At 67.4% G+C, this 54,655-nt stretch carries 53 protein-coding genes (1 of these 53 cut by a window edge); 24 read left to right on the top strand and 29 right to left on the bottom strand.

From position 1 onward, the window contains the following. The first annotated feature begins 46 nt into the window (after window positions 1-46). Complete coding sequence (locus ACLIJ1_RS17830; RefSeq protein ID WP_411366881.1) at window positions 47-850, top strand: SDR family NAD(P)-dependent oxidoreductase; 804 nt, start codon at window positions 47-49, stop codon at window positions 848-850. A 25-nt stretch (window positions 851-875) separates the two neighbouring features. On the opposite strand, the gene infA is transcribed toward ACLIJ1_RS17830, so the two are convergent. From infA to minC, 8 genes are all read right to left on the bottom strand, one after another. Then, complete coding sequence (gene infA / locus ACLIJ1_RS17825; protein ID WP_056265133.1) at window positions 876-1,130, bottom strand: translation initiation factor IF-1; 255 nt, start codon at window positions 1,128-1,130, stop codon at window positions 876-878. Window positions 1,131-1,162: 32 nt separating this feature from the next. Then, window positions 1,163-1,429, bottom strand: a complete 267-nt coding sequence (locus ACLIJ1_RS17820; protein WP_411366880.1) for a hypothetical protein — start codon at window positions 1,427-1,429, stop codon at window positions 1,163-1,165. A 391-nt stretch (window positions 1,430-1,820) separates the two neighbouring features. Beyond that, window positions 1,821-2,555 (bottom strand): hypothetical protein, encoded by a 735-nt coding sequence (locus ACLIJ1_RS17815; RefSeq protein ID WP_411366879.1) that lies wholly within the window; start codon window positions 2,553-2,555, stop codon window positions 1,821-1,823. Window positions 2,556-2,628: 73 nt separating this feature from the next. After that, window positions 2,629-4,119, bottom strand: a complete 1,491-nt coding sequence (locus tag ACLIJ1_RS17810; RefSeq protein ID WP_411366878.1) for a M48 family metalloprotease — start codon at window positions 4,117-4,119, stop codon at window positions 2,629-2,631. A 103-nt stretch (window positions 4,120-4,222) separates the two neighbouring features. Then, window positions 4,223-4,663 (bottom strand): acyl-CoA thioesterase, encoded by a 441-nt coding sequence (locus ACLIJ1_RS17805; RefSeq protein ID WP_411366877.1) that lies wholly within the window; start codon window positions 4,661-4,663, stop codon window positions 4,223-4,225. 31 nt (window positions 4,664-4,694) lie between these two features. Then, window positions 4,695-4,955: a cell division topological specificity factor MinE gene (gene minE / locus ACLIJ1_RS17800; protein WP_411366876.1), complete on the bottom strand. Its 261-nt coding sequence runs from the start codon at window positions 4,953-4,955 to the stop codon at window positions 4,695-4,697. A gap of 2 nt (window positions 4,956-4,957) precedes the next feature. Next, window positions 4,958-5,773, bottom strand: coding sequence for a septum site-determining protein MinD (gene minD, locus ACLIJ1_RS17795; protein WP_411366875.1), 816 nt, complete (start codon window positions 5,771-5,773; stop codon window positions 4,958-4,960). A 19-nt stretch (window positions 5,774-5,792) separates the two neighbouring features. Then, entirely contained in the window at window positions 5,793-6,572 is a 780-nt protein-coding gene (minC, locus tag ACLIJ1_RS17790; RefSeq protein WP_411366874.1) for a septum site-determining protein MinC, read from the bottom strand. A gap of 122 nt (window positions 6,573-6,694) precedes the next feature. On the opposite strand from minC, the gene ACLIJ1_RS17785 reads away from it, so the two are divergent. Next, window positions 6,695-7,642, top strand: a complete 948-nt coding sequence (locus ACLIJ1_RS17785) for a prenyltransferase (protein ID WP_411366873.1) — start codon at window positions 6,695-6,697, stop codon at window positions 7,640-7,642. 307 nt (window positions 7,643-7,949) lie between these two features. Here ACLIJ1_RS17785 and ACLIJ1_RS17780 read toward each other — a convergent pair whose 3' ends face one another. The 6 genes from ACLIJ1_RS17780 to ACLIJ1_RS17755 all read right to left on the bottom strand — a co-directional run bounded on the left by ACLIJ1_RS17780 (window position 7,950) and on the right by ACLIJ1_RS17755 (window position 14,432). Beyond that, window positions 7,950-10,628, bottom strand: a complete 2,679-nt coding sequence (locus tag ACLIJ1_RS17780) for a GNAT family N-acetyltransferase (protein WP_411366872.1) — start codon at window positions 10,626-10,628, stop codon at window positions 7,950-7,952. 7 nt (window positions 10,629-10,635) lie between these two features. Beyond that, window positions 10,636-11,562, bottom strand: a complete 927-nt coding sequence (locus ACLIJ1_RS17775) for a histone deacetylase family protein (protein WP_411366871.1) — start codon at window positions 11,560-11,562, stop codon at window positions 10,636-10,638. Between the two features lie 140 nt (window positions 11,563-11,702). Beyond that, entirely contained in the window at window positions 11,703-12,911 is a 1,209-nt protein-coding gene (ubiM, locus tag ACLIJ1_RS17770; protein ID WP_411366870.1) for a 5-demethoxyubiquinol-8 5-hydroxylase UbiM, read from the bottom strand. A 155-nt stretch (window positions 12,912-13,066) separates the two neighbouring features. Further along, entirely contained in the window at window positions 13,067-13,633 is a 567-nt protein-coding gene (locus ACLIJ1_RS17765; RefSeq protein WP_411366869.1) for a Spy/CpxP family protein refolding chaperone, read from the bottom strand. 164 nt (window positions 13,634-13,797) lie between these two features. Further along, window positions 13,798-14,235 (bottom strand): Cu(I)-responsive transcriptional regulator, encoded by a 438-nt coding sequence (gene cueR, locus ACLIJ1_RS17760; RefSeq protein WP_411366868.1) that lies wholly within the window; start codon window positions 14,233-14,235, stop codon window positions 13,798-13,800. After that, complete coding sequence (locus ACLIJ1_RS17755) at window positions 14,232-14,432, bottom strand: heavy-metal-associated domain-containing protein (RefSeq protein ID WP_411366867.1); 201 nt, start codon at window positions 14,430-14,432, stop codon at window positions 14,232-14,234. Before ACLIJ1_RS17755 ends, cueR begins: the two co-directional genes overlap by 4 nt. Before the next feature lie 123 nt (window positions 14,433-14,555). Here ACLIJ1_RS17755 and ACLIJ1_RS17750 point away from each other — a divergent pair, with 123 nt between their 5' ends. After that, window positions 14,556-16,850, top strand: a complete 2,295-nt coding sequence (locus tag ACLIJ1_RS17750; protein ID WP_411366866.1) for a heavy metal translocating P-type ATPase — start codon at window positions 14,556-14,558, stop codon at window positions 16,848-16,850. Between the two features lie 15 nt (window positions 16,851-16,865). Here the strand turns inward: ACLIJ1_RS17750 and ACLIJ1_RS17745 are convergent, their stop codons facing one another. Together ACLIJ1_RS17745 and ACLIJ1_RS17740 are read right to left on the bottom strand one after the other, a co-directional pair. Further along, on the bottom strand, window positions 16,866-18,293 hold the full coding sequence (locus ACLIJ1_RS17745) for a peptidoglycan-binding domain-containing protein (RefSeq protein ID WP_411366865.1): 1,428 nt from the start codon (window positions 18,291-18,293) through the stop codon (window positions 16,866-16,868). A gap of 45 nt (window positions 18,294-18,338) precedes the next feature. Beyond that, a complete protein-coding gene (locus ACLIJ1_RS17740; RefSeq protein ID WP_411366864.1) occupies window positions 18,339-18,767 on the bottom strand; it encodes a lysozyme inhibitor LprI family protein in 429 nt (142 codons plus the stop codon). A gap of 219 nt (window positions 18,768-18,986) precedes the next feature. On the opposite strand from ACLIJ1_RS17740, the gene ACLIJ1_RS17735 reads away from it, so the two are divergent. Continuing rightward, complete coding sequence (locus ACLIJ1_RS17735) at window positions 18,987-19,580, top strand: hemerythrin domain-containing protein (RefSeq protein WP_411366863.1); 594 nt, start codon at window positions 18,987-18,989, stop codon at window positions 19,578-19,580. 172 nt (window positions 19,581-19,752) lie between these two features. Then, window positions 19,753-21,330, top strand: coding sequence for a hypothetical protein (locus ACLIJ1_RS17730; protein ID WP_411366862.1), 1,578 nt, complete (start codon window positions 19,753-19,755; stop codon window positions 21,328-21,330). A 103-nt stretch (window positions 21,331-21,433) separates the two neighbouring features. Here the strand turns inward: ACLIJ1_RS17730 and gstA are convergent, their stop codons facing one another. From gstA to ACLIJ1_RS17715, 3 genes are read right to left on the bottom strand one after another with little or no spacing between them, the layout of a single operon-like run. Beyond that, on the bottom strand, window positions 21,434-22,045 hold the full coding sequence (gene gstA / locus ACLIJ1_RS17725) for a glutathione transferase GstA (protein ID WP_411366861.1): 612 nt from the start codon (window positions 22,043-22,045) through the stop codon (window positions 21,434-21,436). Between the two features lie 54 nt (window positions 22,046-22,099). After that, a complete protein-coding gene (locus tag ACLIJ1_RS17720) occupies window positions 22,100-23,896 on the bottom strand; it encodes an ATP-binding protein (RefSeq protein WP_411366860.1) in 1,797 nt (598 codons plus the stop codon). A 6-nt stretch (window positions 23,897-23,902) separates the two neighbouring features. After that, window positions 23,903-24,544 (bottom strand): response regulator transcription factor, encoded by a 642-nt coding sequence (locus ACLIJ1_RS17715; protein ID WP_411366859.1) that lies wholly within the window; start codon window positions 24,542-24,544, stop codon window positions 23,903-23,905. Between the two features lie 173 nt (window positions 24,545-24,717). Here ACLIJ1_RS17715 and speB point away from each other — a divergent pair, with 173 nt between their 5' ends. After that, complete coding sequence (speB, locus tag ACLIJ1_RS17710) at window positions 24,718-25,650, top strand: agmatinase (RefSeq protein ID WP_411366858.1); 933 nt, start codon at window positions 24,718-24,720, stop codon at window positions 25,648-25,650. Window positions 25,651-25,652: 2 nt separating this feature from the next. Continuing rightward, window positions 25,653-26,963, top strand: coding sequence for an NAD(P)/FAD-dependent oxidoreductase (locus ACLIJ1_RS17705; protein WP_411366857.1), 1,311 nt, complete (start codon window positions 25,653-25,655; stop codon window positions 26,961-26,963). A gap of 7 nt (window positions 26,964-26,970) precedes the next feature. Here the strand turns inward: ACLIJ1_RS17705 and ACLIJ1_RS17700 are convergent, their stop codons facing one another. The 4 genes from ACLIJ1_RS17700 to ACLIJ1_RS17685 all read right to left on the bottom strand — a co-directional run bounded on the left by ACLIJ1_RS17700 (window position 26,971) and on the right by ACLIJ1_RS17685 (window position 29,622). Continuing rightward, window positions 26,971-28,068, bottom strand: coding sequence for a beta/gamma crystallin-related protein (locus ACLIJ1_RS17700; RefSeq protein ID WP_411366856.1), 1,098 nt, complete (start codon window positions 28,066-28,068; stop codon window positions 26,971-26,973). A 94-nt stretch (window positions 28,069-28,162) separates the two neighbouring features. Beyond that, window positions 28,163-28,831 (bottom strand): cytochrome b/b6 domain-containing protein, encoded by a 669-nt coding sequence (locus ACLIJ1_RS17695; RefSeq protein WP_411366855.1) that lies wholly within the window; start codon window positions 28,829-28,831, stop codon window positions 28,163-28,165. A gap of 36 nt (window positions 28,832-28,867) precedes the next feature. After that, window positions 28,868-29,149 (bottom strand): PepSY domain-containing protein, encoded by a 282-nt coding sequence (locus ACLIJ1_RS17690; RefSeq protein ID WP_411366854.1) that lies wholly within the window; start codon window positions 29,147-29,149, stop codon window positions 28,868-28,870. Window positions 29,150-29,382: 233 nt separating this feature from the next. Further along, complete coding sequence (locus tag ACLIJ1_RS17685; protein ID WP_411366853.1) at window positions 29,383-29,622, bottom strand: hypothetical protein; 240 nt, start codon at window positions 29,620-29,622, stop codon at window positions 29,383-29,385. Window positions 29,623-29,908: 286 nt separating this feature from the next. Between ACLIJ1_RS17685 and ACLIJ1_RS17680 the strand changes: the two genes are divergently transcribed. The 3 genes from ACLIJ1_RS17680 (at window position 29,909) to ACLIJ1_RS17670 (ending at window position 33,483) form a co-directional block, all read left to right on the top strand. Continuing rightward, window positions 29,909-31,279 carry a sensor histidine kinase gene (locus ACLIJ1_RS17680; RefSeq protein ID WP_411366852.1) on the top strand — a complete coding sequence of 457 codons (1,371 nt, stop codon included), beginning with the start codon at window positions 29,909-29,911 and terminating at the stop codon, window positions 31,277-31,279. Window positions 31,280-31,289: 10 nt separating this feature from the next. After that, entirely contained in the window at window positions 31,290-32,690 is a 1,401-nt protein-coding gene (locus tag ACLIJ1_RS17675) for a sigma-54-dependent transcriptional regulator (RefSeq protein WP_411366851.1), read from the top strand. 334 nt (window positions 32,691-33,024) lie between these two features. Beyond that, window positions 33,025-33,483: a hypothetical protein gene (locus ACLIJ1_RS17670; protein WP_411366850.1), complete on the top strand. Its 459-nt coding sequence runs from the start codon at window positions 33,025-33,027 to the stop codon at window positions 33,481-33,483. Here ACLIJ1_RS17670 and ACLIJ1_RS17665 read toward each other — a convergent pair. Beyond that, a complete protein-coding gene (locus ACLIJ1_RS17665; RefSeq protein ID WP_411366849.1) occupies window positions 33,405-34,898 on the bottom strand; it encodes a PLP-dependent aminotransferase family protein in 1,494 nt (497 codons plus the stop codon). The genes ACLIJ1_RS17670 and ACLIJ1_RS17665 overlap by 79 nt on opposite strands. A 113-nt stretch (window positions 34,899-35,011) precedes the next feature. Here ACLIJ1_RS17665 and ACLIJ1_RS17660 point away from each other — a divergent pair, with 113 nt between their 5' ends. The 7 genes from ACLIJ1_RS17660 to ACLIJ1_RS17630 all read left to right on the top strand — a co-directional run bounded on the left by ACLIJ1_RS17660 (window position 35,012) and on the right by ACLIJ1_RS17630 (window position 43,124). Then, complete coding sequence (locus ACLIJ1_RS17660; RefSeq protein ID WP_411366848.1) at window positions 35,012-35,812, top strand: gamma-glutamyl-gamma-aminobutyrate hydrolase family protein; 801 nt, start codon at window positions 35,012-35,014, stop codon at window positions 35,810-35,812. 60 nt (window positions 35,813-35,872) lie between these two features. Then, entirely contained in the window at window positions 35,873-37,234 is a 1,362-nt protein-coding gene (locus tag ACLIJ1_RS17655) for a glutamine synthetase family protein (RefSeq protein ID WP_411366847.1), read from the top strand. 111 nt (window positions 37,235-37,345) lie between these two features. After that, entirely contained in the window at window positions 37,346-38,785 is a 1,440-nt protein-coding gene (locus ACLIJ1_RS17650; RefSeq protein ID WP_411366846.1) for an aspartate aminotransferase family protein, read from the top strand. 154 nt (window positions 38,786-38,939) lie between these two features. Further along, window positions 38,940-40,121, top strand: a complete 1,182-nt coding sequence (locus ACLIJ1_RS17645; protein WP_411366845.1) for an extracellular solute-binding protein — start codon at window positions 38,940-38,942, stop codon at window positions 40,119-40,121. Between the two features lie 109 nt (window positions 40,122-40,230). After that, window positions 40,231-41,334 carry an ABC transporter ATP-binding protein gene (locus ACLIJ1_RS17640; protein WP_411366844.1) on the top strand — a complete coding sequence of 368 codons (1,104 nt, stop codon included), beginning with the start codon at window positions 40,231-40,233 and terminating at the stop codon, window positions 41,332-41,334. A gap of 21 nt (window positions 41,335-41,355) precedes the next feature. After that, complete coding sequence (locus ACLIJ1_RS17635) at window positions 41,356-42,264, top strand: ABC transporter permease (RefSeq protein ID WP_411366843.1); 909 nt, start codon at window positions 41,356-41,358, stop codon at window positions 42,262-42,264. Continuing rightward, entirely contained in the window at window positions 42,264-43,124 is an 861-nt protein-coding gene (locus ACLIJ1_RS17630; protein ID WP_411366842.1) for an ABC transporter permease, read from the top strand. The genes ACLIJ1_RS17635 and ACLIJ1_RS17630 overlap by 1 nt, the downstream gene beginning before the upstream one ends. Window positions 43,125-43,139: 15 nt before the next feature. Here ACLIJ1_RS17630 and ACLIJ1_RS17625 read toward each other — a convergent pair whose 3' ends face one another. Next, the gene (locus tag ACLIJ1_RS17625) at window positions 43,140-44,576 is read right to left on the bottom strand and encodes a reverse transcriptase family protein (protein WP_411366841.1); all 1,437 of its coding nucleotides are present in this window, start codon (window positions 44,574-44,576) and stop codon (window positions 43,140-43,142) included. Window positions 44,577-44,859: 283 nt separating this feature from the next. Here ACLIJ1_RS17625 and ACLIJ1_RS17620 point away from each other — a divergent pair, with 283 nt between their 5' ends. The 4 genes from ACLIJ1_RS17620 (at window position 44,860) to ACLIJ1_RS17605 (ending at window position 50,529) form a co-directional block, all read left to right on the top strand. After that, complete coding sequence (locus ACLIJ1_RS17620; protein WP_411366840.1) at window positions 44,860-46,206, top strand: hypothetical protein; 1,347 nt, start codon at window positions 44,860-44,862, stop codon at window positions 46,204-46,206. Between the two features lie 94 nt (window positions 46,207-46,300). Then, window positions 46,301-47,779, top strand: coding sequence for an aldehyde dehydrogenase (locus tag ACLIJ1_RS17615; protein WP_411366839.1), 1,479 nt, complete (start codon window positions 46,301-46,303; stop codon window positions 47,777-47,779). A 138-nt stretch (window positions 47,780-47,917) separates the two neighbouring features. After that, the gene (gene gabT, locus ACLIJ1_RS17610) at window positions 47,918-49,204 is read left to right on the top strand and encodes a 4-aminobutyrate--2-oxoglutarate transaminase (protein ID WP_411367033.1); all 1,287 of its coding nucleotides are present in this window, start codon (window positions 47,918-47,920) and stop codon (window positions 49,202-49,204) included. Then, a complete protein-coding gene (locus ACLIJ1_RS17605) occupies window positions 49,201-50,529 on the top strand; it encodes a type III glutamate--ammonia ligase (RefSeq protein ID WP_411366838.1) in 1,329 nt (442 codons plus the stop codon). The genes gabT and ACLIJ1_RS17605 overlap by 4 nt, the downstream gene beginning before the upstream one ends. A 21-nt stretch (window positions 50,530-50,550) precedes the next feature. Here the strand turns inward: ACLIJ1_RS17605 and ACLIJ1_RS17600 are convergent, their stop codons facing one another. The 3 genes from ACLIJ1_RS17600 to ACLIJ1_RS17590 form a co-directional block, all read right to left on the bottom strand. Continuing rightward, on the bottom strand, window positions 50,551-51,324 hold the full coding sequence (locus ACLIJ1_RS17600; RefSeq protein WP_411366837.1) for a class II aldolase/adducin family protein: 774 nt from the start codon (window positions 51,322-51,324) through the stop codon (window positions 50,551-50,553). A 204-nt stretch (window positions 51,325-51,528) separates the two neighbouring features. Beyond that, window positions 51,529-51,720: a DUF2892 domain-containing protein gene (locus tag ACLIJ1_RS17595; protein ID WP_411366836.1), complete on the bottom strand. Its 192-nt coding sequence runs from the start codon at window positions 51,718-51,720 to the stop codon at window positions 51,529-51,531. Between the two features lie 97 nt (window positions 51,721-51,817). Beyond that, window positions 51,818-52,471: a Crp/Fnr family transcriptional regulator gene (locus ACLIJ1_RS17590; protein ID WP_411366835.1), complete on the bottom strand. Its 654-nt coding sequence runs from the start codon at window positions 52,469-52,471 to the stop codon at window positions 51,818-51,820. A gap of 133 nt (window positions 52,472-52,604) precedes the next feature. On the opposite strand from ACLIJ1_RS17590, the gene ACLIJ1_RS17585 reads away from it, so the two are divergent. From ACLIJ1_RS17585 to ACLIJ1_RS17575, 3 genes are all read left to right on the top strand, one after another. Continuing rightward, window positions 52,605-53,159 carry a cytochrome b gene (locus tag ACLIJ1_RS17585; RefSeq protein WP_411366834.1) on the top strand — a complete coding sequence of 185 codons (555 nt, stop codon included), beginning with the start codon at window positions 52,605-52,607 and terminating at the stop codon, window positions 53,157-53,159. 21 nt (window positions 53,160-53,180) lie between these two features. Then, entirely contained in the window at window positions 53,181-53,744 is a 564-nt protein-coding gene (locus ACLIJ1_RS17580) for a YceI family protein (protein WP_411366833.1), read from the top strand. 152 nt (window positions 53,745-53,896) lie between these two features. Then, window positions 53,897-54,469, top strand: coding sequence for a YceI family protein (locus ACLIJ1_RS17575; protein ID WP_411366832.1), 573 nt, complete (start codon window positions 53,897-53,899; stop codon window positions 54,467-54,469). A gap of 46 nt (window positions 54,470-54,515) precedes the next feature. On the opposite strand, the gene ACLIJ1_RS17570 is transcribed toward ACLIJ1_RS17575, so the two are convergent. Beyond that, on the bottom strand, window positions 54,516-54,655 hold the 3' portion of the coding sequence (locus tag ACLIJ1_RS17570) for a YkgJ family cysteine cluster protein (RefSeq protein WP_411366831.1). It continues 115 nt past the right edge of the window; 140 of the gene's 255 nt are visible here — the last part of the coding sequence; the start codon falls outside the window, past its right edge — the gene reads right to left on this strand; the stop codon is at window positions 54,516-54,518.

Genomic DNA, 54,655 nt, shown 5'->3' with positions numbered 1-54,655 from the left:
CCTCGCCATCCGGCGGGGCCTTTCCTTTTTCTCCAGGAGCCGTTTCATGTCAGAACTTTCCCTCGCGGGCCGCACGGCCCTGGTCACCGGTGGTGCGCGCGGCCTGGGCGCCGGCATGGCGGTGGCGCTGGCGGCCGCCGGTGCCTCGGTGATGATCGGCGACATCCTCGAAGACACCGGGCGAGAAACCGCAGGCGCGTTGGCTGCCACGGGTGCGAAGGTCGCCTTCGTGCACCTGGACGTGACCGACGAAGCCAGCTGGCTGGCGGCCGTGTCTGCGACACACGAAACCTTCGGCGGTTTCGACATCCTGATCAACAACGCCGGCGTCGAAGAGACCGCGCTGGTCTCGGACATTGACGTGGAAGCCCTGCGTCGCATGCTCGACGTGAACATCGTCGGTACGGCGTTGGGCCTGAAGCACGCGTTCCGTGCGATGCGCCCGGGTGGACAGGCAGGCAAGGGTGGGGCGGTGGTCAACGTGGCCTCGGTCGCGGCCACCATCGCATTTCCAGCGATCGCCGGCTATTCGGCCACCAAGTCGGCGGTCGACCGGCTGACCCGCGTGGCCGCGATGGAGGCAGGCCAGCTGGGATACGGGGTGCGGGTGAACTGCGTCTACCCGGGCCTGGTGCCGACCGACATGGGCATGAAACTCGCGGCCGACGTGGTCACCGCCGGGCTGTTCCCGACGCCGGAGGCCGCCGTCGGCGCCATCGTCGCGCAGACCCCGCTGGGGCGACTGGGCACGGTGGCCGACATGGCCGACGCGGTGGTTTTTCTCTGCTCCGACGCCTCGCGCTTCATCACGGGCGCGGGGCTGCCGGTGGACGGCGGCATGGGCATGTGAGCCCGCCACCGCCCTGCCATGCCACTCAGCGCGGCTTGCGGGGCACCATCGGGCCGCGGCCTTCGATGTGGCGGAAATTGATGCGACCCTTGGTCAGGTCATAGGGCGAGAGTTCGAGCGAGACCCGGTCACCCGCGAGGATGCGGATGTGGTTCTTCTTCATCTTGCCGGCGGAGTAGGCAATCAGCTGGTGACCGTTGTCCAGCGTGACGCGAAAACGGGTGTCGGGCAACACCTCGTTGACGATGCCCATCATGTCGATCAGTTCTTCCTTGGCCATGGTGTGGTTCTCCTGGAGTCAATGAATGTGGTTCAGTTCGGGTATTGCGACTGGCGCGCAGTGTCGCGCACCCAGTCGATGCCCTGTGCCATGGCATAGCTTGCCGCGGCTTCGTGGGTGGGGAAATCTTCGGTGAAGCGCATGACACGGTCGGTGCAGGCACTGCCGCTGCCGCTGGCGATCGACACGAAAGCGGCAAAGCGGCCGCAGGCCATGGCCCGCGGGCTGGCGCTGATGCGGTAACGCCCCAGGGTCAGGGGAGAGTTGGAAGACAGGGTCCGCGGTGCGGCGGCGGACATGGGAAACGTTTGAATCATCTAGAACTTCAATGGGCAGGGTCCGCGGCAGAAGCCGCCGACCCGACAAGGCCCGACATACACGGTGGCAGCCCCAGTTGCCGGGGTGCCCGACTGCACCGATCAATGCCACCCGGGCGCATCTGGCGTCCAGGGGGGTTGTCGGAACCAGCCCACGGCAGGGGTCCGGTGACAGCAGGGAAAGTGGTTGCCCCGCCGGACATCCGCTGGTACTGCGGGAAAGGCTGGGCTCGCGATGGAGGGGCTGGACCGACCCACCCTCTGCCGGGGTTGTGTGTGCCAGCGTGAGCGCCGGCAACGGGTTTGTCGCCCAAGGCGAAGCCATTAATGTACCACGATGTGGAAAATTGCGCCAGCCGGCGCCAGAATGGGCTCAACGGCCACAGCGCAACCTGAACTGCTGGTCGCGGTATCCCTTGCGCTCGCCGCGCACCCGGTCCTGTTCGTCCGGCGACAACGTATGCCGCGCATAGGCATCCAGCGCCGCGACCTGCTCGTCCAGCCGCTTGCAATCCTGCGCTTTCTGCTGGACCGCATTGAGCGGCGCCGGCGGGCCCACCTCCGCCACCCGCGCCGCGGGACGGCCCGGGCGAGTCGGGGCTTCGCGGTTCTGGGCAAGGCTGATCTGGTCGGCCAGCGACAGGTTGGCCGGCACGGTGTGCGTGCTCACCACGAACCCGCCGCGATGCTGGCAATGCACGAGGGACCAGAACTGTCCCGCGCCCTTGCAGCGGTAGAGCGTGACGCTGCCCGGGTCGTCGTCGACCTTGAGCGCTTCGGTGGTGTTCACCATGCTCTCCCGCGTGCCCTTGGGGCAGGCGGTGTCGGTGTAGGTCACTTCGCCGACCGCGTTCGCGCAGCGCCGTACCCCTTCCTGCGCGGGCGGCTCGGGCACCTTCGCCGGCACCGGCAGCGGGATCGGGGGCCGGGCGGCTTCGCGTTCGGCCCGGCTGGCCTGCTGCGACCGCACCCACAGCCACTGGCCTACCGCAAACAGGCCGATCACGACCGCCGCGACGATCAGACCGATCGTCAGGCCGCTCATGCCCTCCTTGGGTTTCGGCCGGAACAGCGGTCCATCCACCGGCCCGCGCGGAGTGGGCTGCATGAAAATGTATGGGTCGGGCCCTTCTTCGGCGAGGCCCGGTTCCTGGCGGTCGTTCATGGCCGGCGGCGCCCTTTCACTGTTCGACAACGGTCTTGACCATCTGGCCGACCGGTGGGTCCGCTCTCCCGTAGCTGCCGTTGAGCAACTGCAGGCGCTTCTCGGACACCGCCGACTGGCGGGCCAGCTCAGCGTAACCACCACGCGGGAACGGCACGGTGCGCAACTGCCACGGCCGCGCCGCCTGCTGGTCGGCCGCGGTTATCGCACGGAACGATTTTTCGGTCGCCATCAGCCCGGGCATGGCGCGGTTGCGCGCGGGGGCGTCGGCCGACAGGTAGGCCATCAGGTAGGCGTTCTGTTTCGGCCCGGTGACCAGGGTCACCTCAAGCGCCTGGGTCTGGCCGTTGTCGAGCCGGCGGGCGCCGACGAAGTGCGAGGCGGCAAAACCGTTGACGTTGCCGCGCGTGAGCTTGCCCTCGCTGGGCTTGAGGCCGTCGCGGATGATCGCGTCGTGGTCAGTGCCGGCGCTGCGCGGCACCGCCAGCACGCGCAGCGCGGCGTCGCCCTGCGGCGCCACGAAGCTCACGGCCTCGGCATCGTTCTCGATGCGCCAGCCGGCCGGTGCGGTCATCGCGATCCCCAGACCCGGGTGGTAGAAGTTCTGACCACGCGTCAGGCCCTGCTCGGGGCTTTCGCCAAAACGCATGCCCTGGACCACTTGCAGGAACCGCTGCGCGCCGTCTGAGGCGTAGTTGCCCTGGTACTTGGCGGCGTTCTGGCTGATCGCCTGCAGGCGCTGGTCGTTGCTCGGGTGCGAAGAGAGCCAGTTCGCGCCTTCGGGTGCGGGCAGGCCCTGGGCCTTCGCCTCGTCGACGGCGAACGCTTCTTGCAGCTTGAGCACGCGGATCACGTCGACCATGTGGCGCGGGTCGTACTGGCTGCGCGCGAGGTACTCGGCGCCCAGGGTGTCGGCCTGCAGCTCCTGCTCGCGGCTGTATTTCGCGACATAGCCCGCGGCCATCCCTTGCGCCGCCTGGCCGAACATCTCGGTGCCGCCGGCCAGACCGACTTTGCTCTCCAGCACCGCGCCCAGCACGGTCGCGGCCAGCACGCCCAGGCCGGCGGTCTGCTGCCGCGTGGCGCGCTGGGCGCCGTGGCGTGCGGTGACGTGACCGATCTCGTGACCGATCACGCCAGCCATGTCGGCCTCGCTCTCCATGTAGGCCAGGATGCCACGCGTGATGTAGACGTAGCCGCCGGGCAGGGCGAATGCATTGACCTCGGGACTGTCGAGCACGGTGAAGGTCCAGGGGATGTTCGCCCGGTGCGACTGCTTCGCCAGCTTCTGGCCGACCTCGTTGACGTAGGCCTGCAGCTTCGGGTCGGGGTAGATGCCGTATTCCTTGAGCACCTCTTCATGGGCCTTCTTGCCCTCGGCCAGTTCGGTGCGCTCGTCCATCACCGTGCGCTCGCTGCGGCCGGTGACCGGATTGACGACGGTGCTGCCGCAACCGGCCAGCAGGGCGGCGGTCAGCGCCAGGGACGAGGCAAGGGTTCTGAGCATGCGGACTCCTGCGCGGAGGTCATTCCCGCGCTCTGCCGACGATGATAGTCAGGCCATTCATTGCCCGACAACTGCGCAATGCGTTCGTCGCGGTCAGCGTGTCTCAGTGCACAGGGATGAGGGCATTCAGCTGCAGCAGGAACGGCGGAGGTACCGGCGTGGGCTTGCGCGCGGCGCGGTCGATGAAGACGATGCCGATCTTGCCGCGTGCCACCTCGCGCCCGGTGTCCAGGTCGTCCATGCAGTAGACCAGGTCGAAGCCGTAGCGGTTGAAGTCCTGCGGCAGCATGCGCACGCGCATGGTCTCGCCGTGGAAACCTTCGGACTTGTATTGCGCCACCAGGTCGCCCACCACGATGGGGCAGCCGGAAACGTCGGACTCGCGGTGGCCCAGCGACCGGAAGAAGCGCACCCGCGCCTCGGACACCAGGGTCAGCAGCTGGGCGTTGTCCAGATGGCCGCCCTGATTCACGTGGCTGATGTAGATCTGGATCTGCGTCGCGAAGACGAAGCGCTCGGGCAGCTCGAAGCGGATGCGGGCCATGCGGAAAACGGGGCCTTGACGGCCCCGGTGTTCACTTGCGGTCGGGCAGCTCGATCTTGACTTCCAGCACCTCGAGGTCGTCCTGACGTTCCAGCTGGACCTTGATGTCGTCCGGATTGATCTTGATGTACTTGCCGATCACGGCCACCAGCTCGCGCTGCAGGGCCGGCAGGTAGTCGGGCTCGGCGGCGTTGCGGCCGCTGCGCTCGTGCGCGAGGATGATCTGCAGCCGCTCCTTGGCAACACTGGCGGTCTTCTTTTTCTCACCCAGAAAGAAGGACAGGAACGACATGCTCATTTGCTCCCGAACAGGCGCTTGAAGAAGCCCGGCTTCTCGGCGTCGATGAAACGCAGCGGCTTGTCGGCGCCCAGGAAGCGGTCGATCACGTCGCTGTAGGCCTCGGCCACTTCGGTGCCCTTGAGGTGGATCGCGGGCGTGCCCTGGTTGGAGGCGGTCAGCACGTTTTCGCTCTCGGGGATCACGCCGATCAGCTTGATGCGCAGGATGTCCTGGATGTCCTCGAGCGAGAGCATCTGGCCGTCGGCCACGCGCGTGGGGTTGTAGCGCGTGATCAGCAGGTGTTCCTTGATGGCGTCCTTGCCTTCGATCGCGCGTTTGGTCTTGCTGCCCAGCATGCCCAGGATGCGGTCGGAGTCGCGCACCGAGGAGACTTCCGGGTTGGTCACGATCAGCGCCTCGTCGGCGAAGTGCATCGCCATCAGCGCGCCGGTCTCGATGCCGGCCGGCGAGTCGCAGACGATGTATTCGAAGCCCATCGCCGACAGGTCATTGAGCACCTTCTCGACGCCGTCCTGCGTCAGCGCGTCCTTGTCGCGCGTCTGGCTGGCGGCCAGCACGAACAGGTTGTCGCAGACCTTGTCCTTGATCAGCGCCTGGTTGAGGTTGGCCTCGCCGTGGATCACGTTGATCAGGTCGTAGACCACGCGGCGTTCGCAACCCATGATCAGGTCCAGGTTGCGCAGGCCGACGTCGAAGTCGATGACGGCGGTCTTGTGGCCGCGCAGCGCGAGGCCGGAGGCAAAGCTGGCGCTGGTCGTGGTTTTGCCCACGCCGCCCTTGCCGGAGGTGACGACAACGATCTTGGTCATGAGACAGGTTCCTTCAGGTTCAGGGATTCAGGGGATCGATGACGAGTTTGTCGCCATCCGGGCCGGACACCAGGCGCACCTGTGCCGGCTTGCCCAGCACATCCGCCGGCAGCGGGGTATCGCTGGTGCGGTAGATGCCGGCGATCGAGATCAGCTCGGGGTCCATGGACATCGCGAAGATGCGGGCGTCGGCGTTGCCGCGGGCGCCGGCGATGGCCTTGCCGCGCAGCGGGGCGTAGATGTGGATGTGGCCGTCGGCGATCACTTCGGCGCCGGGGTTGACCATGGCCATCACCACCAGGTCGCGGCCGCGGGCGTAGACCTGCTGGCCGGAACGCAGCGGCTTGTCGACCACCAGGGCGCCTGCGGCGGCCGGTGGCGCCACGGGTGCTGGCGCGGGTGCCTGGGTTTGTGCAGGCGCTGGCGCCGGTGTGGCGGCGGCAGCACTGCGCTGCACGGTGGCATCGTCGGCGCGCATCAGGCCGGCCAGCTCGGCCGCCGCCATCTGGGCGTCGTCGCCCCCGCGCACGGCCACCGGCTGCAGCCGGAACTGGCGCAGCAGGGTCAGCAGCGCGGGAAAGTCCACCAGCCCGCCAGCCTCGGGGCCGGACTGCAGGGGCGTGAGGTCGACCAGCAGCGGGTCGTGGTCGAAAAAGTCGGGAATGTCGCCGTAACGCTGGGTCAGCTCCTGGCCCAGGCGGGCGAGGTCGGCGGATTTGAGCAGCAGAGCCACCAGCGGCAGGTGGGCGCTCTTGATTTCAAACGTGGTCGGGGCGCTGGCGCTGAGGACGGTGGACATGAATCCGGCGGGGAACTTGCGGGGCCGGAAAGGCTCCGGCCGGGTCGGCGGGCAGTGTACCAGCCGACCACCGCCGCAGGGGGGTGCAGGCGGTGTCCACATGTGTCGGGCACACTGCGCCCATGGACACCAAAAATACTCCCCACCGTTCGGACCGGTGGCAGCCGGGACTGTGGTGGCGCATGACGCGGCCGGCGTTCCTGTTGTTGACCGTCGTGGGCTGCGCGCTGGGCACGGCGACCGCGGCGGCCTGCGGTTGCGGATTCGACCCGGTGCTGGCCCTGGGTGCCACGCTGCTGGCCGTGCTGGCCCACGCGGCCGGCAATGTGCTCAACGACCTGCACGACGCCCGCAACGGCGCCGACGCGGGCAACGCCGGCGGCATCTACCCCTTCACCGGCGGTTCGCGCCTGATCCAGAACGGCGCCGTGAGCGAACGCGAGACCGCCGACCTGGCCAAGGCGCTGCTGCTGGTGCTGGTGCCCGGCGGGCTCCTGCTGGCGGTGAAGACGGGTGGTGGCGTGATCGGGCTGGGGCTGGCCGGCCTGCTGCTGGTCTGGGCCTATTCGGCACCACCGCTCAAGCTGATGTCGCGGGGGCTGGGTGAACTGGCGGTGGCGCTGGCCTGGTTTCTGGTCGTGGTGGGCGCCGACTACGTGCAGCGGCGCCAGTTTTTCGTGATTCCGGCCAGTGTGGCACTGAACTTCGCGGCCATGGTGGCGGCGCTGCTGCTGATCAACGGCGTGCCCGACGCCCCGGCGGACGCCCGGGTCGGCAAGCGCACCCTGGCGGTCCAGCTGGGCCCGACTGGTGCCTGGGCGCTCTACACCGCGTTGACCCTAGGCGCCCACGGCTGGCTCGTGGTGTCGGTGTGGCTGCTGGTGCCGCCGATGGAGGCACTGTGGGGTCTGGTTTCGCTGCCGCTGTCGCTGTTTGCCGCGGGCGGGCTGTTCCGTCACCGGTACCAGACCGGACAACTGCGCCCGGCCCTCGCGGCCACGGTCGCCGCCACCCTGCTGCACGGCCTGGGCTTGGCCGCCGGTTTTGCATGGATGGGCTGGCAACGCTGAGTGGAGCAGGTATTTTTCAACAACTCTGTGTATAACTTTTTAACAAGCCACTACTTATCCACAGACGCAAGACGAAACCCAAAGTTGTTCAGCGCACAGGCGTTTTGGACCCGGGTACTTCAAACAGGGTTCAGGACCATCCAAGTGCTTGATTTTTCTGAAGAAAAGCGGCTTGTCCACAAAAAACCGCGCCTTCTACTACTGCTACCAATTTGAAATAGAGAGATAGAAGACATAGAGAGGGATAAAAAAAGAGCGCTGCCGGCCAGGCCGGGGCGCTCTTCTGCAGGAAAAATACTGGGGTTTATTACAGTGTGTGGGTCACGAGTTTGAAGTCCGGGTCTTCCGCGAACGACTTGATGTGGAAACCCAGGCCCTTCATCAGCTTGAGCATGCCGGGGTTGTTGGCCAGCACCAGGCCCTCGATCTCGGCCAGGCCCTTGTCGCGGGCCTCTTCCATGATGCTGAGCATCAGGCGCGAGCCCAGGCCCTTGCCGTTGAAGTCGTCGGCCACCACGAGCGAAAACTCACAACTGGATTTGTCCGGGTTGGTGATGTAGCGCGAAACGCCAACGATGCGTTCCGTTTCGACCATTTCGCCGTCTTCGCCAGCCTTGCGCTCGCGGTGGATGGCCACCAGGGCCATTTCGCGGTCGTAGTCGATCAGGGTCAGGCGCGAGAGCATGGATGGCGGCAGTTCGGTCATGCTGGACACGAAGCGGTAGTAGCGGCTCTCGGCCGACAGGCCCTGCACCAGGTCCTGCAGCATCTGGGCATCGTCCGGGTGGATCGGGCGGACGGTGTATTCGCCGCCGCCACGCAGTGGCCAGACCTGCTCGTAGCGCGCCGGGTAGGGCAGGATGGCCAGGTGGGCATAGTTGCGGGCCGTGGCGGGCGCGCTCTCGATCACGATGCGGGCGTCGACCGCCACCGCGCCGTTTTCATCCACGATGATGGGGTTGATGTCCATCTCGCGCAGCTGGGGCAGCTCGCAGACCATTTCCGAGACGCGCAGCAGCACGTGTTCGAGCATGTCCATGTCGACGGCCGAGGCACCGCGCCATTCGCCCAGCGTGTCGGCCACGCGCGAGCGCTCGATCAGGCGGCGCGCCAGGAACTGATTGAGGGGCGGAAGCTCCATCGCGCGGTCGCCGATCAGTTCGATCATGGTGCCGCCGGCGCCGAAGGCAATCACTGGTCCGAACGGGTCGTCGGTCACCAGGCCGATGTAGAGCTCGCGGCCGCGCTTGCTCTGCGCCATCTTCTGGATCGTCACGCCGTTGATCTTGGCGCCGGGCTGCAGCTTGGCCACGGCCTGGATCATGGTGTTGTAGATGTCGCGCACCGCGGTCGCGTTCATCACGTTGAGTGCCACACCATTGACGTCGCTCTTGTGGCTGATGTCGGGCGAGTCGATCTTGAGCGCCACCGGATAGCCCAGCTGGGTCGCGATCATCATGGCTTCGTTGGCCGAGCGCGCCAGGATGGTCTGCGTGACCGGGATGTGGAAGGCCGACAGCAGGGCCTTGGACTCCATCTCGGTGAGGATCTTGCGGCGCTCGGTCAGCACGTTCTCGATGATCAGCCGGGCCCCCTCGATGTCTGGGTTGGCCAGAGTCGAGAGCGGGGGCGGCGTCTGCTGCAGCAGCTGCTGGTTCTGGTAGAAGCTGGCGATGTTGCCGAAGGCGCCGACGGCGGCTTCCGGGGTGCGGAAACTCGGGATTGCGGCCTTGCCCAGCACCTCGCGGGCTTCGCCGACGGAGGCATCGCCCATCCAGCAGCACAGCAGGGGCTTGTTCATGCGCACCTTGGCCTCGGCCATGACACGGGCGATATCGGTGGCGTCGATGCCGGCCTTGGGCGAATGCACCACCAGCACGCCGTCGATCGAGCGGTCGTGGCCGGCCGCGTCGATGGCGGCGCGGTAGTGTTCGGCGGTCGCTTCTTCCGAGACGTCGATCAGGTCGTTGAGCGAAGCCAGCGGCGGCAGCTTGGGCTTGAGCTCGGCCATGGTTTCCGGCGCCAGCTTGCCCAGTTGCAGCGCAATCTCGCTGATCCAGTCGGCAGCGAGCACACCCGGGCCACCGCCGTTGGTGACCACCGCCAGGCGCTTGCCGACTGGGCGGTAGCGCGATGCCAGGCACTTGGCGGCCGAGAACAGCTCGACGAAGGAGCGCACCCGCACAGCACCCGCGCGGCGCAGGGCGGCGTCGAACACATCGTCGCTGCCGACGATGGCGCCACTGTGGGTCTGCGCGGCCTCGTTGCCGGCGGGCTTGCGGCCAGCCTTGAGCACCACCACCGGCTTGGCGTTGGCGGCCGCGCGCAGGGCGCTCATGAAGCGGCGTGCGTTGGAGATGCCTTCAAGATAGACGACGATGCTGTGTGTTTGAGCATCCGATGCCAGGAAATCGAGCACCTGAGCAATGTCGACCGAAGTCTTGGGGCCGAGCGAGACGACGGTCGAGAAGCCGACGCCGTTCTGGCTCGCCCAGTCGAGGATGGATGAGGTCAGGGCGCCCGACTGTGACACCAGGGCCAGCGGACCGACCGTGGTCATGGGGCCGGCGACGCTGGCGTTCAGGCCGATGCGCGGGCGCTGGAAGCCCAGGCTGTTGGGGCCGAGCAGGTGCATGCCGTGGCGGCGCGCGACCTGGTGCATTTCGGAGGCCACGTCAGCATTGGCGCCGCTGCCGACCACCAGCGCGGCCTTGCACTTGATGCGTCCGGCCACTTCCAGGGCGGCCAGGGCTTCGGCCGGCGGCAGGGCAATGATGGCCAGGTCGGCCCGGGTCTGGGCCAGGTCGGCCAGCGTGCCGCTGGTGTGGATGTCGAGGAAGGTGAGGGTGCCGGAGAAACGCTGCCCGGTGAGCGCGGCGCAGAGGGTGCGCGCGTGGGCAATCTGGCTGGCCGGGTCTTCGTGGTTGCCGGCGAAGACGGCGATGGATTCGGGCTGAAAGAGCGGTGTGAGGTAGTGTTTGTCCATATATCTTTCAATCGGCCCCGATGAGGACCCTGACATGGGCCCCCACGCTGCGGGCCAGTGGGCTGAGCACGTAGCCGCCCTCCAGGCAGGAAATCACGCGACCCTGGCAGTGCCGGTTGGCCACGCCCAGCAGCTGCTGGGTGACCCAGGCGTAGTCGGCCTCGACCAGGCCGAGGTTGCCCATGTCGTCTTCGCGGTGGGCGTCGAAGCCGGCCGAGATGTAGATCAGCTGGGGTTTGAAGGCGTCGAGCGCGGGGATCCATTGCTCCGACACGGCAGCGCGGAAGGCATCGCTGCCCGAGCGGCTGGGCAGGCCGACGTTGACCATGTTCGGGCCAGTGGCGTTTTCGCCGTTGAAGGGGTACAGGCCCTTCTCGAAGATCGAGCACATCAGCACCCGCTCGTCGCCGCGGAAGATGTCTTCGGAGCCATTGCCGTGGTGCACGTCGAAGTCGATCAGGGCGACGCGTTCGAGGTTGTGCACGTCCAGCGCGTGGCGGATGCCGACAGCAATGTTGTTAAAGAAGCAGAAGCCCATGGCGGCCGAGCGTTCTGCGTGGTGGCCTGGCGGGCGGATCGAGCAGAAGGCCGTCGGCACCTCACCGGCCAGCACCAGGTCGGTCGCCTGCACCGCGGCACCGGCGGCGCGCAGTGCGGCCTGCAGGGTGTGCGGGCACATGTTGGTGTCCGGGTCGACGGCGTGCAGGCCTTCCTTGGGCGAGGCGTCGAAGATCTCGCGCACGTAGAGCGAAGCATGGGCACGGCCGAGCTGGTCTTCGGTGGCCAGCGGCGCGTCGTAGGGAACCATGCAGTCGAGCAGACCCTTGACCAGCAGGTAGTCGTTGATCGCGCCCAGGCGCTCCGGGCATTCGGGGTGGTGCGGGCCCATGTCGTGGCGGGCGCAATCGGCGTGTGTGATGAAGGCGGACAGCATCTTTTCAGGTCTCCTCGGGCGGCGAATGCCTGCCGGGTGACTGCGCACCCGTGCAGATTGACTTCCGTCAATCTAGTCCCGAAGCCTGACATCTGCCTTGATGCAACGCAACATGGCCTTCTTCGCCAGAGGCGAAACGGTCAGCCCAGTCCGGTCAGACTGGCTGCCACTGCGCGTTTGAATGGCGTGAAACGCTCGCCCAGTTCCACCATGCCGCGGCGCAGCCAGCGCGCGGGCACGTGTTCGCGGGTGTAGAGCGTGGCGACCGCGTGGGTGGCCATGTAGAGGCCGCGGGCGGCCCGCTGGTGCGTCTGGTGGTACCGCTCCAGCAGCTGGGGCGAGGCGATGTCCTGGCCGCCCTGGTGGGCCTGGACCAGGGCTTTGGACAGGGTGTCGATGCTGCGCAGGCCAAGGTTGAAACCGTGCGCGGTGACCGGGTGCATGCCGACGGCCGCATCGCCGACGGCGGCAAAACGCTGCGCGACCAGACGGCGCGCCCAGACCCCGACGAGCGGGTAGGCGTGGCGCGTGCTGGTCAGGTGCATGTCGCCAAGCTGGCCACCGAAGCGGCCGGTCATGGCCCGGTTGAAGGCCATTTCATCCATGTCCAGCAGGGGCTGGATCTCCTGGTGCGGCAGGGTCAGCACGACCGACGAGCGCGGCAGGCCGCTGGCCGGGTCCAGGTTCATCGGCAGCAGGGCCAGGGTCTGGCCGTGATCGAACCACTCCCAGGCGGTCTCTTCGTGCGGCTGCGGATGGGTCATGTTGCAGACCAGCATGGTGCGGCCGTAGTCGTGCATGTCGGCGGCAATGCCCATGGCGCGGCGGGTGCTGGAGTGGCGGCTGTCGGCGGCCACCACCAGGCGGGCCTGCAGGGTCTCGCCGCTGGCCAGGGTCAGGCGCGCTGATTGCGCGTCGGTGCGGATGCCGGTGACCTGTTCGCCACAGCGCAGCGTCGGGGCCAGGCCGGCACCCTCACCCATCGCGGCCTGGTAGGCGGCGCGGCGGATGTGGTGATTGGCGACGAGAAAGCCCAGCTCCGCCTTCGGGCTGAGGCTGTGGCTGATGCGCATGCGCGACTGCGTGGAGCCGACGCCGCCGTCGAGCACCAGGGCGTCCTTGAGCGGCGCGATGTTGGCATCGCCCAGCAGGGGCCAGAGGCCGAGCTGGCGCATCAGTGCGGCGCTGTGCTGCGTGAGGGCAATTTCGCGGCCGTCGAAGGCCGGGTTCTGCACCGCGGACAGGCTTTGCTGCTCCAGCAGAGTGACATTGAGGCCGCTGCCGCGCAAGGCCCGGGCGAGGCTCAGGCCGGCCGGCCCGGCGCCCACGATGATGAGGTCGAGTTCCATGGCGGCGCAGCTTAAGCGCCGGTCGGCTGGGCGGGCTTGACTCAGGTCAAGCGCCAGACGCCGGGGACGGCCACAAAAAAAGCCCCGGCGAACCGGGGCTGTGAGGGCGGAGGAGAACCTTCAATGAAAACAGGGAGAAACAGGGGAAAGGGCGATCAGCCCTTCTTGGCGCCAGGACCGTCGCAGCCCTTGCCACCCATGTGGCCGTCGGGGCCGTCCATCGGACCCATCATGCCGCGGTGTTCGCCACGTTCGCCATGGCGGCCGCCGTGCATGCCACGGTCCCCGATCGGACCAAAGGACTGGGCGTCGAACACCTTCTGCTGCTCGGGGGTGAGAGCTGCGTAGAAGGTCTTGACCGCATCCATGCGCTTGGCCATGACAGCGTCGCGCTCGGCGCGGAAGGCCTGCATCTTTTCCATGCGCTGCGGCGTGGTCAGCTTCGCCCAGTCTTCGCGGGCCACCGGTGCCGGCATGGCCGCCGGGTTGGGGGTGGTGGCGGTGTCGAAGGCTTTCCAAGCGGCTTCCTGCGCGGCGGTGATCTTCAGGTCGACCTTGAGCTTGGCCTGGTGGTCGGCGTGGCGCTTCTGCATTTGTTCGGCGCGCGGGCCATGGGCATGTCCTTGCGGACCGGCGCCCTGGGCAATGGCGGTGGCCGAGACACCGGCGATGCCGGCGAGGATGGCGGCCACGATGAGGCTGCGTTTGACGATGGGTTTCATGCTGGGGCTCCTTGAGGTTGGGGGGTGGACACCGGGGCGGTATGCCGGGGTGCCTTGGGTCCAGTGTCATACCCCCGTGTGTACCGTCTTCTGCCTTTCTGATGCTGTCTGGTAAAGATTTGTTCCGGTACCAGTCGACCAGGGAGCGCGGTGTTTGATTCCGGTCAAGGATGGGCCAAATCGTCCAGGATGGGGCAGTCTGGCCGGTCGTTGCCCGGGCAGTGGCACAGCAGGGTGTGCAGGCTGCGCTGCATGGCCTGCAGGGCTTCGATGCGCTGGCCCAGGTCGTCGTGGTGTTTCTGGGCGATGCGCTTGACGCTGGCGCTGCTGCGGCGCCGGTTGTGCCACAGGCCGACCAGCTCGGTGATCGCGTCCAGGCCGAAGCCCATGTCGCGGGCGCGGCGGATGAAGCGCAGCGTGTGCACGTCGGCCAGACTGTACTGGCGGTAGTTGCTGTCGGTGCGCGAAACTTCACCCAGCAGGCCGAGTGACTCGTAGTGGCGCAGCATCTTGGGCGAGATGCCCGAGAGCCGGGCAGCGGTGCCGATGTTGACGGGCCAGCTGGCGACTGTGTCCAGCGTGGCCTCGGTGTCGGCACTCATGCGGCGACCTGATAGCCCTCTTCGCGGATTGCAGCCGCCACCGCTTCGCGCGTCTGGCTGCTATTCACCTCGACCAGGTTCTGCGCGCGGTCGATCTTGACCTCGGCCTGCGGGTCCAGGGTCTTGATGGCGGTCTGCACGGCGCGTTCGCAGTGACCGCAGGTCATGCCTTGCACGTTGAAGGTTTGCTGGCTCATGGAACTTCTCCTGAATGACGATGCCGGTATCTTGCACCTTGACATGGTGTGAAGGTCAAGCGGCGGGTGGATTACACCTTGTGGCTTGACCTTCCCATGGGGGTAAAGCTTATTCTCACCCCCATGAACACCGCGACGCTTGAAGTGAACGACGACAGCCAACAGATCGACCTGGGCATCGGGGGCATGACCTGCGCCTCCTGCGTGATGCGGGTGGAGAAGGTGCTGAAGAAGCAGCCCGGGGTGCGCGAGGCGACGGTGAACCTGGCGACCGAATCGGCGCGCGTCACGCTGACCGGTGTGCAGGATGCGGACACCCTGGCCCTGCTCAAGCGCGCGGTGCGCGACGCGGGCTACGAGCCGCGCGCGATGGATGCGATGGACCACGTGAGCGAGGAGCGCTGGCTGGGCGTGCCGGTCGATGCGCTGCCGGTGGTGTTCGGTGCGCTGCTGTCGGCACCGCTGGCTCTGCCGATGATCGGCGACCTGCTGGGCAAGCACTGGATGTTGCCGGCCTGGGCGCAGTTCCTGCTCGCGACGCCGGTGCAGTTCTGGCTCGGCGCGCGCTTCTACAAGGCCGGTTGGCACGCCCTCAAGGCGCTGACCGGCAACATGGAGCTGCTGGTGTCGATCGGCACCACGGCCGGCTGGGCGCTGTCGACCTGGCTCTGGCTCAAGGCCGAACCGGGCGAGATGGTGCACCTGTACTACGAAGGCTCGGCGGTGGTGATCACGCTGGTGCTGCTGGGCAAGTGGCTGGAGGCGCGGGCGAAGCGGCAGACCACCGACGCGATCCGCGCACTGCACGCGCTGCGGCCCGAGCGCGCGCACCTGGTGCCCGATGGTGTGAAGCGCACCGAGATGAGCGACGTGCCGGCCGACGAGCTGCTGGCGGGCGACATCGTGAGGGTGCTGCCTGGCGAACGCTTTCCGGCCGATGGTGAAGTGGTGCTGGGCGAGACACAGGCCGACGAATCCATGCTGACGGGCGAGGCGATGCCTGTGCCCAAGCGGCCCGGCGACCGCATCACTGGCGGCTCGCTCAACGGCGAGGGATCGGTCGAGATCAAGGTGAAGGCGGTCGGGGCACAGAGCGTGCTGGCGCACATCATCGCGCTGGTGCAGGACGCACTGGCCGGCAAGGCACCGGTGCAGCGGCTCGTTGACCAGGTGGCGGCGGTGTTCGTGCCGGTGGTGCTGGTGATCGCGTTGTTCACGCTGGGCATCTGGTTGTGGAAGGGCGCGGCGATGGAGGTGGCCATGCTGCACGCAGTGGCAGTGCTGGTGATTGCCTGCCCTTGCGCACTCGGCCTGGCGACGCCGGCGGCCATCATGACCGGCACCGGCGTGGCTGCGCGGCACGGCATCCTGATCAAGGATGCCGAGGCGCTGGAGATCGCGCACAAGGTCGACACGGTGGCTTTCGACAAGACCGGCACGCTGACCATCGGCCATCCCAGGCTGCGGCTGGTGGAGGCGGTGGCGGGCGCGGACGAACAGGCGGTGCTCGGCGCGGCGGCGGCGCTGCAGGCGCAGAGTGCCCATCCGCTGGCGATCGCGGTGCTGGATGCGGCACGGTCCAAAGGCATCGCGGTCCTGGCCGATGCGGCGCAGGATGTGCAGTCCGTGACCGGGAAAGGCACGCTGGGAACGGTGCGGGGCGTGACCCTGGCGCTGGGCAGCCTGCGCTGGATGGACGAGCTGGGGCTGCCGCTGTCCGCACTGGGAACCTTGGCCCTTTCGGTGCAGCGTCAGCAGGCCGAGGGCTCGACGGTGTCGCTGCTGGCCAGTCGCGCGGGAGAAGGCCAGCCCTGGACCCCGCTGGCGCTGTTCGCGTTCGGGGACGAAGCCAAGCCGGGTGCGCGCGAGGCGCTGGCCCGGCTGAAGCAGCGTGGCCTGCGGCTGTTCATGGTCTCTGGCGACAACCGTGGCGCGGCCGAAGCGATGGCGCGGCAGCTGGGCATGGACGTCGAAGGTGGCGCTGTGATCGCCGAGGTGCTGCCGGGGGACAAGGCGGCGGTGGTGCAGCGGCTGCGTGAGGCCTCTGGTGCGGAGTCCGCACACACGGTCGCCATGGTCGGTGACGGTGTCAACGACGCGCCGGCGCTGGCGGCGGCCGACGTCGGGATCGCGATGGGCGGCCGCGAAGGTGGCTCCGATGTGGCCATGCACGCCGCCGGCATCACGCTGATGCGCGGCGATCCGCTGCTGGTGGAGGCGGCGCTGGACATCTCGCGCCGCACCGTGGCCAAGATCCGGCAGAACCTGTTCTGGGCCTTCGCCTACAACGCCGCGGGCATTCCGCTGGCCGCGATGGGCTATCTCAGCCCGGTGCTGGCGGGCGCGGCGATGGCGATGAGTTCGGTCAGCGTGATGAGCAACGCACTGCTGCTCAAGCGCTGGAAGCCAGGGCGCTGAGGACCCGGAAGCCTGTCATCGCTGCGCAGCTTCGGCGGTGCGTTCCTGCGTTTGTGCGGGCGTGGTGGACGGAGCCTCGACCAGCGGCCGTGCAGGCACGTAACCCTGGAGTGCCTGCTGCGTGTCGAGTTCACGCATCTGCCTGAAGTCGTTCTGGAACAGGATCTTCTGGCCGTCGCCGCGCAACTGGATGTTGGTGACTTCGCCCAGGGCGGCGCGGTTTTCCAGCAGGTAGTTCTGCGACGACTCGGCGATGCGGGCGATCTGCGCGTCGCTGAACCGGCCACCGGCCTGCAGGGTTTCGATCATGCGGTGCAGGGAGGCACTGGTCTTGGGATCGAGGGAAGGCGCGAGGCCCAGGGCCTTGAGCGTGGCACGGTCGCCGAAACCATTGGGATCGAGCTTGTGCTCGCGCTGGAACTCGGTGAGCAGGCGTTCGGTTCCGGCGCCGAAGCCGCCGTCGTCCTTCAAAGACTTGCCCTCGCGCTGCAGTGCCTGCTGCAGCAGCTTCACATCGTCACCCTTGTCGCCGCGATCGAGCACCGACGGGTCGTTGACGTCGCGCCGGTAGGCGGCCAGCGCTGTCTGGACTTCAGGGATGTTGCGTTCGTTGGAGGGCTGGTAGCTGCTGCTCGCGACCTGCCGGTGTGCCTCTTCCATCGCGACGGCGTTGCCGGGCTTCTCGAAGTTCTCCTGGTACTGGCGGGCGAGTTCGCCGGCTTTGGGTCCGGCAAAGTACTTCACCGCTGCTTTCTGCCGATCAACCTCCTCCATGAAGGTGTCGTAGTCGGCGCCGTTTCGCAAGGACGCCACCAGCTTGTCGTAGGTCCTGGGTCGTTGATTTTCCGCCTTGGCCAGTACGCAAAGGATTTCGAACTTGCGGTCTTCGGGGATGTTGGATCCGTGGCGGTCCAGGACGTCTTTGGCATCGTCGGCAATGGCCTTCACCTGGGGAAAGTCAATGTTCCGGTGGATCCACTGTTGTCCTGCCTCCGAGCCAGCCCAGGCATTGATCGTGTCCCGATGTTCATCGGAGATGAAGCGAATCGACGGGTTGTTTCCTTGACCATTGCCATGACTGAGCAGGTCGCTGCGCAGCGCAGAGAGTCCCGCCGCGTCGCTAGGAAACGGCAGTTGATTGGCCCGTGCGTAGGCGGAAGCCTGGCCGATGATGGCGTCGACATAGGAGGCCTCTCCAGCTTTCAGCGAACGGCTTTCGATGGCCCCCAAGGGCCAGTTGCCTCGCTGACCGAGGTCAACCTGGATCGTTCCAATGGAATACCCGCTGTTGTCCGCGACACTTGAGACAGTGCCCCATTGACTCGGCGTGACCCCGGCAACACTGAGCCGATAGGAACTGCCACCACCTTCGGTTCCCCGGCCAACCACGAAGTAGACCGCCCCGCTGCGTTGGGTTGGGTCGTTGATGTCGATATTGGTCATGTTCTTTTCCTCCCTTCATTTGCTGAGCCAATACGGCTCGCTGCGTCAGTTCAAATCCAGATGCTGCTGCAGCTGTTGGCGACGCTGAACGATCCACATGATCTCGTTGGTCGAGACGGAAAGATCTGAGCTGCCGAGCTGGGGGTAGTAGACAGAGGCCGCGAATGCCGTTTCTGCGGTGACGAACGCTTTCCAGGCGGCCTGCGATTTCGCCAGCTCTGCGCGCTGCGGATCCTTGAGCTTGGTTGAGAGGCTCTTGTAGAGCAGTTCAAGTTGACGGTATTGCCACGACTTTTCGTTCTGGATGCAAGGCGCCTGCTCCAGCCGCCCATTCGCCTTCTTCATGCATTCCAGGTACGTCTTGCTTTCCAGCTGACCCAGTGCAGGCGGAGCTTCCATGGTTTCGTTGGCCACCGTGGCGCAGCTGGCGGCGCCGAGCGACAGGGCGAGGAGGGCAATGCGGATCGTCTTCATGGTGTGGGTATGTGACAGCAGGGATGTGTCCAGGCGGTTGCCCGGAGGGGTCAAAAATGCTAACACTTTGGTTTGCAACCGGATGTAAAGGCAACCCCTTCCAGGGGGAGGCCCGGGAGCAGCCTTGACGTGGGTCAAGGCCCCCGGAAGCGCGCTCGGCCATAGTCCGGATCCATTCGCCGACCACCCGGTCGGTTTCGCATTCCCGGAGACAAAACCATGACCCACGAAGCCCTGCGCGTCATTCGCGAGGAACACGCCACCCTGGCAGCCATGCTGCAGTCGCTGTTGCAGCTGGTGCGGCGCGGGCCCGAGGTCAGCGGGCAGGACGACTCGGCGCGCTTCTTCGACGTGCTGCGCGCGATGCTGTTCTACATCGACGAGTTTCCCGAGAAGCACCACCATCCCAAGGAATCGGATCTGCTGTTTCCGCGTGTGGTCAAGGCCGCGCCGCACACGATGGCGACGATCGATCAGCTGGAGCGTGATCACATGCGCGGCGAACCCCGGGTGCGCGAGCTGATGCACCTGCTGCTGGCCTGGGAGCTGCTCGGCGAAGGGCGCCGCCAGGCCTTTGTCGACGAGGTCACGCGTTACATCGAGTTCTACCAGGAGCACATGCGCCTGGAAGAAACCATCATCCTGCCCGAGGCCGAGCGTCATCTGACCGAGAGTGACTGGCATGCGATGAACGCAGCATTCGCGACCAACCAGGACCCGCTGAACGGCCGCATTCCCCGCGATCCGCAGTTCGACCGCCTGTTCACGCGCATCGTGATGAAGGCGCCGGCGCCGATCGGTCTCGGCCAGTAACAGTCTGCGATGGCCTGAAAGATGCTGCAGGATGGCCACCACCCGTGAAAGCGGGTGAGTGACCGGTGATTGGGGGATGGGTTGGGTGAAATGCCCCGCTTGTGCACCGGAGTCGGGTGAATTCACGCGGTGGCCCATGGTTTGCCGCACATCTTTTCAGGGGGACACGCTCATGTTTCAGACCATCATCCGGGGCCTTCGCTGCGCTCCGATCGCAGCCGCCTTCGCACTGCCATCGTTCGCCCATGCCCAGCTCGTCCCCGACTGGAGCGCGTCGGTCGCGGCCCAGGTCGTGGCGCCTGCGCTTGCTGTGGACGGTGGTCGCAACAGTGTGGTGGCAGCAACCCTGCTGGGGCTGCCGGTCGTGGTCCACAAGTTCGGGCCGACGGGCACCGAGCTGTGGCAGCGCAGCCTTGCTGGAGCCGGTGTGGCGAGCCGGGCCTTTGATGTGGTCACGGATGCCACCGGCAGCATCGTGCTGGGGGGCGCCGTCGTGGATGCCACAGGCATGCCGCTGGGTACCCTGGTCGCCAAGCTCGATGCGGCGGGCAACACGCTTTGGCAGGACGCCGCGACCACCGCGCCTGCCCAGGTGCGTGAAGTGGCGCTGGACGCCAGTGGCAATGTCTATGCCCTGGTGCAGGCCGGCACGGCGGCCACAGGTCCCGAACTGCAGCTGGTCAAGTACAGCGCGGGGGGTGTGCGGCAGTGGATGCGTACCTATGGCGCCAGCACGACCAATGGTCTGGACTCGCTGGTGATCAACAGCGCCGGTCAGCCGGTCGTGACCGGTTCCAATAGCGCCGGGCAGGCGGTTGTTGCGGCGTTCGATGGGCTGGGCAACCCGCTGGCGGTCATCAACACCGGCACAGCGGGACTGAGCCTGGCGGCCGGTCGCAGCGGTGAGGTCTATGCCGTGGGTGGCGGCAGCGGCCTGCTGGCGATCAAGTACGGCCCGGCCTTCAATGAACTCTGGCGCACGACGGTCAGCACCAGCGGCACCGCCCTGCGCGCGGCGGTGGATGCGACGGGCAATCTGGTGATGACAGGATCGTTCAACCTGCCCAGCAGCGGCGGCATCAGCGCCACCGTGATCACGCCCAACTGGCGCACCGCCAAGCTCAGCACGGCGGGCGCGCCCCTGTGGTCGGTCGACTTCGGTGTGTCTCACTTCGTGATGGGCAGCCCGGCGGCGCTGGGGCTGGGCATCGACGGTTCCGTGTTCGTGACTGGCCGTGCGGCCGAGCCTGTGACCGGCTCCACCGGAACGGTGAGCTATCGCCCGAGCATGGCGACCATCAAGTACACCGTTGCTGGTGCCCTGGAAGGCACCCTCTACACGAACAGCTCGCAGGTCGGCGCCGATGTGGAAGTGGCCAGCGATGGCGGCGTGTACGTGGCGGGAGAAGCCAATCTGTTCAGTGGCACGCCCGCACCGTTGCTGCATATTGCAGGCCCTGTCCTGGCCCCTGCCAAGCCCAGCGCCCTGCTGGTTACCGGTCCGGTGTGGGAAAGCAGCAGCGCCACGGCGACGGTTACCCTGTCAACCGCGGCCGGTGCCACGGTCAAGCTCAGCAGCAGCAACACCAGCGCGGCCAAGGTGCCGGCCTCGGTGGTGGTGCCGGCAGGTGCAACCAGCGTGAGCTTCCCGGTCACCACGCTGGCCGTGCGCCGCAACACCGCGGTGACGATCCGTGCAACCGCGAACGGCACCACGCTGGGCACCGCGATCACCGTGCTCAACCGCTAAACGGCCGAGCGCGGGACCGTTGAATTCGGCGCCGGGCCGCCCCAAGCCGAATTCGCGCCCCCTCGGGGGGCAGCGACCCGCGCAGCGGCGGAGCGTGGGGGTCTTATTTCCCGAGGCCTTCGGCCTTCAGGGCCGCCTGTACCGCAGGACGTGATCCCACACGGGCGCGGTAGGCGTTGAGGTTCGCCAGACCGCTGATGTCCACGCCGACGAAGGCGGCCCAGTTGGTCACGGTGAACAGGTAGGCATCGGCCACACTGAACGCATCACCGAGCAGGTACTGCTTGCCGGCGAGTTCGCCATCGACCCACTTCAGGCGGCTTTGCAGCCGCTCCTTGGCGATCGCTTTGGCCTCGTCGGGCATGTTGGGCGTGAACAGCGGCGAGAAGCCCTTGTGCAGTTCGGTGCCGATGAAGGTCAGCCACTCCATCAGGCGGTAGCGGCCCAGTGTGCCGTAGGCGGGCGCGAGGTTCTTCTCGGGCACCTGGTCGGCCAGGTACTGGATGATGGCCGGGCCTTCGCGCAGTTTCTCGCCGTCCTTCATCACCAGCAGCGGCACATAGCCCAGCGGGTTGATGGTGTAGTAGTCGGTGCCGTCGGGCAGCTGGTGGGTCTTGGTCGGGGCCGGGATGGCCTCGAAGGGCAGGCCGGATTCGTGCAGCACGATGTGGGGCGAGAGCGAGCAGGCGCCGGGCGAGTAGTAGAGCTTGAGCATGGTGGTCTCCTGGTGTGTGACGCGGCCACCCCGTTGGCGACCGGCCCGCGCATGTTAGAGCGCGACCGCGGGCTCTGCTGGCGCCGGGGCTTGTGGCCGGGTCGGCACGGCTTGCGCGAGGGCGCGGCGCAGGTGCTCCGGGTCGACCGGTTTGAACAGCAGCGGCACGCCGGCGCCCTCCAGTTGGCGCAGACGATCGGGAGCGGTTTCGCCGGTGATCATCAGCAGTGCCGGCATCGGGTCCATCGCCGACTGCAGGCGGCGCGCGAGCGACAGTCCGTCGACACCCTGGCCCAGGCGCACGTCCGACAGGATCACGTCGATCACGTGGCCATGGGCGCGGGCCCTGTCGATGGCGGCTTGCGCCTCGGCCTCGTCGGCCGCTGCCAGCAGCTCGACCTGCCAGGTCTTCATCAGCGCCATCAGGCCCTGGGCCACGATGGCTTCGTCGTCGATCAGCAGCACCCGGCGTGGCAGGGCCGAGGCGGCCACCAGCTCGACCGGCGCGGCACTGGCGGTCACCTGCATGGCCGGGGCCTTGGGGACAGTCACGCGGAAGCGGCTGCCTTTGCGGGGCTGCGAGCGCAGTGTCACCGGATGGTCCAGCAGCCGGGACAGCCGCCGCACGATGGAAAGGCCGATGCCCAGGCCCAGGTTGCGGTCGCGCGCCGGGTTGTCGACCTGGTAGAACTCGTGGAACACCTGCTCGTGCAGCGCCGGGTCGATGCCGATGCCGGTGTCGGCGACCTCGATCCAGACCTGCGGACCACGCGCGCGCGCGCGCAGCAGCACGCCGCCGGAGAGGGTGTACTTGATCGCGTTTTCCACCAGGTTGCCCAGCAGGCGTTCGAGCATCTGCGGGTCGGTGTTCACGCGCAGCGGGCTGGAGCGGATGCGCAGCGTCAACCCCTTTTCGTCGGCGCGCTGGCCAAAGGTCCGTTGCAGCGACAGCAGAATGTCCTGCAGCGCCACTGGCTGCCGCACTGGCGCGACCACGCCGGCGTCCAGGCGCGAGATGTCGAGCATGGCGCCCAGGGATGTGTGCACCGAGCGCACGGCTTCCTGCAGGAAGACCGCCTGCGGGTGGACCGGATGGCCTTGCAGTTCCCGCTCCAGCGACGCACCGAACAGGCCGATCGCGTGCAGGGGCTGACGCAGGTCGTGGCTGGCCGCGGCGAGGAACCGGGTCTTCTCTTCGCTGGCCTCGCGCGTCAGACGCACCTGCTGCTCCAGCTCAGTGGCCAGCGCCTCCTTCTCGAAGCGAGATTGCAGAGTCTGCGCCAGCAGCGCGTGCTGGCTGCGGGCGATGTGCAGCGTGACGCCCAGGTAGGCCAGGCAGCTGACCGCCAGGAACACATGCACCATGTCGCCTTGCCACAGCAGTGCCGCGGACAGGCTCAGCACCATGGGCAGCGCAAAACACATCACCGAGGCCCAGCGCGGCGCCACCGCGGGAATGCCGGTGCTGGTCACACCCAGCACGATCAGCACCAGCACGGCCGTCATCGAGGTGTCCGCGCCCGGCAGGATCAGCCATGGCGCCAGGCCCCAGGTGCCGCTGTACCAGAGCATTTCGGTGCGGTGACGGCGGGCCCAGAGCGGGCTGTGTTCTCCAGCGTTGGGGTCCTTGAAATAGGCAACCTGATAGGGGTAGCGCAACAGCTGCGTGGTGTGCAGGCCCAGCCAGACCAGGGCCATCGTGTTGTGGCCCTGCCACCAGAACAGCCATCCCGCGGCCCAGGAGACGACCACATCGGCAATGGTGGAGCTGGTGATGGTGGCGTAAAGCGCTGCCACCTGCTCGCGCATCACCCGTTCCTGGATGGTCGGGGCGGCGGCTGGTTCGGTCATGGGCGCTCAGCGCAGGGCGCTGATCAGCTCGGCACGCGAGCGCACGCCGAAGATCAGCAGCAGCGCCGAGACATGGTTCTTGACCGTGCCCTCGCTGATGTGCAGGCGCTCGGCGATGTCGCGGTTGGCTTGCCCGGCCAGCAGCCACTCCAGCACCTGCACTTGCCGCGGGCTCAGCTGCGAGCGGGGGTCGTCGGTGCGCGGGGGCAGGGTGTCCACGAAGTCGCGGTGGATGCTGCGCGCCGCGGTCAGGTTCAGGTGGTCCATCACGCACTGCAGGTCGCCCGACTTCGGCAGATAGGCGACGGCGCCATGCGCCAGGGCCCGCTGCGCCATCTGCGGATCGCTGTCGCCCGAAAGGATCACCACCCTGGCGCGCGGGTGCTGTTGCAGGAAGGTGGTCAGGCCGGTCAGGCCGTGGGCGTCGGGCAGGTGCAGGTCCAGCAGCACCACGTCGATGTCGCCGCGGCGGTACAGCGCCAGCGCTTCCTGCAGCGTGCGGGCCTCTTGCAGGCGCACGTCGGCGCGTTGGCCCATGAGCGCCCGCAGCCCCAGGCGGATCAGGTCATGGTCGTCGACCACCAGCACGCCGACCGCGCGCGAATCCGCGTCGGGGGATGGCTGTGGCGAGGACAGGGCGTCGTACATGGCGTAACAATTTTAGGGCGATCCGGGGTAGCGTGCCGCCCCGGAGCCCCTTGTTTGGGGACTTGTTGGAGGGGGCCGATGGACGCACCGGTCCACTTTGAGGTGGCCTCATTGGTCAAGCCGATTGCGCGTAAGGTTCGGGCGGTCCCATCCCACCCTTCGAGTTCCACGCCATGGCCACCGGTCACTTCGCCTTTGCCAGCAACACCAACCGATTCCTTGCCTGCGCGCCGCTGGCCGACCAGCCGTTCGCGGTCGCTGGTGTTCCCTATGACGGCGTCGTGACCAACCGGCCCGGTGCGCGTTTCGGTCCGCAGGCCATCCGCGCCGCCAGCCTGATGTTGTGTGACGGCATCCACCCGTTCTTCGACGTCTCGCCCGACGGGCTGCTGGGCGACGCGCTGGACATGCGCCTGCCCAATGCCTCGCCGCTGCCGGACGTGCGCGCGCAGATCGAAACACAGGCCGCGGCGCTGATGGCGAAGCACCACTGCGTGTTTCTCGGCGGCGACCATTCGGTCACGCTGTCGCTGTTGCGCGCTGCCCGCGAGAAGCATGGCGAGGCCCTGGCCTGCGTGCATTTCGACGCCCACTGCGACACCTGGAGCGACCATTTCGGCGAGCCCTCGGGCCACGGCACCTGGACCTACGAAGCGATCCAGGAAGGCCTGATCAGCGCCGAACACACGGTGCAGATCGGCATCCGCTCCAGCGGCGAACGTGCCGCGCGCGAGTACGTGGCCGACCAGGGGGGGCAAATCTTCACCGCGCGCGCGCTGCGCGGTCTGGACGGCGCGGCGCTGGCGCCGGCGCTGGCCGCGATCCGCGCGCGCATCGGCGACCGCCCTTGTTACCTCACGCTGGACATCGACGTGCTCGACCCCGCTTTCGCGCCCGGCACGGGCACACCCGAACCCGGCGGTCTGACCAGCGCCCAGGTGCTGACCTTCATCGAAGAGCTGGCCGGGCTGAACTGGGTCGGCATGGATTGCGTCGAGGTGGCGCCGGCCTACGACCACGCCGAGCTGACCAGCAACGCGGCCGCGACCTTTGTCTGGACCTACCTGTGCGGCCAGGTCGCCAGGCGCCAGCGCACGGGAGGCTGAACATGTTCACGCGCTCCCTGGCAGGTTCCGACACCCAGCTCAACCAGAAGAGCTACTACGAAGCCAGCGTGCAGCGGCCGGCGTCTTGTCCGCCGCTGGAGGGTGCAACGGTCGCCGATGTGCTGGTGGTCGGCGGCGGCTTCGCGGGCCTGTCGGCGGCGCTGGAACTGGCACAGCGGGGCATGAGCGTGGTGCTGCTGGAAGCCGACCGTGTCGGCTCGGGCGCCAGCGGTCGCAACGGTGGCCAGGCCATCGTGGGCTATGCCAGCGGCCAGGGGCCGTTCGAAGAACAGCTGGGCAAGGCCGACGCACAGCGCGCCTGGGACCTGTCCGTCGATGCGGTGAACCTGATCGAGCAGCGCATCGCGGTGCACGGCATTCATTGCGACTGGCGGCGCGGCTACACCTATGTGGCCGAGTCGGCGAAGAAGGCGCGGGCGCTGCGCGAGGAGTTTGACGACCACAACACGCGGGGCGTTGCCTGCGAGTGGGCCGAAGGTGCCGATGTTGCGCGCTTCATCGACAGCCGGCGCTACGTCGCCGCGTTCCGCGAGAACACGTCCGGGCATCTGCATCCGCTGAAGTACGCGCTGGGTCTGGCCCGGGCGGCGCAAGCGGCGGGGGTGCGCATCCACGAACATTCCCCGGTGACTTCGCTGGATCGCGGGCGCACGCTCGTGGCGCGCACGGCCAAGGGCCAGGTCACGGCGCGCTTCGGCGTGCTGGCGGGCAACTGCATGCTGCCGGAATACGGTCCCAGGGTGGCGCCCGAGATCGCACCACGCATCATGCCGGTCGGCACCTACATCATCGGCACGCAGCCGCTGGACCCTGCGCTGTGCGAGCGCCTGATCCCGGGCAACGCGGCAGTCTGCGACAACAACTTTGTGCTCGACTACTTCCGCTTCAGCGCCGACCACCGCATGCTGTTTGGCGGCCGCGTCAGCTATACGACCATGACGCCGCCGGACCTCAAAGGCGTGATGGCGCGGCGCATGGGCGACGTGTTTCCCGACCTGAAGGCCGTGCCGGTGGATTTCGTGTGGGGCGGCTTTGTCGACATCAGCATGAACCGCGCACCCGACTTCGGGCGCCTGGGCGACAACCTCTACTACCTGCAGGGATTCAGCGGCCACGGCGTGGCGCTGACGGGCCTCGCCGGGCAGATGGTGGCCGAAGCGGTGGCCGGGCAGGCCGGACGATTCGACCTGTTTGCGCGCCTGAAGCACCACCGCTTCCCTGGCGGCCCGCTGCTGCGCACGCCCTCGCTGGCGCTGGGCATGCTGTGGCACCGCATGAAGGACGCGCTGTAGCCGGGACTCACTGGCGCGGCTCGCCCCGTTCGTTGACGGTGACGCGCTGGCCGGGTGCGCTGGCCATCTGCATCCGGTGCTCCTGGCCGCGGAACGTGTAGGACACGTCCCAGAAAGCGGGTCGGGCGCCGCCCGGCACGTCGCGGCAGCGCTCCACATCCTGCGTGACAGGCTGGCCGTCGCGACCGACGTTCGCGCCGAGCGCTGCGCCGGCGATCACGCCACCCACGGTGGCGATGTCCTTGCCGGTGCCGCCGCCCACCTGGTGGCCGAGGATGCCGCCGATCAGGGCACCTGCCAGCGCGGCAGGCACATTGGCGTTGCCTTGCTGCCCCAGCTGCTCGCGCTCGACCCAGCAACGCTGTCCGGAGGTGGCCAGCACGGCGCGTGCCGATGTCACCTCGGCTTCGTACAGGCGTTCGCCCCCGCGGCGCCGGCTGTCGTAGATCGCCACCGGTTCGGGTGCATAGCGGTCGTCGTCGATGCGGTTGTTCTGCGTCACCGTGCGGGCCGACGAGACGCGGTCGTTCAGGCCCATGGTGGCCAGCGTGGGATAGCGCCCTGGGCGCAGCACCACGCAGCGCCCGCGGTAGCGCGCGTCTTCGCACACCTCCCAGCGTTCCCCGATCACCACCGCCGAGGTGGCGCGGTCGTTGAAGCCGTAGCGCTGGAAGCGGGCGATCGCGCCCGTGGTGGTGAAGGACTGGCCGGCGAAATCCCGGCGTTCGTAGAACGTGGCCTGGGCGGGCAGCGGCCGCGGCGCGTAACGCTCGTCGTCCACGCGGGCGCTGCGGGCGACGACCCGCGCCGAGGAGACGCGGTCGTTCAGGCCCATGGCTGCAAGCGAGGGGTAGCGCCCGGGTCGCAGCACCACGCAGTTGCCCTGGAAGTTCACGTCCTCGCACACCTCCCAGCGGTTGCCGGTCACCACCACCGAGGAACTGCGGTCGTTGAAGCCGTAGCGGTCGAAACGGGGCACCGGGTTGTTGGCCTGCATGGAGCGGCCCTGGTAGTTGCCGTTCTCGTAGAAGGTGGCCTGCGCGGCGGCGGGTGCGGCGAACGCGATGCATGCGAGGGCCAGCAGGGAGCTTGAATGGGTGTGCATGGCAGGTCTCCGAAGGGGACTGCCATGTTGCGCCGAGCGGCGGCGCGCGATCTGTGCGCTGGCGCACAGGCGCAAGGCCCGCCGCGAAGGGCGTTCAGTGCACCTTTGTTCGCGCGTGCTGTGAGGTTTGCAGCGGGTGCAGCGGTGCGGGCTCGGACGGCATCGTGTCGGGCCAGCCCTCCAGCAGCGAGTCCGGGTCGTCACTGGAGGCCTGGTGCGCGGCGTCCGGCGCATTCTTGTCACCGGTGACCATGGCCTTGAACATGTTCTCGCGGTGTCGGGCGCTCTCGTAGAGATTGGCGCCGACGTGCACGATCACGGCGATCAGCGTGATGTCGACCGTGGTGACGTGCAGCGTTTCGACCAGTTCGTCGCCCCAGAAGGCGTCGGTGGTCATGAGGTGGCCGGTGACGCCGATCACCACCACCGCGACCAGCAGATACAGGATCATCACAGCGCCGGCCGGGTTGTGGCCCAGGTGGCGCGGCTCACGGCCCCGGATCAGCAGGCGCAGGTAGGTCCACAGCCGGGCGGGCGTGGGCACGAAGTTGGCAAAGCGCGCATGTGGGCTGGGGGCGGTGAAGCCCCAGACGCAACGCGCTGCAATCAGCACCAGCGCCAGGTAGCCGGCCCCCTTGTGCACCCAGTCGATGTGCTCGGTGGAGAAGTAGGCGGTGGCGAATGACGCCACCAGCGACCAGTGGAACACCCGGACAAACAAGTCCCAGACGGGCACTTTGTGTTGTTCAGTGTCCAGATGCATGGTCGCTCTCCCGTGGGGACGGTGGATCGTTGCAGATCATTTCTTGACGTTTTCTTCGGCAATCGCGCCGGTGATCGGGTGGAAGTACACCTCGACCTTGCGGCCTTGCTTGTCGGTGCCGTAGATCTCCCAGCACTTGCCTTTGGACACGTGCAGCTTCTTGACGTCGTCCTTGTAGCCCATGGCCTGGAAGCGCTTGGTCATCTCGGCTTCGCTGATCCATTTGGACTGCGGTTCCTCGGTGCAAGTCGGGCCGGCGATGGCAGCGCCGGTGGCGGACAGCAGTGCGGCGGTGAGGAGGGTGGTGCGAATGTTCATGGTGGAACTCCCGAAGAGAAATGTGGACAAAGGTGCCGCACCGCAGTGGGTGCCGTGCGGTCACGACACGTCAGGCAGCAACCCGTGTGCCATCGGGGCTGGCGCCCCGAACGGGGATGCAAGTCTTTGATTCGGAAAGAGTTTTCTCTGGTACGCCGAGTGGGAGGTCGCGGCGGCGGGCGATTGCACCCGGTCCAGTGGGGGCCGTTGGGTTGAAGGACCCAACAGCGGGTTCAGCCCGTGCCGCCAATGCCGTACCAGCGGGGCGGCAGGTCGCGGACGTGCAGTGCGGGCGCGATCACCGGGCTGACCGGTTCCTTGTCGGTGTGCACGCCAGGCGCGCGCGGGTAGCGACGGATCGTGGCGGCGTCGGGGGCTTTCTGGGCCGGCTGGTTCGACGGCTGGGCACGGAAGGCGGGGGCACGCGCGGAAGCGCCTGCCTGGGGCCTTGTCGATGGGATCTGCCGTGCCATGGGGTGTCTGAAGGGGTGCTGTGGGGAACGGGAATTGCAATCGCTGTGCCATCTGGGCTGTCCCTCACCATCTCTTGCGACATAACTCCATGAATTACCTGAACATTTTTCTTCTGCAGGGCGCCCGTCCGCACGGGACGGCTGCTGCCCGGAGTGGGGCAATTGCCCCATGTGGCGGGATGGGTGGGGGAAATGCCCCGGGTCTTGGGGGTTGGAGTTGCCTTGGCGGGGTCTGCCTAGAATGGCCGCGTGCCAACGCCCTCGCGTGGGCCGCCTGAGCAGCGCCATGGCACTTCCTTTTCTCAAGAACCTGTTCTCGCGGACACCGATGTACTGGACGCGCCGCTTCGCGGCGATCAGCCTGTTTTGCGTCGTGGCCACCGCGTTTGTGAGCGCGACGCTGCTCTCCAAGTACGCGGCGGAGCGGATGATCCGCCACAACGCCGAGCTGGCCCAGGACTTTGTCGGCAGCCTGATGCGCATGCACCAGGGGGAGCGCTTCTTCCGCGACCGCATGGACACCAGTGGCATCGAGTCGCTGTTTGTCGAGCTGGCGCGCATGCCCGGGCTGGGCCATGCCAACGTGTTCGACGCAAAACGCCAGATCATCTGGTCCACCAACGTCAAGGCCATCGGCGGTGACGCTGGCGCCAACCACGAGCTGGACGAAGCGCTGGGCGGTCAAATGGCGGTCGAAAGCGAGCTGCTGGAGGCCGCGGCCTACTTCAAGCCGGAGCACGCCTTCCTGCGCGACAACGCCCGCGACGCCATCGAGGTCTATATCCCGGTGATGGAGAGCAGCACCGAGGTGGTGGGGGTCGTCGAGCTCTACATGCTGCCGGAGCACCTGCTCAACTCGGTGCACGAGATGACGCGCTTCGTCTGGATGGCCTGCCTGCTGGGTGGGCTGGTGACCTACCTCGCCATGGTCTGGCTGGTGATGCAGGCCGACAGCCAGATTGCCCGTCAGCAGCGCACCATCGTCACCAACGAGTCGCTGGTGGCGGTGGGCGACATGGCTTCGGCCGTGGCGCATGGTCTGCGCAACCCGCTGGGGGCGATCCGTTCCAGCGCCGAACTCATAGCGATGGGGCCCGAACGGGAACTGGCGGGCGACATCATGTCCGAGGTCGACCGGCTGCAGGCCTGGATCGGCAAGTTGCTGGCCTACGCGCAGCAGGGTGGCCGTGCACTGGGACCGGTGCAGCTGGACGCGCTGCTCAACCACCTGGTCAGCACGCATGCCACCCGCATGGACCGCCAGGGCGTGACCGTGGAGTGCGACTGGCCGCAGCCCTTGCCGCAGGCCCATGCCGATGCGCCGGCCCTGGAGCAGGCACTGGACAACCTGATCACCAATGCGCTGGACGCGATGCCCAAGGGCGGCAGGCTTCGGCTGTCGGTGCTGCCGCAGAACGGTCACCTGCTGGTCACCGTGGCGGACAACGGCACGGGCATTTCGCCGGACGACCTGCAGCGGGTGTTCACCCCCTTCCACACCACCAAGCGCACCGGCATCGGTGTCGGCCTGCCGCTGGCGCGCCGCACCGTCGAGCGCCTGGGCGGCAGCCTGCGGCTGGAGAGCACGCTGGGTGCCGGCACGCAGGCCATCCTGACCCTGCCGCTGCGGCCACGCCAATCTTCCGATGCCGAATGAGAACCCACCGATGAGTTACAGCGTTTTGATCGTCGAGGACGAGCCGGTGCTCGCCCGCAACATGCTCGTGTACCTGGAGCGCCATGGGCTGATCTGCCAGACGGCATCCAGCGGCGAAGAGGGGCTGGATGCCTTGGAGGCCTCGCGGCCCGATGCGGTGGTGCTCGACTACAACCTGCCCGGCAAGGACGGGCTGTCGGTGCTCAGGCTGATGCGCGAGCGCGAGCCGCAGCTGCCGGTGGTGATGGCCACCGGGCATGGCAGCGAAGGGATTGCGGTGGAGGCCATGAAGGCTGGCGCGTTCGACTATCTGATCAAGCCGGTGTCGCTGCACCAGCTCAAGCAGGTGCTCGACCGCGCGGTGCAGCAGCAGCGCCAGGCGCTGGAATTGCGGCACCTGCGGGCGGGCGGTGGTGTTTCCGGAGCGCCCGCGGTGCAGGGCCTGTCGGCGCTGCTGGGTGGGTCGCCTGCGATGCGCAAGCTGCGTGCCCGGCTGCAGCAGCTGGTGGACGCCGAGACCCGGCTGAACGAAGGCCATGCCCCCGCGGTGCTGATCGGCGGCGAGACCGGGACTGGCAAGGAGCTGGTCGCGCGCGCGCTGCACTTCGAAGGGCCGCGCCGCAACGGGCCTTTTGTCGAGATCAATTGCGCCAGCCTGCCGGCGCAGCTGGTCGAGAGCGAACTGTTCGGCCATGAGCGCGGTGCCTTCACCGACGCGCGCGAGCGCCGTATCGGTCTGGTCGAGGCCGCCCACGGCGGCACGCTGTTCCTTGACGAGGTGGGCGAGCTCGAACTGGCCACGCAGGCCAAGCTGCTCAAGCTGCTGGAAGACCACCAGGTGCGGCGGCTGGGCAGCGTGCGGGAGCAGAAGGTGGACGTGCGCGTGCTGGCGGCGACCAACCGGCCGCTGGAGGCCATGGTGCAGTCGGGCCAGTTCCGCGGCGATCTGTTCTACCGGCTCGGCATGCTGCGCATCGAGCTTCCGCCGCTGCGCGAACGCGACGGCGACGTCGCGGAGCTGGCGCAGGCATTCCTGGCGCGTTCTGCCCGCCGCTACGGCAAGACCGGTCTGCGGTTTTCGGAGGAGGCGCTAGACGCGCTGTCGCGCCACCGCTGGCCGGGCAATGTGCGGGAGCTGGGCAATCTGGTCGAGCAGTGCGTGATCCTGTGCGCCGAGCCGGTGATCGAGGTCGAGGATCTGCCGTTGCCGGTGGCGCCGGCCTCGGAGTTTGGTGCGCTGGACTTTCCGGCCAGCGACAACCTGCCCACCAGCCTGCCCGAGACCGAGCGGCGCCTGTTGCTCAGTGCGTTGGAGCGCAACCGCTGGAACGTGACCCAGGCTGCGCGCGCGCTGGGCATTTCGCGCGACACCCTGCGCTACCGGATCGACAAGTTCGGACTGCGCCCCTGATGGGGGTTGGGTGGGGCAGCTGACCCGGACCGGGCCAGTTCCCCCGGACCCGGTGCTCACGCCAGGGTCCCGGGAATCCACGAAAAGTCTTTGTAAATCAATAACTTGTCTGATTTTTGGTCAGGCTGGCACGGTCAGTGCTAAGTGTTTGGCGTGGGAAAATTTCCCACGTTTCAAGATGTTTCATACCCACCCAAGGAGAAAACCATGAACGCACGTCTGACTTCCGCCCTGCTGGCCGCCCTGTTCGCTACCGCCGGCTTCGCCGCACACGCATCCACTTCGCAAGCTCCGTCGTCCAGCCCGGCCGGCTTCTCCATCGACCTGGCCAAGCGTGGCGCAGACGATGCCGCTGGCGACCAGCGCCGTGGTCGCGGTGCCGACGATGGCGCCAACCACGCCCGCCGTGGTGCCGATGACGCTGCAGGCCACCAGCGCCGTGGTCGTGGTGCCGACGACGGCGCCAACCACGCCCGCCGTGGTGCCGATGACGCTGCTGGCGATCAACGCCGTGGTCGCGGTGCTGACGACGGCGCCAACCACGCCCGCCGTGGTGCCGATGACGCTGCTGGCGATCAACGCCGTGGTCGCGGTGCTGACGACGGCGCCAACCACGCCCGCCGTGGCGCCGATGACGCCGCTGGTCACCAGCGCCGTGGCCGCGGTGCCGACGACGGCGCCAACCACGCCTGATGTCCGGGCGGCCGGGGTCGTTCAGCCCTGGCTGGCCATGCTGCGCACTGCGGAGGCAAGGATCGGACCACACCGTTCGATGCCGGCCAGCGGCGCGTAGCCGTAGCCGATCACCAGACCCTTGAGGTCCTGTCGCGCCAGGCAGTAGGCCGACAGCGGACGCACGATCAGCCCCTGCTGGGCGATGCGCTGCGCCAGCGCCTTGTCGTCAACAGTCTGCGGCAGGCGCAGGCAGAGGTGCAGGCCCTGCTCGGCGCCGCTGATGAAGGGGCCGTTGTGCCCCTCTGGCGCGAGCACCGGCCTGAGGGCTTCGAGCAGGCACTGCCGGCGTTCGCCGTAGCTCTGGCGGGCGCGCCGAAGGGCGCTGCTGAAGTGCCCCATTTCCATGAACTCGGCCAGCGCCGCCTGCAGCGGCATCTGGCCTGGCCGGTTGAGGTCGTAGTGGGCTTGCCGGAACGCGGCCACCAGCGGCTTGGGCACCACCAGGTAACCCAGCTTGATGCCGGGATACAGCACCTTGGAGAAGGTGCCCATGTAGAGCACGCGGCCGTCGCTGTCCAGGCCTTCCAGGCTGCTGATCGGCGGGCCCGAGAAGCGGTATTCGCTGTCGTAGTCGTCTTCCAGCACCCAGGCGTTGTGGGCCCTTGCGGTCGAGAGCAGCTGGTGGCGCCGCGGCAGGCTCATCACCGCGCCGGTCGGGTACTGGTGCGAGGGCGTGAGGTAGATCAGGCGCGGCGGCTTGGCGTCGTCGGCCGCGCTGGGCCGGATGCCTTCGTCGTCGACCGGGACCGGGTGCAGGTTCAGCCCGCTGGCCATGAAGGCCTTGACCGCGCCCCAGTAGGCGGGGTCTTCGACCCAGACGGTGTCGCCGTGGTCCGCCAGCAGGCGGGCGCAGAGTTCGAGCGACTGCTGGGTGCCGGTGGTGACGATGACCTGGTCGGCGTCGAGCTGCACGCTGCGGAACACGCGCAGGTAGTCGGCGATGGCGCGGCGCAGCGGCGCGTAGCCGCCGGAGCTGGCGTAGTCGAGCATGTCCGGGTAGGTCATGCGCCAGTGCTTGTTCTGCAGCCGCTGCCAGAGCGTGAGCGGGAAGGCGCTGAAGTCGGCGATGCCGGGCGTGAAGGGCTGCACCTCCAGTTCCAGGGCGCTGAAGCGGGTGGCCAGCGCTTCGCCGCGGGCAGACATGCGCGGCGCGGCCGACGGCGCGCGTGCACCCTGGGCGCCCGGGTGGCGGCCCGGTGTGCTGCGCGGCACGTTGTCGTTCACATAGGTGCCGCTGCCGACCCGGCTGACCAGGTAGCCCTCGACCGAAAGCTGGTTGATGGCGGCGACCACCGTGTTGCGCGAGAGGTCGAGGTCCTGCGCCAGGTCGCGGCTGGAGGGCAGGCGCTCGCCCGGCCCGAGCTTGCCGTCGAGCATGGCGCGGCGCAGCGCCTCGTAGAGCTGGCGGTGCAGCGGCAGCGCGTCCTGCGCGCCCAGGCGGTGCATTTCGGCGAGGAGGAATTCGGACAGCATGCGAAGGTGGACAGGATGCCATGACAGGCGTCAAATGGCACCATGAAGTTGTCTTAAGTGGCCCCGATTGTGATCCAATTGTCTCGCCACAATCAAGTCTGGAGCGTTGCTACATGAACACTGCGCCTTGCATGGTCTGGCTGCCAGCCGACCACCGCCTCATGGGGGACCACGGCCACCAGATGCCTTTTCTGCTGCTGGGCGACAAGTACGCCCGTGCGGTCAAGGTGGGCGCCGAATGCCAGCCGGTGATGTTTCCGCTGGCCGATGCCGGACAGATCCCGGAACTGCTGCCGCTGGTTGACGGCGTGATGCTGACCGGCTCGCCGTCCAACGTCCACCCTTCCCATTTCGACGAAGACGTCGCCGACCCCAGTCTGCCGCTGGACCCGGTGCGCGACTCGCTCACCCTGGCGCTGATCAAGGCCTGCGTGCACGAAGGCGTGCCGCTGCTGGGCATCTGCCGCGGCTTCCAGGAAATCAACGTGGCCCTGGGCGGCACGCTGCACCAGCGGGTGCAGGAAGTGCCCGGGCGCATGGACCACCGCGAGTCCAAGACCGCGCCGTTCGACGTGCAGTACGCCCCCAGCCACCCGATCCGGCTGGCGCCGGGCAGCGTGTTCGAGACCTGGGCCGGCGGCCCCGAGGTGATGGTCAACTCACTGCACGGCCAAGGCATCAACAGGCTGGCGCCCGGACTGGACGCCATGGCCCACGCGCCCGACGGCCAGATCGAGGCCGTGGCGGTGCAGGGTGCGCGCACCTTCGCCTACGCCGTGCAGTTCCACCCCGAGTGGCGCTGCTGGGAAAACCCTTTCTACACCGCGATCTTCCAGGCCTTCGGCAAGGCCTGCCGCCAGCGTCGCAGCCTGCGCCTGCAGGCGGCCGACCTGTCGCGACACACACCGGCCTGACCCGCTCCCGGGCCAGGCCACAGACACCATAACGAGACTGCACTTCTTATGAACCAGCCGATGACCAGCCCACAAACCTTCAACGACCTGGAGCAGTGGCTCAACCAGCACCGCGTGACCGAGGTCGAGTGCCTCGTGCCCGACCTGACCGGCGTGGCGCGCGGCAAGATCCTGCCGCGGGTGAAATTCACCGAAGACCGCGGCATGCGCCTGCCGCAGGGCATTGTGGCGATGGGCGTGACGGGCGAGTTCCCCGCCAGCGGCCCCTACTACGACGTTATCGAGCCGACCGATCGCGACATGCAGCTGCGCCCGGACCCGGCCACGGTGCGCATCGTGCCCTGGGCCACCGACCCGACGGCGCAGGTGATCCACGACTGCTTCGACCACGACGGCAAGCTGGTGCCGTTTGCGCCGCGCTCGGTGCTGCGCCACATCTGTGACCTGTACGCGGCAGAGGGCTGGGACCCGGTGATCGCGCCCGAACTGGAGTTCTACCTGACCGCGCGCAACACCGACCCGAACACCCTGCTGCGCCCGCCGATCGGCCGCAGCGGCCGGGCCGAAACCTCGCGCCAGGCCTATTCGATCGACGCGGTCAACGAGTTCGACCCGCTGTTCGAAGAGATCTACGACTACTGCGACAAAATGAAGCTCAACGTGGACACGCTGATCCACGAAATCGGCGCCGGCCAGATGGAGATCAACTTCTTCCACGCCCATCCGCTGGGTCTGGCCGACGAGGTGTTCTTCTTCAAGCGCACGGTGCGCGAGGCCGCGCTGCGCCACGACATGTACGCGACCTTCATGGCCAAGCCGATCGCGGGCGAGCCGGGCAGCGCCATGCACATCCACCAGAGCGTGATCGACAAGAAGACCGGCAAGAACATCTTCAGCAAGGAAGACGGCAGCGCCTCCGATGCGTTCTTCCATTACATCGGCGGCCTGCAGCGCTACATCCCGGCCGCGATGGCGCTGGTCGCGCCCTATGTGAACAGCTACCGGCGCCTGTCGCGTCACACGGCCGCGCCGATCAACATCGAGTGGGGCTACGACAACCGCACGGTAGGCATCCGCTCGCCGATCTCCAGCCCCGCAGCGCGCCGCGTGGAAAACCGCGTGATCGGTGCCGACGCCAACCCGTACGTGGCGATGGCGATGACGCTGGCCTGCGGCTACCTGGGCATGAAGAACCAGATCAAGCCCAAGTCCGAGATGAAGGGCGACGCCTACCTCTCGCCCTACGCGCTGCCGCGCAGCCTCGGTGAGGCGCTGGACTGGCTGCGCCGCGAGACCGACCTGCACGACGTGCTGGGCAAGGAGTTCGTGACCATCTACACCGAGATCAAGGAGCTGGAGTTCGAGGAGTTCATGAAGGTCATTTCTCCCTGGGAACGCGAACACCTGCTGCTGCATGTTTGACCCCCCCGCGCCGCCTTCGGCGTCACCCCCCAGGGGGCAACGCTGGCGGCCCGGCGAAGCCGGTTCCGCGGCGTTCTCGATCAACTGCCCGTTTTCGAAAGTGAGTTTGTTGTGAACAGTTCTACCCTCATCGCACCGCCCGCCCTGGTCCGCCGCGCCGAACAGCAGGACACCAAGGCCATCCAGGCGCTCGACAGCGCGCACTACATCCACCCGTTCACCGACCACGGTGACCTGGCCACGCGCGGCTCGCGCGTGATGACCCACGCCGACAACATCTACGTCTGGGATTCCGAAGGCAAGAAGGTGCTGGACGCGATGAGCGGCCTCTGGTGCGTCAACGCCGGCTACGGCCGCAAGGAGCTGGCCGATGCGGCGTACCAGCAGATGATGACGCTGCCGTTCTACAACAGCTTCTTCCAGACCACCAACGTGCCGGCGGTGCAGCTGGCCACCAAGCTGGCCTCGCTCGCGCCCAAGGTCGGCGACCGCACGTTCAACCATGTGTTCTTCAGCAGCAGCGGCAGCGAGAGCAACGACACCAACGTGCGCATGGCGCGCCGCTACTGGGACCTGATGGGCCAGCCGCAGCGCAAGGTCATCATCAGCCGGAACAACGCGTATCACGGCTCGACCATGGCCGGCGCCTCGCTCGGCGGCATGAGCGGCATGCATGCGCAAGGCGACCTGCCGATCCCCAACATCACCCACATCGAGCAGCCGCACTACTGGGAAAACGGCCACGGCGGCGAGAGCAAGGCCGACTTCGGCCTGCGCGCGGCGCGCTGGCTGGAAGAGAAGATTCTGGCCATCGGCCCCGACAAGGTGGCCGCCTTCATCGGCGAGCCGGTGCAGGGCGCGGGCGGCGTGATCATCCCGCCCGAGACCTACTGGCCCGAGATCCAGCGCATCGTCGACAAGTACGGCATCCTGCTGATCGCCGACGAGGTGATCTGCGCCTTCGGCCGCCTGGGCCACTGGTTCGCCTACGAGAAGTTCGGCATGAAGCCCGACCTGGTGACCTTCGCCAAGGGCGTGACCAGCGGCTACATCCCGCTGGGCGGCGTGATGGTGGGCAACCGCGTGGCCGAGGTGCTGATCGAAAAGGGCGGCGAGTTCAACCACGGCTACACCTACAGCGGCCACCCGGTGGCCTGTGCGGTGGCGCTGGCCAACCTGGAGCTGATGGAGCGCGAGGGCATGGTCGAGCGGGTGAAGAACGACACCGGCCCGTACCTGGCCGAGCGCTTTGCCGAACTCAAGAGCCACCCGCTGGTGGGCGAGGCCGAGACCTGCGGTTTTGTCGCCGGCCTGGTGCTGGTCAAGGACAAGGTCAAACGCACCATGTTCGATCCCGACCTGTCGGTGGGCATGATCTGCCGTGGCCATTGCTTCAAGAACGGTCTGATCATGCGCGCCGTGGGTGACCGCATGATCATCGCGCCGCCGCTGGTCATGACCCGGGCGCAGATCGACGAAATGGTGGACCTGATCCGCCTGTGCCTGGACGCGACGCTGGCCGATCTGCGTTCGCAGGGCCTGCTGGGATGAGCCTGTTTGCCCGTTTGTTTGTTACAGTAAAACATGCCCCACATTGGGGATAAATCTGGTCTGCTAATTGCTTGTGGTCGTTGCAAGCTGCATAGCAGGGTGTCTGTGCATCAACCGTTGGGATAACCCCCTCATTCCTGGAGCGATCCTCACCATGAAGAAGCAAGTTCTGGCCTTGGCCATTTCGGCAATCCTGCTGGCCGCCTGTGGCAAAAAGGAAGAGGCGCCTGCGGCCCCAGCCGCGCCGGTCGCTGCTGCCCCCGCACCTGCGGCCGAACCGGCCAAGCCGGCCGGTCCGAAGTTCGATGACGAGAAGGTCCTGAACGTCTACAACTGGCCCGACTACGTGCCCGAAGGCATGGTCGCCGCGTTCGAGAAAGAGACCGGCATCAAGGTCAACTACGACACCTTTGAAACCAACGAGGCGCTGCACGCCAAGCTGGTGGCCGGCAACACCGGTTACGACATCGTCGTGCCCGGCACCGTTTTCGCCAAAGGCCAGATCGAAGGCGGTCTGCTGCAGGAGCTGAAGAAGGACCAGATGCCCAATCTGGCCAACCTGGACCCGGCCATCATGCAGGTCCTGACCAAGGCCGACCCGGGCAACAAGCACCTGGTGCCGTGGGCCTGGGGCTTCACCACCGTGGGCATCAACAAGACCAAGGCCGAGAAGGCACTGGGCGGCATGGCCATGCCGGAAAACGCCTGGGATCTGGTCTTCAAGCCTGAATACACCAGCAAGCTCAAGGCCTGCGGCATCGCCTACCTGGATTCGCCCACCGAAATCCTGCCGGTCGCGCTGCACTACATCGGCAAGGACGCCTACTCCAACGACCCGGCCGACTACAAGGCCGCGACCGAGATGCTGGCCAAGGTCCGCAAGGACGTGCGCGTGTTCAGCTCGACCATGATCGACGACATCGCCGGCGGCAAGGCCTGCGTGGCCATCGGCTGGTCTGGTGACATCAACCAGGCCGCCAGCCGCGCCAAGGAAAACGGTTCCAAGGACGTGATCGAAGCGCTGCTGCCGACCACCGGTGCCCTGCTGTTCGCCGACACCATGGCCGTCACCAAGGACGCCAAGCACCCGAACAACGCCGCCGCCTTTATCGACTTCTACCTGCGCCCCGAAAACGCCGCCGCCATGGCCAACACCATGGGCTACCCCACCGGCAACAAGGCCGGCGTGGCCCAGGTCAAGCCCGAGATCTCCGGCAACAAGACCATATTTGTCGAAGCCGACTACTTCGCCAAGATGATCCCGCCCAGCAGCTTCACCAACGAAGCGCGTGAAGCCATGTCCAACGCTTACAACAGCTTCAAGAAGGGCAAGTAAGCGCCTTCGGACGCGTTCGCCCAGCAGCGAGACGTGAACCGGGCTGTTCGTACCCTGCGTATGGACAGCCCTTTTTGTTTCTGACAACCAAACCACACGAGGGGTCACCATGGCAGCAGCCGGTACGCAAGAGGGCTATCTGGTCACGGAAAAACTGGTCAAGCGCTTCGACGAGGCGGTGGCCGTCGACGAGGTCTCGCTGTCCATCGGCAAGGGCGAGATCTTCGCCCTGCTGGGAAGCTCGGGCTGCGGCAAGTCGACGCTGCTGCGCATGCTGGCCGGCTTCGAGACCCCGACCAGGGGCCGCATCCTGCTGGGTGGCCAGGACGTGGCGGGCATGCCGCCCTACGAGCGGCCGGTGAACATGATGTTCCAGAGCTACGCGCTGTTTCCGCACCTGAACATCTGGGAGAACGTCGCCTTCGGCCTGAAGCGCGAGGGACTGTCCAAGGAAGAGGTGACCAGGCGCACCGACGAGATGCTGGGCCTGGTGCAGCTCACGCCGTACTCCAAGCGCAAGCCCCACCAGCTCTCGGGCGGTCAGCAGCAGCGCGTGGCCCTGGCGCGCAGCCTGGCCAAGAAGCCCAAGCTGCTGCTGCTGGACGAGCCGCTGGGTGCGCTGGACAAGAAGCTGCGAGAGCAGACCCAGTTCGAACTGGTGAACATCATCGAGAAGGTGGGCGTGACCGTGGTGATGGTCACGCACGACCAGGAAGAGGCCATGACCATGGCCAGCCGCATCGCCATCATGAGCAAGGGGCGCGTGCTGCAGGTGGGCACGCCCAAGCAGATCTACGAGTACCCGGGCAACCGCTTCGTCGCCGACTTCATCGGCAACGTCAACCTGTTCGACGGCAAGCTGACACTGGACGAGCCCGACCGCTGTGCGGTGGCGACGGCGATCGGCGAGGTCCATGTCGGCCACGGCATCAGCGGCGCGGTGGACATGCCGGTCGGTGTGGCCGTGCGGCCCGAGAAGATCGAGATTTCCAAGGAAAAGCCGGCGCACGTGGACCACAACCTGTTCGCCGGCCGGGTCAAGGAAATCGGCTACTTCGGCTCCTACAACACCTACATCGTGGTCACGCCGCAGGGCACCAAGGTCAAGATCACCGAGCCCAACGGCTCGCGCCACGAGCTGCTGGACATCACCTGGGAAGACGATGTGTTCTTCTGGTGGGACGACCTGGACGCTGTCGTCCTGCGCGACTGAACCCGAACGAGGAGCACCACCATGGCTTCATCCTCCCTTCCGGTTCCAGGCAAGCGCTTCGTCATCGGCGTGCCCTATGTCTGGCTGACCGTCTTCTTCCTGCTGCCCTTCCTGATCCTGCTGTACATCAGCTTTGTCGATCAGGGCGAGAGCATCAACCCCTTCAAGCCCATCTGGGACCCGGTGACGGGCATCCTGAGCCTGAAGTACGAAAACTACTGGACCATCTTCCGCGACGGCGAGGCGGGCGAGCTGTTCAAGACCATCTACATCGAGGCCTACCTGCGCTCGATCTGGTACGCGCTGCTCACAGCCCTGCTGTGCCTGCTCATCGGTTACCCGTTCGCCTACTTCATCGCCCGTTCGTCGGCCTCGGTGCGGCCGGCGCTGCTGATGATGGTGATGCTACCGTTCTGGACCTCGTTCCTGCTGCGCGTCTATGCCTGGAAGGGCATCCTGGCGGACCAGGGGGTCATCAACCAGTTGCTGATGGGGCTGGGCATCACCAGCGAACCGATCCAGATGCTCTACACCAACGTCTCGATGCTGGTGGGCATGACCTACGTCTACCTGCCCTTCATGATCCTGCCGCTCTACGCCAACCTGGTGAAGATGGACTTCCGCCTGCTCGAAGCGGCGTATGACCTGGGCACTTCACCGTTCAAGGCCTTCTGGCTGGTGACGGTGCCGCTGTCCAAGGCCGGCATCATTGCCGGCTTCATGCTGGTCTTCATCCCGGCGGTGGGCGAGTTCGTGATCCCCTCGCTGCTGGGTGGCCCCGAGAACATCATGATCGGCCGCGTGGTCTGGGACGAGATGTTCACCAGCAACAACTGGCCGCGCGCTTCGGCCCTGGCCGTGGTGATGATCGCGCTGATCATCGTGCCGCTGGCGATCTACTACCACTACACCGCCGAGGAGACCAAGTGATGAAAGCCCTCCTCGAAAAACACTTCGGCAAGGCCTGGATGGCGCTGGTCTATCTGTTCCTGTACCTGCCGCTGTTCTTCATGATCGTGTTCAGCTTCAACAGCACCCGGCAGGACGCCAACTTCACCGGCTTCTCGCTGCGCTGGTACGAAGCGCTGACCAAGGACACCAAGATCGTCGAAGGCTTCTGGCTGTCGGTGAAGGTGGCGGCGGTCACGGGCGTGCTCTCGGCCATCCTGGGCACCTTCGCGGCCTTCGTGCTCGTGCGCTACCGCAAGTTCCTGGGCCGCACGGTCTTCTCGGGCATGGTCAACGCCCCGCTGGTGATGCCCGAGGTGGTGATCGGCCTGTCGCTGCTGCTGCTGATGGTGGGCGCGCAGAACGCCTTTGGCTGGCCCGAGCGCGGCATGCTGACCATCATCCTGGGCCACACGCTGCTGGGCATGGCCTACGGCATGGTGGTGATCCAGAGCCGGCTGATGGAGATGAACCGCAGCATCGAGGAAGCCGCGATGGACCTGGGCGCGCGGCCGCACGAGGTGTTCTTCCTGATCACGCTGCCCAACATCTTCCAGGGCATCCTGGCGGCCTTCCTGCTGTCGTTCACGCTCTCGTTCGACGACGTGGTGATCTCCGAATTCCTCTCCGGCCCCGGCGTCTCGACGCTGCCGCAGGTGATCTTCGGCTACGCCCGCCGCGGCATCAACCCGACCATCTACGCGGCCGCCACGCTGCTGATCACCACGGTGACGCTGGTGATCGTGGGTTACTCGATCTGGGTGGCGCGCCAGACGCGCAAGCGCGAGCGCGAGATCCAGGCCGCCACGCGCGCCGAGCTGGCAGCACTGTCGGCGACCTGATCGCCATCCTGCGGCTCAGGCGTCCAGCCGGGCCAGCAGGGCCTGGAGCTTGGCCACCCGTGTGGGGGCCAGGCTCTGGCAGGCCCAGGCCACCTGGCCCTGCAGGCGGGCCCGGGTCGGCGGGTCCACCGGACCCGACAGGGCGGTGCGGTGCAGGGCAGCGCGCAGGCGGTCGTAGTCTTCGCGCGGCAGGTTGGGCCGCTGATTGACCACCAGCCCGGTGATGCGCTGTTGCTGGTGCGCGCGCATCTGCCGCTGCTTGGCGGCGTTCAGCACAAATCCCTCGTCGGCCGCAATGGCCTGGACCCAGGCCTGCAGTGCGCGGGCTTCGCGGTACAGGCTTTGCGGCCCCGAGAACACCAGATCGTCGGCGTAGCGCGCATAGCGTGCGCCGAAGCGCCGGGCCAGTCCGTCCAGCCGCAGGTCCAGGCCGAAGGCGCACAGGTTGGCCAGCGCCGGCGAGGTCGGCGCGCCTTGCGGCAGGTGCGGACGCGCCAGGCGCTTGAGCGCCATGGCGTTCATGGGCGAGGCCTCCTGCAGGCGCTCCCTCACCATGGCCGGGGTGGTGGTCGTGCACAGGCGCGTGAGCATCTGCGCCACCGGCTCCGGGTAGCCCCAGCAGCGCCAGAAGGCGCGGATGCGCGGCGCACCGATGCTGGGAAAGAAGTCCCGCAAGTCGAAGCGGATCACGCAGGCCTGGCCGGCATGCACCTGCGCGAAGCTGTGCACGTTGCGCCCGCGGACGAAGCCGTGTGCGGCCTCGTGGACGGGGATCTGGGTCAGCCAGCCGTCCAGCAATCGCCGTTGCGCCTGTCGCAGGTCGTGACGTGGCACCTCCAGCAGTCGCAGGCCGCCGCTGCGCTTGGGCAGCAGGCGGTGGCGGTAGTGCGGCGCGATGCGCCGGTGTGGCCGGTCGAGGTCTTTGCGCCAGTCCTGCGACGGGTGTGTCAGCCAGTGCAGCCGCTGCGGTTCGAGGCCCAGCCAGGCGGCCCAGGCGTCTTCGGTCGGCAGGTCCGGGCGGGCGACAGGGGGCAGGCCCATGGCCGCTTGTGCAGTCTGTGCCGGTCGCAGCAGCCAGTGCCGCACGCGCCAGGCCGAGGGAGGGAGGTCGCCCGGCAACCCGGCGATGGCTGGCGCCGGGAGCGGGTCCGCCGTCTCCGCGCCGTCTTCATCGTCGTCATCGTCCAGCTCGTCTCCGCTCCAGTCGAGGCGTTCGGCCGGGAACTGCGCCAGGCTGTCCAGGGTGTCGATCGGGCCGTGGCGCTGCCAGCGCTGGGCGACCGCCTCGGCCAAGCCAACCAGCCAGCGCGGAGGCTCACCCTCGCAGGCCAGGCAGATGCAGGCCCGGGCCAGCAGGGCGGCCGCCGTGGACCCACCCGGTTGCGCCCGGTCGGCCAGCATCGCGTGGGCCAGTCCGATCGAGAGTCCCAGGCGGTGGTGGCGGGAGGTCATGCGGGGTGTGCAGAAGGAGGGTGGCCCTGGTGCGTCAACCAGCCGGTCGGGTGCGATCTGGCCTGCGCCGGCGGCGCAGACGCGATCACGCGCCGTGTGTGCCAACCATCCAATGTCGCCATGGGGATTCCCCACAGCCCGAAACCCCTCAGGCTTTCGAGAGCGCTTGGCGCACCAGGGCCGCGGCCATTGTGGCAGACGGTATTCAGGGCACCGCCAGCGCCCTCGGTTAAGCTGCCGGCTTTTCGCCCTCGCCCACAGACACCCCGCCCGCGCGCCGTTCATGACCCCCCGCCATACCCGGCTCTGGCTGCTGGGTCTCTTCCTCGTGCACGCCGCGGTCCACCTCGCGGGCTTCCAGTCGGTCTGGCTTGACTCGGACCAGCTGGTGATCGCCGACCAGGCGTCGTGGATGGCGCGTGGCGAGTTCCACGAACCCTTTTTCTTCGGCCAGTCCTACCTGCTGCCGTTCGAGTCGTACCTCGCGGTGCCGCTGATCTGGCTCGGGGTCTGGCCAATCGCCGCGGTCAAGGCGGTGGCGGCGGCCAGCCTGTACCTGCCCTTTGTCTGGGCGGCCTGGGTACTGGCCGAGGAACGGCCCTGGGCGGCGCTGGGTGTGGCGGTGCTGTTCATGGGACTGCATCCGGAATACATGCTGAGCGCCGGTATGCCGCGTGGCTTCATCGCGGGCACCGCGCTGGCCTGGCTGGGGCTGTGGGTGATGCTTCGCCGCGAAGGTCTGCCGTCGGCCGGCACGGTCGCGATCGCGGCCGGCGTGGGCTTCTGCACCGGCTCTTACATGAGCATCGCGCTGATGCTGCCGGTGCTGATCTGGCTGCCGACTCGGCGCCAGCGCGGGCTGGCGGGCCTGGGGCTGCTGTTGGGTTTTGCGCTGTTCAAGGCCGTTGGGCTGTTCTACAAGTTGCACCCCGAGTACATCGTCCATCTCTTCCCGCGCCTGTTCTTCAAGCCCGGCTACCTGGTGCACAACATCGGCGTGCCCGAGATCCGTGCCGCGGTGTTCCACCTCACCGCTCTGACCGCGGTGGTCTGTGCTCTGGTGTTGCTGCCGGGTTCGCGCCCCTGGCGCCGGCGCGATGCGCTGCCCTGGATACTGTGCCTGGGGGCGGTCGCGGTCGCGATCGTGCTGATGGTGGGCAACAACAAGATCGTCGAGTTCAACAGCAAGTCGCCGTTCTTCTCGGTCTACCGGATGATGCTGCCGCTGCCGTTTCTGGGTCTGCTGCTGCTGGGGCGCAGGGTGTCGACGGCGCAGGCACCGGCACCGGTCGGTGGTTCTGGCACGGCCGCACAACGGTTTGGCCTGGCCGGTCTGCTGGCGGTCTCCGTGCTGACGGGGGTGCAGCTGTACCGCCTGATGCACGTGGCGCCGCACATGGCCGGCTTGCCCTCGACCGTGCCCCCGATCACCTTCGAATGGCTGCAAGCCAATTGCGACGAAATCGGCGGCTGGTGGCGCGAGTCGAAGGAGCCGTACTTCGTGCTCGAAGGCCGCAACGACGCGCTGGCCTATGGCTGTCACGGCCAGTACGGCGTGCCGGTGCTGCAGACCGACCACGAGCGGCGGACCTGGCTGAAAGAGCGCTTCGCACGAGGCGTTCCACACTGAGTCCACTCGGCCCGCCAGGTGGGCCAAAGTGGACGCAACATTGGGCGGGAAGTTGCCGTAGCATGGTGCCACTTCAATGTGGAGACCCGTGCCCATGTCCGACACCACCACCCCCAGTTTCGACGGCCGCGCCGTCATCAATGGTGAACGCGTCGCCGCCCGCGACGGCCAGACCTTCGACTGCATTTCGCCCGTCGACGGCCGCCTGCTGACCCAGGTCGCGCGCTGCGGCCAGAGCGACATCGACGCCGCCGTGGCCGCAGCCCGCGCGGCGTTTGAAGACCGCCGCTGGGCCGGCAGAGCGCCGGCCGCTCGCAAGCGCGTGATGATCAAGTTCGCCGAGCTGATCCAGGCCAATGGCGACCTGCTGGCGCTGACCGAGTCGCTGGACATGGGCAAGCCGGTCAAGTACGCCAAGGGTGTGGACGTGAACAGCGCGGCCAACTGCGTGCGCTGGTACGGCGAGGCGGTGGACAAGGTCTACGACGAGATCGCGCCCACGCCCGACACGGCGTTGGCCCTGATCACCCGCGAGCCGGTGGGCGTGGTCGGCGTGATCGTGCCCTGGAACTACCCGATGATCATGGCCGCGTGGAAGATCGCGCCGGCCCTGGCGGCCGGCAATTCGGTGGTCTTGAAACCGTCCGAGAAAAGCCCGCTCACCGCGCTCAAGCTGGCCGAGCTGGCGCTGGAAGCCGGCATCCCGGCGGGTGTGTTCAACGTCGTGCCCGGTTACGGACCCGAGGCCGGTTCGCCGCTGGCCCTGCACATGGACGTGGACTGCATTGCCTTCACCGGCAGCACCCGCGTGGGCAAGCAGATCCACGTGATGGCCGGGCAAAGCAACCTCAAGCGCGCCTGGACAGAACTCGGCGGCAAGTCGCCCAACATCGTGTTCGCCGACTGCCCCGACCTGGACAAGGCGGTCGAGGCCTCGGTGGGCAGCATCTTCTTCAACCAGGGCGAGAGCTGCAACGCGCCTTCGCGCCTGTTCGTTGAAGCCTCGATCAAGGACGCCTTCCTGGAGAAGGCGCTCAAGCTGGTGCCGCAGTACCAGCCGGCCAACCCGCTGGACAAGAACACCGTGATGGGCGCGATCGTCGACCAGGTGCAGCTGGACAACGTGATGCGCTACATCGGCCTGGGCCAGAGCGAAGGCGCCAAGCTGCTGGCCGGCGGCGAGCGCGTGGCCCCGGTCGCTGGCGGCTGCTACGTGCAGCCCACCATCTTCGACGGCGTGACCAACAGCATGACCATCGCGCGCGAGGAGATCTTCGGCCCGGTGCTGTCGGTGCTCTCGTTCACCGACGCCGCCGACGTGGTCAAGCAGGCCAACGCCAACATCTACGGCCTGCAGGCCGCCGTGTGGACGCGCGACATCAACAAGGCGCATGGCGTGGCGCGCGCGCTGCGCGCCGGCACCGTGCACGTCAACTCGTACGACGAGGACGACATCACCGTGCCCTTCGGTGGCTTCAAGCAGAGCGGGGTGGGGCGCGACAAGTCGCTGCACGCGTTCGACAAGTACACCGAGTGCAAGACGACCTGGATACGAATCGATTCCCCGCTGTAAGCGGGGAATCGCCCCCCCGCGCCGCTTCGCGTCACCCCCCAGAGGGGGGCGGCACTGGCGGCCCGGCAAAGCCGGTTCCGCGGCGTGCGCTGGACAAAGCCCTTCTCGCCAACACTTCAGGAGACCCCCATGAACGCCATGAATGACATCAAGACCGACCACACCAACGCCGCCTGGCACGCGCGCCGGCAGGCGGCCACGCCGCGCGGCGTGGGCGTGATGGGGGACTTTTTCATCGAGCGCGCGAAGAACGCCGAGTTCTGGGACATCGAGGGGCGGCGCTTCATCGATTTCGCGGGCGGCATCGCGGTGCTCAACACCGGTCACGTGCACCCCAAGGTGCAGGCGGCGATCGCCGCGCAGCTGCAGCGCTTCACGCACAGCTGCTACCAGGTGGTGCCGTACACCGAATACGTGCAGCTCGCGGAGCGCATCAACGCCATCGTGCCGATCGAAGGGCCGGCCAAGACGGCTTTCTTCTCGACCGGCGCCGAAGCGGTGGAGAACGCGATCAAGATCGCGCGCTCGTCGACAGGCCGCAGCGGTGTCATCGCTTTTGGCGCCGCCTTCCACGGTCGCAGCCTGTTCGCAGTGGCCATGACCGGCAAGGTCCAGCCCTACAAGGCCGGCTTCGGCCCGTTCCCGCCCGAGATCTACCACGTGCCCTTCCCGTGCCACTGCGCCTCGCTGGACGAGACCAAGAAGGCGATGGAGCAGCTGTTCAAGTGCGACATCGATCCCTCGCGCGTGGCGGCCATCATCTTCGAGCCGGTGCAGGGCGAAGGCGGCTTCAACCCGATCCAGAAGGAGGCGGTGCTGTGGCTGCGCGCGCTGTGCGACCAGCACGGCATCCTGCTGATCGCCGACGAGGTGCAGACCGGCTTCGCGCGCACCGGCAAGATGTTCGCGATGGAGCACTACGGCGCCAAGCCGGACCTGATCACCATGGCCAAGAGCATGGCCGGCGGCACCACGCTGTCGGCCGTCTCGGGGCGGCAAGCGGTGATGGACGGACCGTCGCCCGGTGGCCTGGGCGGCACCTACGCGGGCAACCCGCTGGCCATCGCGGCGTCGCACGCGGTGCTGGACGTGATGCAGGAAGAAAAGCTGCCCGAGCGCGCGCAGATCCTCGGCGACCGGCTGGTCGCGCACCTCAAGGCCCACCAGGCCAAGCAGCCGCGTTTCGGCGACGTGCGCGGCTTGGGCGCGATGGTGGCGGCCGAGTTCGTGGACGCGGCCGGCGCGCCAGACGCGGACACCACCAAGAAGATCCAGGCAGCGGCCCTGAAGCGTGGTCTGCTGCTGCTGACCTGCGGCGTGTATGGCAACGTGATCCGTTTCCTGTTCCCGCTGACCATCGAGGACAGCGTGTTTGCCGAAGCGCTGGGCGTGCTCGACGCCGCGCTGGCCGAGGTGCTGGCTTGACGCTGGAGCACCGCGTGGCGACCCTGCGGGAGCAGGGCATCCACTCGGTGATGGCCACATTCACCGACCTGCACGGCGTGCCCAAGGGCAAGCTGGTGCCGCTGGAAGGCCTGCCCGATGCGGTGGCCACCGGCGCGGGTTTCGCGGGCCCGAGCATCTGGGGCACCGGCCTGCCGCGCATGGGCGCACGCAGCGAGTACCACGGCCGTGTGGTGCCCGAGTCGCTGCGGCCGCTGCCCTGGCTGCCCGGCGTGGCGCACGCGGTGTGCGACGGTTTTGCGGGCGGCCAGCCGCTGGAGACCTGCTCGCGGCAGTTGCTGCAGCGCCAGCTCGCCCGGTTGCGCCAGCGCGGCTGGAGCTTCCATGTCGGCATCGAGCCCGAGTTCTTTCTGTTGAGGCGCGGTGAAGACGGCCGCTGGGGCGTGGCCGACGGCGAGGACCGGCTGGGCAAGCCGTCCTACGACCTCAAGGCCATCGTGCGCAACCACGGCTTCCTCGACGACATGCGCCGGCACCTCACCGCCCTGGGCTTCGCGCTGCAGCAGACGGACCACGAGGACGCGACCGGCCAGTACGAGATCAACTACCGGTACGACGACGCGCTGGCCGCGGCCGACCGCTACCAGCTGTTCAAGCTGACCGCGCACGCGGTCGCCGACCAGCACGGCATGGTGTTCTCGTGCATGCCCAAGCCGCTGGCGGGTGCGCCGGGCAGCGGCCTGCATTTCCACCTCAGCCTGACCGACGAGCTGGGTTGTCCCGTGATGGCCGATGCGGATGGCCCGATGGGCCTGAGCACGACCGGGCTGCAGTTCGCCGCCGGCCTGCTCGAACACGGCGACGCGCTCGCGGCCCTGTGTGCGCCCACGGTCAACAGCTACAAGCGCCTGGCGGTCAGCGAGAGCGCGTCGGGCACCACCTGGTCGCCGGTGTGGAAGGCGGCGGGCGAGAACAACCGCACCTGCCTCGTGCGCACCGTGGCCGGTCGCGTCGAGTGGCGCCTGCCCGACCCGTCGTGCAATGTCTATGTGGCGCTGGCCGCGACGCTGGCGGCGGGGCTGGACGGCATCGACCGCGAACTGCCCGCGCCGGTCGTGTGCGACGAGGACCTGTACCAGCGGCACGCGGCCGGCGAACCCATGCCGGCGCGCCTGCCGCGCGACCTGCACGCCGCCTGCGCCGCGCTGCGGTCCGACGCCATCCTGCGCGACGACGTGGGCGTGGCCTTCTGCGACCAGTTTCTCGCGCTCAAGCGGGCCGAGTGGGACGCGTACGCGCAGCAGGTCAGCGACTGGGAACTGGAGCGCTACGCGGACGGGTTCTGAGGCCGCTCAGGCCGAGACTGCTCAGGTCTTGTACGACGGATCGCTGCGGTCGAGCTTGCGCAGCAGTGCCGGCCAGGCGATGTTGGCGCCCATGCCCGCGGTCGCGATCTTCATCACCTCGGCCATGCCCGCCAGGATGCGTGGGTCTACCTGGGTGAGCTCGCCACCGCCCGCCTGCGCGTCGATCTGGATGCGGCAGGTGTTTTCGAAGGTGTACATCGAGAGGAAGGCGTCGGCAATCGAGCCGCCCACGGTCAGCAGGCCGTGGTTGCGCAGCACCAGGAAGTTCGCCGTGCCCAGATCGGCCTGCAGGCGCGGCTTCTCGTCGGGACGGAAGGCCACGCCTTCGTAGCCGTGGTAAGCCAGCGAGGCCAGCACGAAGGTGCTCTGCTGGCTGATCGGCAGGATGCCGGCCTTCTGCGCGCTGACCGCCACGCCCGCGCGGGTGTGGGTGTGCAGCACGCACTGCACCTCGGGCCGCGCTTCGTGCACCGCGCTGTGGATCACGAAGCCGGCCGGGTTGACCGGGAAGGGCGAGTCGATCAGCTTGTTGCACTGCATGTCGACCTTGACCAGGCTGGACGCCGTGATCTCGTCGAACATCAGGCCGTAGGGGTTGATCAGGAAGTGGTGTTCACCGCCGGTGACGCTGTCGGGCAGCTTGGCGCTGATGTGCGTGAACACAAGGTCGGACCAGCCATAGGCGGCCACGAGCCGGTAGCAGGCCGCGAGGTCGCAGCGGATCTGCCACTCCTCGGCGCTGACCGCGTCCTTGAGCGAAGGGATGTTGAGCATGCCGTGTCTCCGCGCCGCGTCGGGATGCGCGGCTGAGCCGACATGGTCGCGCGGTGAGGGCATGCGGCCTGTCGCAGGACGGACAAGCCATGTTTCCGGAGCAAAGGGCCTTGATCCAGCAATCACGGCGGAACCGGCTCCGCCGGGCCGCTCGTGATGCCCCCCTGGGGGGGGGGTGACGCCGCAGGCGGCGCGGGGGGCTTCTTACTTCTTCATGCTGCAGGTGTTGAAGCCCAGCATCGCGTAAGGCGGGCACCAGCCCATCAGGCCGGTGGCCAGCGGCACGATGCCGATGTAACCCCAGACGCCGACAGTGCCGGTGGCGGCGGCGGCGATCAGGGCGAGGCCGGCGACGATGCGCAGGGTGCGGTCAATGCCGCCAACGTTCTTGGTCATGTGAATGCTCCGGTGAGTGAAAGGGTGGGTGCAGGCGTATTGAAGCCGCACGCGACCGATCGGTCTGTGACCGCGGTCACATAGCACCGGAGGGTGGTCAGCCGGCCTGGCCGGCGGCGATGGCGCGCAGGCCGGCGCTGTCGCGGATGGTGATGCTCTCGCGCGAGAGCTCGACGAGGCCGTCGCGCTCGAAGCGATGCAGCAGGCGCGTCACGATCTCTCGCACCGTGCCCAACTCGTCGGCCAGCGCCTGGTGGGTGGTCTTGAGCTGCTGGCCGTGGCCGAGCAGGGCGCTGGCCAGGCGGCTGTCCAGCCGCTGGAAGGCGATCGCCTCGATCAGGGCCGTGAGGTCGGCCATGCGCGCGGCGAACAGACCCAGCACATAGCGCCGGAACTCCGGGTCGGCCAGAGCCGTCTCGAACGCCGGCGGCGTCAGCAGGCACAGCGTGGTGTCGGTGGTGGCGACGCCGTGGGCGGTCATCGGCTGGTGGGCGAACAGGCTGGCCGACGAGACCAGGCACATCTCGCCCGGGGACACGCGGTACAGCTCCAGTTCCCGACCGTTGGCGGCACTGCGCGAGACCCGCACTTCGCCATGGAGCACCAGCGGAAAACCCTGGCAGGGGTCGTTCTCGCGGAACAGCTGCGTGCCGGCGGGCACGGTCATGGGGGTCAGCTGCGTCACCGGCGCCGGCAACGCCGCCATCGCCGGGTACAGCGTCAGCAGGTCGGTCGGGGCGGGCTGGGACATGCGGCGCATTGTAGGCGCGGGCTTGCGGCGGTGCCCGGATGCGAACGGGAAGCCAAAGTTCGTTCGATTTTTTTGAATGGAGGCTTCAAGCCTTTTTGATCTGCCCGCTGGCGGTGATCCCTACACTGCCGCCATGTCTCAAGCCATTGTCACCCGCTATCACCCGCTGGCCCGTGCCCTGCACTGGGTGCTGGCGCTGGCCATCGTCGGCAACTTCATCCTCGGCGTCTACATGTCGGATCTGCCGTTCTCACCCGCCCGCCTGCAGTACTACAGCTGGCACAAATGGGCTGGGGTGTTGGTGCTCGCTTTCTCCGCAGTCCGCCTGGTGACTCGCCTGCTGGCACCGCCGCCGGCCCTGCCGCTGAACATCGAAGCCGCCATGCCCGGCTGGCAGAAGATGGCGCACCACGCCACGCACATCGGTCTGTACGCGCTGTTCTTTGCCGTGCCGCTGACCGGCTGGGCTTTCAGTTCGGCCGCCGGTTTCCCCATCGTGCTGTTTGGCGTGCTGCCGCTGCCCGACTTTGTCCCCGTGAGCGAGTCGCTGGCCGACGTGCTCAAGGAAACCCACGAGATCACCGCCTTCGCGATGGCCGCCCTGGTGCTGCTGCACGTGGCCGGCGCCGTCAAGCACCAGGTCATCGACCGCGACGGCCTAATGTCCCGCATGGGCTTTGGCCGCTGATCCGATTTCAGGAGTCTTTTCATGAACACCCGTCTTCTTTCCCTGGCGCTGGTCGCTGCCAGTTTTTCGCCGCTGGCCGCGCAGGCGCAGCAGGCGCTCGTGCCCGCCCAGAGCGAAGTCGCCTTCACCAGCCGGCAGATGGGCGTGCCGGTGGAAGGCAAGTTCAAGAGCTTCAGCGCCCAGGTCGCGTTTGACCCGGCCAAGCTCGCGACCAGCAGCATTGCCTTCACGGTCGACACCGGCAGCGCCGACATCAGCCGCGAAGCCAACGCCGAGCTGCCCAAGGCGGTCTGGTTCAACGTCGCCCAGTTCCCCAAGGCCACCTTCACCTCCAGCAGCATCAAGAAGCTGGACGCCACCAAGTACGAAGTCGCCGGCAAGCTGGCGATCAAGGGCGTGAGCAGCGATGTGGTCGTGCCGGTGACGCTGGCGCAGAACGGCGCCACCACGGTCGCCAGCGGCGCCTTCCCGATCAAGCGCCTGTCCTTCCGCATCGGCGAGAAGGAGTGGGCCGACACCTCGATGGTCGCCGATGAGGTGCAGGTCAAGTTCAAGATCGCCCTGACCGGCGTGCCCAAGCTTTGAACGGGCTCCCCCTGCGCCGCTTCGCGTCTTCCCCCTGAGGGGGACGGCCCTGGTGGCCTGGCAAAGCCAGTTCCACGGGGCCCTTGATGTCAGTCACGCTCTCCGGAGCATTTGTTTCTTCCCCCTCCCAACCTCAATCCAGGAGTTCAACCATGCGCAAGTCCCTGTCCCTGCTGGCCGCGGCCGCCGTTCTGTCCACCGCTGGCGTCGCCCAGGCCGCCGATTACGCGATCGACCCGACCCACACCTTCGCCACCTTCGAAATCGGCCACTTCGGCGCCACCACCAACCGCGCCCGCTTCGACAAGAAGGAAGGCAAGATTTCCTTCGACAAGGCCGCCAAGACCGGCAAGGTCGAGATCAGCCTGGACATCGCTTCGGTGAACTCCGGCACCGCCATGTTCGACAAGCACCTGCAAAGCGCCGAGATCTTCGACGCTGCCAAGAACCCCAAGGCCACCTTCGTGTCCAGCAAGTTCGTCTTCAACGGTGACAAGGTCGCTTCCGTCGAAGGCAACCTGACCATCGCCGGCAAGACCCAGCCCGTGACCCTGAAGGCCAACCAGTTCGCCTGCTACGACAGCCCGATGGTCAAGCGCGAAGTCTGTGGCGGCGACTTCGAAGCCACCATCGACCGCACCGCCTTCGGCGTGAACTACGGTGTGGACTACGGTTTCCCGAAGAACGTTCGCCTGGTGATCCAGGTCGAAGCTGTGAAGCAGTAATCCTGCGCGGCGACCTCAGTCAAAGGCCCGCAGATGCGGGCCTTTTTCATGGTCGGGTGGCGTGTTCGAGTTGCTCTAAAAAGAATAGCGCGTGTTCCCGCTGTTCACCGCACATCTCGCGGCTCGGGGGCAGTGAGCCGCACACCGCCGGCCGCTGGGGCAGTCCGAACAGGCGGCAGCGAAGGG

The organism is Hydrogenophaga sp. RWCD_12 (genome assembly GCF_046604225.1).
Taxonomy (GTDB): domain Bacteria; phylum Pseudomonadota; class Gammaproteobacteria; order Burkholderiales; family Burkholderiaceae_C; genus Hydrogenophaga.
Note: the sequence above shows the minus strand (reverse complement) of the source record. Positions and strands in the feature narration are given on the sequence as shown.

Excerpts from the sequence above, each read along its gene's own strand:
- ACLIJ1_RS17830 (WP_411366881.1), top strand. The coding sequence starts at position 47 with ATGTCAGAACTTTCCCTCGCGGGCCGCACGGCCCTGGTCACCGGTGGT.
- infA (WP_056265133.1), bottom strand. The coding sequence starts at position 1,130 with ATGGCCAAGGAAGAACTGATCGACATGATGGGCATCGTCAACGAGGTG.
- ACLIJ1_RS17820 (WP_411366880.1), bottom strand. The coding sequence starts at position 1,429 with ATGTCCGCCGCCGCACCGCGGACCCTGTCTTCCAACTCTCCCCTGACC.
- ACLIJ1_RS17815 (WP_411366879.1), bottom strand. The coding sequence starts at position 2,555 with ATGCAGCCCACTCCGCGCGGGCCGGTGGATGGACCGCTGTTCCGGCCG.
- ACLIJ1_RS17810 (WP_411366878.1), bottom strand. The coding sequence starts at position 4,119 with ATGCTCAGAACCCTTGCCTCGTCCCTGGCGCTGACCGCCGCCCTGCTG.
- ACLIJ1_RS17805 (WP_411366877.1), bottom strand. The coding sequence starts at position 4,663 with ATGGCCCGCATCCGCTTCGAGCTGCCCGAGCGCTTCGTCTTCGCGACG.
- minE (WP_411366876.1), bottom strand. The coding sequence starts at position 4,955 with ATGTCGTTCCTGTCCTTCTTTCTGGGTGAGAAAAAGAAGACCGCCAGT.
- minD (WP_411366875.1), bottom strand. The coding sequence starts at position 5,773 with ATGACCAAGATCGTTGTCGTCACCTCCGGCAAGGGCGGCGTGGGCAAA.
- minC (WP_411366874.1), bottom strand. The coding sequence starts at position 6,572 with ATGTCCACCGTCCTCAGCGCCAGCGCCCCGACCACGTTTGAAATCAAG.
- ACLIJ1_RS17785 (WP_411366873.1), top strand. The coding sequence starts at position 6,695 with ATGGACACCAAAAATACTCCCCACCGTTCGGACCGGTGGCAGCCGGGA.
- ACLIJ1_RS17780 (WP_411366872.1), bottom strand. The coding sequence starts at position 10,628 with ATGGACAAACACTACCTCACACCGCTCTTTCAGCCCGAATCCATCGCC.
- ACLIJ1_RS17775 (WP_411366871.1), bottom strand. The coding sequence starts at position 11,562 with ATGCTGTCCGCCTTCATCACACACGCCGATTGCGCCCGCCACGACATG.
- ubiM (WP_411366870.1), bottom strand. The coding sequence starts at position 12,911 with ATGGAACTCGACCTCATCATCGTGGGCGCCGGGCCGGCCGGCCTGAGC.
- ACLIJ1_RS17765 (WP_411366869.1), bottom strand. The coding sequence starts at position 13,633 with ATGAAACCCATCGTCAAACGCAGCCTCATCGTGGCCGCCATCCTCGCC.
- cueR (WP_411366868.1), bottom strand. The coding sequence starts at position 14,235 with ATGAGTGCCGACACCGAGGCCACGCTGGACACAGTCGCCAGCTGGCCC.
- ACLIJ1_RS17755 (WP_411366867.1), bottom strand. The coding sequence starts at position 14,432 with ATGAGCCAGCAAACCTTCAACGTGCAAGGCATGACCTGCGGTCACTGC.
- ACLIJ1_RS17750 (WP_411366866.1), top strand. The coding sequence starts at position 14,556 with ATGAACACCGCGACGCTTGAAGTGAACGACGACAGCCAACAGATCGAC.
- ACLIJ1_RS17745 (WP_411366865.1), bottom strand. The coding sequence starts at position 18,293 with ATGACCAATATCGACATCAACGACCCAACCCAACGCAGCGGGGCGGTC.
- ACLIJ1_RS17740 (WP_411366864.1), bottom strand. The coding sequence starts at position 18,767 with ATGAAGACGATCCGCATTGCCCTCCTCGCCCTGTCGCTCGGCGCCGCC.
- ACLIJ1_RS17735 (WP_411366863.1), top strand. The coding sequence starts at position 18,987 with ATGACCCACGAAGCCCTGCGCGTCATTCGCGAGGAACACGCCACCCTG.
- ACLIJ1_RS17730 (WP_411366862.1), top strand. The coding sequence starts at position 19,753 with ATGTTTCAGACCATCATCCGGGGCCTTCGCTGCGCTCCGATCGCAGCC.
- gstA (WP_411366861.1), bottom strand. The coding sequence starts at position 22,045 with ATGCTCAAGCTCTACTACTCGCCCGGCGCCTGCTCGCTCTCGCCCCAC.
- ACLIJ1_RS17720 (WP_411366860.1), bottom strand. The coding sequence starts at position 23,896 with ATGACCGAACCAGCCGCCGCCCCGACCATCCAGGAACGGGTGATGCGC.
- ACLIJ1_RS17715 (WP_411366859.1), bottom strand. The coding sequence starts at position 24,544 with ATGTACGACGCCCTGTCCTCGCCACAGCCATCCCCCGACGCGGATTCG.
- speB (WP_411366858.1), top strand. The coding sequence starts at position 24,718 with ATGGCCACCGGTCACTTCGCCTTTGCCAGCAACACCAACCGATTCCTT.
- ACLIJ1_RS17705 (WP_411366857.1), top strand. The coding sequence starts at position 25,653 with ATGTTCACGCGCTCCCTGGCAGGTTCCGACACCCAGCTCAACCAGAAG.
- ACLIJ1_RS17700 (WP_411366856.1), bottom strand. The coding sequence starts at position 28,068 with ATGCACACCCATTCAAGCTCCCTGCTGGCCCTCGCATGCATCGCGTTC.
- ACLIJ1_RS17695 (WP_411366855.1), bottom strand. The coding sequence starts at position 28,831 with ATGCATCTGGACACTGAACAACACAAAGTGCCCGTCTGGGACTTGTTT.
- ACLIJ1_RS17690 (WP_411366854.1), bottom strand. The coding sequence starts at position 29,149 with ATGAACATTCGCACCACCCTCCTCACCGCCGCACTGCTGTCCGCCACC.
- ACLIJ1_RS17685 (WP_411366853.1), bottom strand. The coding sequence starts at position 29,622 with ATGGCACGGCAGATCCCATCGACAAGGCCCCAGGCAGGCGCTTCCGCG.
- ACLIJ1_RS17680 (WP_411366852.1), top strand. The coding sequence starts at position 29,909 with ATGGCACTTCCTTTTCTCAAGAACCTGTTCTCGCGGACACCGATGTAC.
- ACLIJ1_RS17675 (WP_411366851.1), top strand. The coding sequence starts at position 31,290 with ATGAGTTACAGCGTTTTGATCGTCGAGGACGAGCCGGTGCTCGCCCGC.
- ACLIJ1_RS17665 (WP_411366849.1), bottom strand. The coding sequence starts at position 34,898 with ATGCTGTCCGAATTCCTCCTCGCCGAAATGCACCGCCTGGGCGCGCAG.
- ACLIJ1_RS17660 (WP_411366848.1), top strand. The coding sequence starts at position 35,012 with ATGAACACTGCGCCTTGCATGGTCTGGCTGCCAGCCGACCACCGCCTC.
- ACLIJ1_RS17655 (WP_411366847.1), top strand. The coding sequence starts at position 35,873 with ATGACCAGCCCACAAACCTTCAACGACCTGGAGCAGTGGCTCAACCAG.
- ACLIJ1_RS17645 (WP_411366845.1), top strand. The coding sequence starts at position 38,940 with ATGAAGAAGCAAGTTCTGGCCTTGGCCATTTCGGCAATCCTGCTGGCC.
- ACLIJ1_RS17640 (WP_411366844.1), top strand. The coding sequence starts at position 40,231 with ATGGCAGCAGCCGGTACGCAAGAGGGCTATCTGGTCACGGAAAAACTG.
- ACLIJ1_RS17635 (WP_411366843.1), top strand. The coding sequence starts at position 41,356 with ATGGCTTCATCCTCCCTTCCGGTTCCAGGCAAGCGCTTCGTCATCGGC.
- ACLIJ1_RS17630 (WP_411366842.1), top strand. The coding sequence starts at position 42,264 with ATGAAAGCCCTCCTCGAAAAACACTTCGGCAAGGCCTGGATGGCGCTG.
- ACLIJ1_RS17625 (WP_411366841.1), bottom strand. The coding sequence starts at position 44,576 with ATGACCTCCCGCCACCACCGCCTGGGACTCTCGATCGGACTGGCCCAC.
- ACLIJ1_RS17620 (WP_411366840.1), top strand. The coding sequence starts at position 44,860 with ATGACCCCCCGCCATACCCGGCTCTGGCTGCTGGGTCTCTTCCTCGTG.
- ACLIJ1_RS17615 (WP_411366839.1), top strand. The coding sequence starts at position 46,301 with ATGTCCGACACCACCACCCCCAGTTTCGACGGCCGCGCCGTCATCAAT.
- gabT (WP_411367033.1), top strand. The coding sequence starts at position 47,918 with ATGAATGACATCAAGACCGACCACACCAACGCCGCCTGGCACGCGCGC.
- ACLIJ1_RS17600 (WP_411366837.1), bottom strand. The coding sequence starts at position 51,324 with ATGCTCAACATCCCTTCGCTCAAGGACGCGGTCAGCGCCGAGGAGTGG.
- ACLIJ1_RS17595 (WP_411366836.1), bottom strand. The coding sequence starts at position 51,720 with ATGACCAAGAACGTTGGCGGCATTGACCGCACCCTGCGCATCGTCGCC.
- ACLIJ1_RS17590 (WP_411366835.1), bottom strand. The coding sequence starts at position 52,471 with ATGTCCCAGCCCGCCCCGACCGACCTGCTGACGCTGTACCCGGCGATG.
- ACLIJ1_RS17585 (WP_411366834.1), top strand. The coding sequence starts at position 52,605 with ATGTCTCAAGCCATTGTCACCCGCTATCACCCGCTGGCCCGTGCCCTG.
- ACLIJ1_RS17580 (WP_411366833.1), top strand. The coding sequence starts at position 53,181 with ATGAACACCCGTCTTCTTTCCCTGGCGCTGGTCGCTGCCAGTTTTTCG.
- ACLIJ1_RS17575 (WP_411366832.1), top strand. The coding sequence starts at position 53,897 with ATGCGCAAGTCCCTGTCCCTGCTGGCCGCGGCCGCCGTTCTGTCCACC.